General features: G+C 56.6%; 52 protein-coding genes and 1 pseudogene (1 of these 53 only partly in view). 24 read left to right on the top strand and 29 right to left on the bottom strand.

The features are described 5' to 3' along the window. The first annotated feature begins 126 nt into the window (after positions 1-126). From flgE to flgL, 8 genes are all read left to right on the top strand, one after another. Positions 127-1,350 (top strand): flagellar hook protein FlgE, encoded by a 1,224-nt coding sequence (flgE, locus tag M2407_RS08870; protein WP_259217669.1) that lies wholly within the window; start codon positions 127-129, stop codon positions 1,348-1,350. 12 nt (positions 1,351-1,362) lie between these two features. Continuing rightward, the gene (locus M2407_RS08865; protein WP_020827518.1) at positions 1,363-2,118 is read left to right on the top strand and encodes a flagellar basal body rod protein FlgF; all 756 of its coding nucleotides are present in this window, start codon (positions 1,363-1,365) and stop codon (positions 2,116-2,118) included. An 18-nt stretch (positions 2,119-2,136) separates the two neighbouring features. Continuing rightward, positions 2,137-2,919, top strand: a complete 783-nt coding sequence (gene flgG, locus M2407_RS08860; protein ID WP_020827517.1) for a flagellar basal-body rod protein FlgG — start codon at positions 2,137-2,139, stop codon at positions 2,917-2,919. Between the two features lie 72 nt (positions 2,920-2,991). Continuing rightward, the gene (flgH, locus tag M2407_RS08855; protein ID WP_020827516.1) at positions 2,992-3,690 is read left to right on the top strand and encodes a flagellar basal body L-ring protein FlgH; all 699 of its coding nucleotides are present in this window, start codon (positions 2,992-2,994) and stop codon (positions 3,688-3,690) included. A gap of 145 nt (positions 3,691-3,835) precedes the next feature. Continuing rightward, on the top strand, positions 3,836-4,936 hold the full coding sequence (locus tag M2407_RS08850; RefSeq protein WP_041414699.1) for a flagellar basal body P-ring protein FlgI: 1,101 nt from the start codon (positions 3,836-3,838) through the stop codon (positions 4,934-4,936). Continuing rightward, the gene (gene flgJ / locus M2407_RS08845; RefSeq protein WP_259217668.1) at positions 4,936-5,877 is read left to right on the top strand and encodes a flagellar assembly peptidoglycan hydrolase FlgJ; all 942 of its coding nucleotides are present in this window, start codon (positions 4,936-4,938) and stop codon (positions 5,875-5,877) included. The genes M2407_RS08850 and flgJ overlap by 1 nt, the downstream gene beginning before the upstream one ends. Before the next feature lie 189 nt (positions 5,878-6,066). Continuing rightward, a complete protein-coding gene (gene flgK, locus M2407_RS08840) occupies positions 6,067-7,716 on the top strand; it encodes a flagellar hook-associated protein FlgK (protein ID WP_115058585.1) in 1,650 nt (549 codons plus the stop codon). Between the two features lie 58 nt (positions 7,717-7,774). After that, positions 7,775-8,734 carry a flagellar hook-associated protein FlgL gene (flgL, locus tag M2407_RS08835; protein ID WP_122079702.1) on the top strand — a complete coding sequence of 320 codons (960 nt, stop codon included), beginning with the start codon at positions 7,775-7,777 and terminating at the stop codon, positions 8,732-8,734. A gap of 418 nt (positions 8,735-9,152) precedes the next feature. Here flgL and sra read toward each other — a convergent pair whose 3' ends face one another. The 14 genes from sra to fliF all read right to left on the bottom strand — a co-directional run bounded on the left by sra (position 9,153) and on the right by fliF (position 20,689). Continuing rightward, the gene (gene sra, locus M2407_RS08830) at positions 9,153-9,278 is read right to left on the bottom strand and encodes a stationary-phase-induced ribosome-associated protein (RefSeq protein ID WP_185959389.1); all 126 of its coding nucleotides are present in this window, start codon (positions 9,276-9,278) and stop codon (positions 9,153-9,155) included. Positions 9,279-9,631: 353 nt separating this feature from the next. Beyond that, positions 9,632-10,414 (bottom strand): flagellar biosynthetic protein FliR, encoded by a 783-nt coding sequence (gene fliR / locus M2407_RS08825; protein ID WP_020827510.1) that lies wholly within the window; start codon positions 10,412-10,414, stop codon positions 9,632-9,634. Between the two features lie 2 nt (positions 10,415-10,416). After that, on the bottom strand, positions 10,417-10,686 hold the full coding sequence (gene fliQ, locus M2407_RS08820; RefSeq protein ID WP_041414697.1) for a flagellar biosynthesis protein FliQ: 270 nt from the start codon (positions 10,684-10,686) through the stop codon (positions 10,417-10,419). Between the two features lie 35 nt (positions 10,687-10,721). Continuing rightward, positions 10,722-11,498, bottom strand: a complete 777-nt coding sequence (gene fliP, locus M2407_RS08815) for a flagellar type III secretion system pore protein FliP (protein WP_115058587.1) — start codon at positions 11,496-11,498, stop codon at positions 10,722-10,724. Further along, complete coding sequence (fliO, locus tag M2407_RS08810; RefSeq protein ID WP_048760257.1) at positions 11,495-11,899, bottom strand: flagellar biosynthetic protein FliO; 405 nt, start codon at positions 11,897-11,899, stop codon at positions 11,495-11,497. Before fliO ends, fliP begins: the two co-directional genes overlap by 4 nt. Then, positions 11,899-12,312: a flagellar motor switch protein FliN gene (gene fliN, locus M2407_RS08805; RefSeq protein WP_020827506.1), complete on the bottom strand. Its 414-nt coding sequence runs from the start codon at positions 12,310-12,312 to the stop codon at positions 11,899-11,901. The genes fliO and fliN overlap by 1 nt, the downstream gene beginning before the upstream one ends. Next, complete coding sequence (fliM, locus tag M2407_RS08800; RefSeq protein WP_020827505.1) at positions 12,309-13,310, bottom strand: flagellar motor switch protein FliM; 1,002 nt, start codon at positions 13,308-13,310, stop codon at positions 12,309-12,311. Before fliM ends, fliN begins: the two co-directional genes overlap by 4 nt. Before the next feature lie 5 nt (positions 13,311-13,315). Beyond that, entirely contained in the window at positions 13,316-13,798 is a 483-nt protein-coding gene (gene fliL / locus M2407_RS08795) for a flagellar basal body-associated protein FliL (RefSeq protein WP_020827504.1), read from the bottom strand. Between the two features lie 430 nt (positions 13,799-14,228). After that, entirely contained in the window at positions 14,229-15,476 is a 1,248-nt protein-coding gene (locus M2407_RS08790) for a flagellar hook-length control protein FliK (RefSeq protein ID WP_259217660.1), read from the bottom strand. Further along, a complete protein-coding gene (gene fliJ / locus M2407_RS08785) occupies positions 15,473-15,919 on the bottom strand; it encodes a flagellar export protein FliJ (RefSeq protein WP_020827502.1) in 447 nt (148 codons plus the stop codon). The genes M2407_RS08790 and fliJ overlap by 4 nt, the downstream gene beginning before the upstream one ends. A 22-nt stretch (positions 15,920-15,941) precedes the next feature. Further along, positions 15,942-17,303, bottom strand: a complete 1,362-nt coding sequence (gene fliI, locus M2407_RS08780; protein WP_020827501.1) for a flagellar protein export ATPase FliI — start codon at positions 17,301-17,303, stop codon at positions 15,942-15,944. After that, positions 17,303-18,007, bottom strand: coding sequence for a flagellar assembly protein FliH (gene fliH / locus M2407_RS08775; RefSeq protein WP_130016332.1), 705 nt, complete (start codon positions 18,005-18,007; stop codon positions 17,303-17,305). Before fliH ends, fliI begins: the two co-directional genes overlap by 1 nt. Then, positions 18,000-18,992: a flagellar motor switch protein FliG gene (gene fliG / locus M2407_RS08770; RefSeq protein ID WP_012145670.1), complete on the bottom strand. Its 993-nt coding sequence runs from the start codon at positions 18,990-18,992 to the stop codon at positions 18,000-18,002. The genes fliH and fliG overlap by 8 nt, the downstream gene beginning before the upstream one ends. Beyond that, complete coding sequence (fliF, locus tag M2407_RS08765) at positions 18,989-20,689, bottom strand: flagellar basal-body MS-ring/collar protein FliF (protein WP_122079699.1); 1,701 nt, start codon at positions 20,687-20,689, stop codon at positions 18,989-18,991. Before fliF ends, fliG begins: the two co-directional genes overlap by 4 nt. Positions 20,690-21,170: 481 nt before the next feature. Between fliF and fliE the strand changes: the two genes are divergently transcribed. Continuing rightward, positions 21,171-21,485 (top strand): flagellar hook-basal body complex protein FliE, encoded by a 315-nt coding sequence (gene fliE / locus M2407_RS08760; RefSeq protein WP_044552041.1) that lies wholly within the window; start codon positions 21,171-21,173, stop codon positions 21,483-21,485. A gap of 211 nt (positions 21,486-21,696) precedes the next feature. Here the strand turns inward: fliE and M2407_RS08755 are convergent. The 3 genes and pseudogenes from M2407_RS08755 to M2407_RS08745 all read right to left on the bottom strand — a co-directional run. Further along, a pseudogene (locus M2407_RS08755) lies at positions 21,697-22,148 on the bottom strand (Tn3 family transposase); the annotation flags it as partial. Between the two features lie 53 nt (positions 22,149-22,201). After that, a complete protein-coding gene (locus tag M2407_RS08750; protein WP_259217656.1) occupies positions 22,202-23,527 on the bottom strand; it encodes a uracil-xanthine permease family protein in 1,326 nt (441 codons plus the stop codon). A gap of 56 nt (positions 23,528-23,583) precedes the next feature. Next, the gene (locus tag M2407_RS08745) at positions 23,584-24,708 is read right to left on the bottom strand and encodes an aryl-sulfate sulfotransferase (protein WP_046373256.1); all 1,125 of its coding nucleotides are present in this window, start codon (positions 24,706-24,708) and stop codon (positions 23,584-23,586) included. Between the two features lie 202 nt (positions 24,709-24,910). Here M2407_RS08745 and M2407_RS08740 point away from each other — a divergent pair, with 202 nt between their 5' ends. Continuing rightward, the gene (locus tag M2407_RS08740; protein ID WP_046373257.1) at positions 24,911-25,921 is read left to right on the top strand and encodes a substrate-binding domain-containing protein; all 1,011 of its coding nucleotides are present in this window, start codon (positions 24,911-24,913) and stop codon (positions 25,919-25,921) included. A gap of 529 nt (positions 25,922-26,450) precedes the next feature. Here the strand turns inward: M2407_RS08740 and M2407_RS08735 are convergent. The 4 genes from M2407_RS08735 to fliD all read right to left on the bottom strand — a co-directional run bounded on the left by M2407_RS08735 (position 26,451) and on the right by fliD (position 29,832). Continuing rightward, complete coding sequence (locus tag M2407_RS08735; protein ID WP_259217653.1) at positions 26,451-27,317, bottom strand: helix-turn-helix transcriptional regulator; 867 nt, start codon at positions 27,315-27,317, stop codon at positions 26,451-26,453. A 311-nt stretch (positions 27,318-27,628) separates the two neighbouring features. Beyond that, complete coding sequence (gene fliT / locus M2407_RS08730; RefSeq protein WP_122079696.1) at positions 27,629-27,997, bottom strand: flagella biosynthesis regulatory protein FliT; 369 nt, start codon at positions 27,995-27,997, stop codon at positions 27,629-27,631. Further along, positions 27,997-28,407, bottom strand: a complete 411-nt coding sequence (gene fliS / locus M2407_RS08725) for a flagellar export chaperone FliS (protein WP_020827494.1) — start codon at positions 28,405-28,407, stop codon at positions 27,997-27,999. The genes fliT and fliS overlap by 1 nt, the downstream gene beginning before the upstream one ends. Before the next feature lie 27 nt (positions 28,408-28,434). After that, positions 28,435-29,832, bottom strand: coding sequence for a flagellar filament capping protein FliD (gene fliD / locus M2407_RS08720; RefSeq protein WP_122079695.1), 1,398 nt, complete (start codon positions 29,830-29,832; stop codon positions 28,435-28,437). 281 nt (positions 29,833-30,113) lie between these two features. Here fliD and M2407_RS08715 point away from each other — a divergent pair, with 281 nt between their 5' ends. The 7 genes from M2407_RS08715 to tcyN all read left to right on the top strand — a co-directional run bounded on the left by M2407_RS08715 (position 30,114) and on the right by tcyN (position 36,313). Beyond that, positions 30,114-31,385 carry a FliC/FljB family flagellin gene (locus tag M2407_RS08715; protein ID WP_201896283.1) on the top strand — a complete coding sequence of 424 codons (1,272 nt, stop codon included), beginning with the start codon at positions 30,114-30,116 and terminating at the stop codon, positions 31,383-31,385. A gap of 184 nt (positions 31,386-31,569) precedes the next feature. Continuing rightward, complete coding sequence (locus tag M2407_RS08710; protein ID WP_020827491.1) at positions 31,570-32,292, top strand: RNA polymerase sigma factor FliA; 723 nt, start codon at positions 31,570-31,572, stop codon at positions 32,290-32,292. Positions 32,293-32,350: 58 nt separating this feature from the next. Continuing rightward, positions 32,351-32,860 carry a flagella biosynthesis regulatory protein FliZ gene (gene fliZ / locus M2407_RS08705; RefSeq protein WP_041414695.1) on the top strand — a complete coding sequence of 170 codons (510 nt, stop codon included), beginning with the start codon at positions 32,351-32,353 and terminating at the stop codon, positions 32,858-32,860. Positions 32,861-32,987: 127 nt separating this feature from the next. Then, positions 32,988-33,980: a D-cysteine desulfhydrase gene (locus M2407_RS08700; RefSeq protein WP_259217649.1), complete on the top strand. Its 993-nt coding sequence runs from the start codon at positions 32,988-32,990 to the stop codon at positions 33,978-33,980. 114 nt (positions 33,981-34,094) lie between these two features. After that, on the top strand, positions 34,095-34,895 hold the full coding sequence (gene tcyJ / locus M2407_RS08695; RefSeq protein ID WP_046373262.1) for a cystine ABC transporter substrate-binding protein: 801 nt from the start codon (positions 34,095-34,097) through the stop codon (positions 34,893-34,895). Beyond that, complete coding sequence (gene tcyL, locus M2407_RS08690; protein ID WP_020827487.1) at positions 34,895-35,557, top strand: cystine ABC transporter permease; 663 nt, start codon at positions 34,895-34,897, stop codon at positions 35,555-35,557. Before tcyJ ends, tcyL begins: the two co-directional genes overlap by 1 nt. Positions 35,558-35,560: 3 nt before the next feature. After that, positions 35,561-36,313 (top strand): L-cystine ABC transporter ATP-binding protein TcyN, encoded by a 753-nt coding sequence (gene tcyN, locus M2407_RS08685; protein ID WP_259217647.1) that lies wholly within the window; start codon positions 35,561-35,563, stop codon positions 36,311-36,313. A 31-nt stretch (positions 36,314-36,344) separates the two neighbouring features. Here the strand turns inward: tcyN and M2407_RS08680 are convergent, their stop codons facing one another. The 3 genes from M2407_RS08680 to putA all read right to left on the bottom strand — a co-directional run bounded on the left by M2407_RS08680 (position 36,345) and on the right by putA (position 41,108). Continuing rightward, on the bottom strand, positions 36,345-36,758 hold the full coding sequence (locus M2407_RS08680) for a type II toxin-antitoxin system HicB family antitoxin (protein ID WP_128864764.1): 414 nt from the start codon (positions 36,756-36,758) through the stop codon (positions 36,345-36,347). A 29-nt stretch (positions 36,759-36,787) separates the two neighbouring features. Continuing rightward, positions 36,788-36,970: a type II toxin-antitoxin system HicA family toxin gene (locus M2407_RS08675; protein WP_048760244.1), complete on the bottom strand. Its 183-nt coding sequence runs from the start codon at positions 36,968-36,970 to the stop codon at positions 36,788-36,790. A gap of 166 nt (positions 36,971-37,136) precedes the next feature. Then, complete coding sequence (putA, locus tag M2407_RS08670; protein ID WP_259217643.1) at positions 37,137-41,108, bottom strand: trifunctional transcriptional regulator/proline dehydrogenase/L-glutamate gamma-semialdehyde dehydrogenase; 3,972 nt, start codon at positions 41,106-41,108, stop codon at positions 37,137-37,139. A 556-nt stretch (positions 41,109-41,664) separates the two neighbouring features. Between putA and putP the strand changes: the two genes are divergently transcribed. The 6 genes from putP (at position 41,665) to phoH (ending at position 50,523) form a co-directional block, all read left to right on the top strand. Then, positions 41,665-43,149 (top strand): sodium/proline symporter PutP, encoded by a 1,485-nt coding sequence (putP, locus tag M2407_RS08665; RefSeq protein WP_046373267.1) that lies wholly within the window; start codon positions 41,665-41,667, stop codon positions 43,147-43,149. 248 nt (positions 43,150-43,397) lie between these two features. Further along, entirely contained in the window at positions 43,398-44,243 is an 846-nt protein-coding gene (gene efeU, locus M2407_RS08660) for an iron uptake transporter permease EfeU (RefSeq protein WP_020827481.1), read from the top strand. Positions 44,244-44,261: 18 nt separating this feature from the next. Next, complete coding sequence (efeO, locus tag M2407_RS08655) at positions 44,262-45,398, top strand: iron uptake system protein EfeO (protein WP_142815047.1); 1,137 nt, start codon at positions 44,262-44,264, stop codon at positions 45,396-45,398. Positions 45,399-45,409: 11 nt separating this feature from the next. Beyond that, complete coding sequence (gene efeB / locus M2407_RS08650; protein ID WP_258089523.1) at positions 45,410-46,708, top strand: iron uptake transporter deferrochelatase/peroxidase subunit; 1,299 nt, start codon at positions 45,410-45,412, stop codon at positions 46,706-46,708. 201 nt (positions 46,709-46,909) lie between these two features. After that, positions 46,910-49,054: a TonB-dependent receptor PqqU gene (gene pqqU / locus M2407_RS08645; RefSeq protein ID WP_020827478.1), complete on the top strand. Its 2,145-nt coding sequence runs from the start codon at positions 46,910-46,912 to the stop codon at positions 49,052-49,054. A gap of 683 nt (positions 49,055-49,737) precedes the next feature. After that, entirely contained in the window at positions 49,738-50,523 is a 786-nt protein-coding gene (gene phoH / locus M2407_RS08640) for a phosphate starvation-inducible protein PhoH (RefSeq protein ID WP_020827477.1), read from the top strand. Between the two features lie 70 nt (positions 50,524-50,593). Here the strand turns inward: phoH and M2407_RS08635 are convergent, their stop codons facing one another. Genes M2407_RS08635 through M2407_RS08625 form a run of 3 tightly spaced genes read right to left on the bottom strand, consistent with a single transcriptional unit; the run spans position 50,594 to position 54,357 of the window. Then, positions 50,594-51,463: a DmsC/YnfH family molybdoenzyme membrane anchor subunit gene (locus M2407_RS08635; protein WP_259217637.1), complete on the bottom strand. Its 870-nt coding sequence runs from the start codon at positions 51,461-51,463 to the stop codon at positions 50,594-50,596. 3 nt (positions 51,464-51,466) lie between these two features. Further along, on the bottom strand, positions 51,467-52,021 hold the full coding sequence (locus M2407_RS08630) for a 4Fe-4S dicluster domain-containing protein (protein WP_259217636.1): 555 nt from the start codon (positions 52,019-52,021) through the stop codon (positions 51,467-51,469). A 2-nt stretch (positions 52,022-52,023) separates the two neighbouring features. Continuing rightward, a complete protein-coding gene (locus M2407_RS08625) occupies positions 52,024-54,357 on the bottom strand; it encodes a molybdopterin-dependent oxidoreductase (protein WP_259217635.1) in 2,334 nt (777 codons plus the stop codon). 464 nt (positions 54,358-54,821) lie between these two features. Between M2407_RS08625 and lpxO the strand changes: the two genes are divergently transcribed. Further along, positions 54,822-55,724 (top strand): lipid A hydroxylase LpxO, encoded by a 903-nt coding sequence (lpxO, locus tag M2407_RS08620; RefSeq protein WP_020827473.1) that lies wholly within the window; start codon positions 54,822-54,824, stop codon positions 55,722-55,724. A 34-nt stretch (positions 55,725-55,758) separates the two neighbouring features. On the opposite strand, the gene chaA is transcribed toward lpxO, so the two are convergent. Both chaA and M2407_RS08610 read right to left on the bottom strand, forming a co-directional pair. Beyond that, on the bottom strand, positions 55,759-56,859 hold the full coding sequence (chaA, locus tag M2407_RS08615; protein ID WP_020827472.1) for a sodium-potassium/proton antiporter ChaA: 1,101 nt from the start codon (positions 56,857-56,859) through the stop codon (positions 55,759-55,761). A gap of 314 nt (positions 56,860-57,173) precedes the next feature. Further along, on the bottom strand, positions 57,174-57,671 hold the 3' portion of the coding sequence (locus M2407_RS08610; protein WP_259217633.1) for a siderophore-interacting protein. 321 nt of this gene lie beyond the right edge of the window; the window shows 498 of its 819 coding nt (coding positions 322-819); its start codon lies off the right edge, out of view; it ends in the stop codon at positions 57,174-57,176.

Raw genomic sequence — 57,671 nt, 5'->3', positions numbered from 1 at the left:
CTTACGTGAGTAAGCTCCTGGGGACTCCTGCGCTTGCCGCCCGGCTGCAACATGAAAGCCATTGGGTATATCAAAACACTATCAGGCGTTATCGGACGATAGCCTGACCACTATTCGGAGAATGACATGGCCTTTTCTCAGGCAGTAAGCGGCTTAAACGCGGCAGCAACCAATCTGGACGTGATCGGTAACAACATCGCTAACTCCGCCACTTCCGGTTTTAAATCAGGCAGCGTTTCCTTTGCTGACATGTTCGCCGGTTCACAGGTTGGCCTGGGCGTTAAGGTGGCGGGGATCACCCAGAACTTTAAAGGCGGCACCACCACCGGCACCAGCCGTGCGCTGGACGTGGCGATTTCCGGCAACGGTTTCTTCCGTCTGCAGGATCAGGACGGCGGCATTTTCTACAGCCGTAACGGCCAGTTCAAACTGGATGAAAACCGTAACCTGACCAACATGCAGGGCCTGCAACTGACCGGCTACCCGGCTGCCGGTACGCCGCCGACCATTCAACAGGGCGCGAACCCGGTGCCGCTGAGCATTCCGGAAGGCATGATGAACGCCAAGGCGTCAACCTCCGGCAACATGGTCGCCAACCTTAAATCCACGCATAAGGTTCCGGATAACCACACCTTCGATCCCGCCAAGAAGGATTCTTACAACTACGTCAACACCATCACCACTTATGACTCGTTAGGTAACGCGCACAACATCAACGCCTACTTTGTAAAAACCGACGAGAACAAGTGGCAGGTTTATACCCAGGATGGAACGGCTGCTCCGGTAGATGCCGGTACCATGACGTTCGACACCAGCGGCAATCTGGCCAGCACCACCAGCAAACAAGGCTCCGCCGGCGAATTCAGCATGCTGATCCCGATGGAAGCCAAAGATGGCGCGCCGGCACAGAACTTCACCCTGAACTTCGCCAAGAGCATGCAGCAGAGCGTCAGCGCCGACTCCGTCAGCAAAGTGTCGCAGGATGGCTATGGCGCAGGCGAATACACCAACTTCCAGATCAACAACGACGGCACGGTGATGGGCATCTACTCCAACCAGCAGACTCAGGTGCTGGGCCAGATCGTCATGGCCAATTTCTCCAACCCGGAAGGCCTGTCTTCTCAGGGCGATAACGTTTGGCAGGAAACCGGCGCATCCGGCCAGCCACGCGTAGGTCTGGCGGGCAACGGCGGTTTGGGCAAACTGACCAGCGGCGCGCTGGAAGCCTCCAACGTCGATCTGAGCCAGGAACTGGTGAACATGATCGTCGCACAACGTAACTACCAGTCGAACGCCCAAACCATCAAAACGCAGGACTCGATCCTGCAAACGCTGGTTAGCCTGCGCTAATAGGACTGATTTATGGATCACGCGATTTATACCGCGATGGGCGCAGCGCGACAGACGCTGGAGCAGCAGTCTGTCACCGCCAATAATCTGGCCAACGCATCGACGCCGGGCTTTCGCGCCCAGCTGTCGGCGCTGCGTGCCGTGCCGGTGGATGGGCCAAGCTTGCCGACGCGAACGCTGGTTACCGCGTCAACGCCGGGCGCGGACATGAGCCAGGGGGCGCTGAATTATACCGCGCGCCCGCTGGACGTGGCGCTGCAGCAGGACGGCTTTCTGGCCGTCAGCCTGCCGGACGGCGGCGAAGCCTACACCCGTAACGGTAACATCCAGATCTCCTCCACCGGGCAGTTGACGGTGCAGGGCGTGCCGCTGATGGGCGACGGCGGACCGATTGAGGTACCCCCGTCGGCAGAGATCACCATTGCCGCCGACGGGACCATCTCGGCGCTGAATGCGGGCGATCCGCCGAACAGCATTGCACAGATCGGCAGGCTGAAACTGGTGAAGGCCGACGCGCGCGAAGTGATGCGTGGCGATGACGGGTTGTTCCGCCTGACGCCGGAAACCCAACGGCAGCGCGGCAATCAGTTGCCGAACGATCCGCTGGTGCAGGTGATGCCGGGCGTGCTGGAAGGCAGCAACGTCAAACCGATGGAAACCATGGTCGACATGATTGCCAACGCCCGCCGTTTTGAAATGCAAATGAAGGTCATCCACAGCGTGGATGAAAATGAACAGCGCGCCAATTCATTGTTATCAATGAGTTAATTAGCAAGGAAATAACCCATGATCCCATCTTTATGGATTGCCAAAACCGGTCTGGATGCGCAGCAGACCAATATGGACGTGATCGCCAACAACCTGGCCAACGTCAGCACTAACGGTTTTAAACGCCAGCGTGCAGTGTTCGAAGATCTGCTGTACCAGACCATGCGTCAGCCGGGGGCGCAGTCCTCCGAGCAGACGACGCTGCCGTCCGGGCTGCAGATCGGTACCGGCGTGCGGCCGGTGGCGACCGAGCGTCTGCACAGCCAGGGCAACCTGTCGCAGACCAACAACAGCAAGGATATCGCCATCAAGGGGCAGGGCTTTTTCCAGGTGATGATGCCGGACGGCACCCTGGCCTATACCCGCGACGGCTCGTTCCAGAGAGATCAGAACGGCCAACTGGTGACCGCCAGCGGCTTCCAGGTGCAACCGGCGATCACCATTCCGGCCAATGCCCTGAGCATCACCGTCGGCCGCGACGGCATCGTCAGCGCCACCCTGCAGGGGCAGACCGCCGCCCAGCAGGTGGGCCAACTGACGCTGACCACCTTTATCAATGACAGCGGCCTGGAAAGCATGGGCGAGAACCTGTACCAGGAAACCGAGAGTTCCGGCGCGCCGAACGAGAGCACGCCTGGGCTAAACGGTGCAGGTCTGCTGTATCAGGGCTATGTGGAAACCTCCAACGTCAACGTGGCGGAAGAGCTGGTCAACATGATCCAGACCCAACGTGCTTACGAAATCAACAGCAAAGCGGTATCGACGTCCGATCAGATGCTGCAAAAGCTGACGCAACTGTAATTGACGGGCGCTGCAGCGCCCGTAACCCTATTTTGTGAAACAAAGGCGATACCCGTGGTAACCACAACTCTGATGGAAAACCCGCCGCAAGGAAAACGCTGGCTGGCGGCAATGGTGATGCTGACGCTGAGCGGCTGCGCTTACATTCCACATAAACCCCTGGTTGACGGGGCTACCACGGCACAGCCGGCGCCGGCGGGCGCGCCCGTGCCGAACGGTTCCATTTTCCAGACGGTGCAGCCGATGAACTACGGTTATCAGCCGCTGTTTGAAGACCGTCGTCCGCGCAACGTCGGCGATACCCTGACGATCGTGCTGCAGGAAAACGTCAGCGCCAGCAAAAGCTCCTCTGCCAACGCCAGCCGCAACGGGGCCAGCAAGTTCGGCGTGGCCACCTCGCCACGCTACCTCGATGGCTTGCTAGGCAATGCGCGTGCCGACATGGATATCTCCGGTGACAGCACCTTCGGTGGCAAGGGCGGGGCCAACGCCAACAACACCTTTAACGGCACCATTACCGTGACGGTCAATCAGGTGCTGGTGAACGGAAACCTGCACGTGGTGGGGGAAAAACAGATCGCCATTAATCAGGGCACCGAATTTATCCGTTTCTCCGGGGTCGTCAACCCGCGCACCATCAGTGGCAGCAACTCGGTTACCTCCACCCAGGTGGCGGATGCGCGCATTGAATATGTCGGTAACGGCTATATCAACGAAGCGCAGACCATGGGGTGGTTACAGCGCTTCTTCTTAAATGTCTCACCGTTTTGAGTACAGGCTATTTTTCTTGCCATTTTGAGGTTGGGCAGTGCTCGGGGCAGTCACGTACTGCGTGTACGCTCCATTCCCTGTGCGCCGCCCGCCCCCAAACTGCCTGCGACAATAACGCCTTGTGGGTAAGGCGAATGAGGTTCCAATGTTAAAGAAATTTCTAATGGCGCTGGTGATTTGTGCGCTGAGCCTGCCGGCCGCGGCGGAGCGCATTCGCGATCTGGTCACGGTGCAGGGCGTACGCGATAACGCGCTGATCGGTTACGGACTGGTGGTGGGGCTGGACGGTTCCGGTGACCAGACCATGCAGACCCCGTTCACCACCCAGAGCCTGAGCAACATGCTGTCGCAGTTGGGTATCACCGTGCCACCGGGCACCAACATGCAGTTGAAAAACGTGGCGGCGGTCATGGTCACCGCCAAGCTGCCGCCGTTTTCGCGCACCGGGCAGAATATCGACGTGGTGGTGTCCTCCATGGGTAACGCCAAGAGCCTGCGTGGCGGCACTTTGCTGATGACGCCGCTGAAAGGGGTAGATAATCAGGTTTACGCGCTGGCGCAGGGCAACGTGCTGGTCGGCGGAGCCGGCGCTTCGGCCGGTGGCAGCAGCGTACAGGTTAACCAACTGGCCGGTGGGCGCATCAGCAACGGCGCCACCATTGAGCGCGAGCTGCCGACCACCTTTGGGGCCGGCGGAGTGATTAACCTGCAGCTCAACGATGAAGACTTTACGCTGGCACAACAGATCAGCGACGCCATCAACCGTCAACGCGGCGGTGGCACGGCTTCACCGTTGGACGCCCGTACCATTCAGGTGCTGGTGCCACAGGGCAACAGTTCGCAGGTGCGCTTCCTGGCGGAGATCCAGAACATTAATGTCAGCGTCGGGGCGATCGACGCCAAGGTGATCATCAACTCACGCACCGGTTCGGTAGTAATGAACCGCGACGTGATTCTGGATTCCTGCGCGGTGGCGCAAGGCAACCTGTCGGTGGTGGTCGATCGGCAAAATACCGTCAGCCAGCCAAATACCCCGTTTGGCGGCGGGCAAACGGTGGTGACGCCGAACACCCAGATTTCGGTGCAACAGCAGGGCGGCTCGCTGCAGAAGGTCAACGCCAGCGCCAATCTGAACAACGTGATCCGCGCGCTTAACGCGTTGGGGGCAACGCCGATCGATCTGATGTCTATCCTGCAGGCGATGCAAAGCGCCGGCTGTCTGCGCGCCAAGCTGGAAATTATCTGATGGCCGGCGATCTGATGGCAATGTCGGGCGCCGCCTATGACGCGCAGGCGCTTAATGGACTGAAACGCGATGCGGCGAGCGATCCGCAGGGCAACCTGAAACAGGTGGCGCAGCAGGTTGAAGGCATGTTCGTGCAGATGATGCTGAAAAGCATGCGTGCCGCGCTGCCGCAGGATGGGATCTTGAGCAGCGATCAGTCTCGGCTCTACACCTCAATGTATGACCAGCAAATTGCCCAGCAGATGTCGCAGAAAGGCCTGGGGCTGGCCGACATGATGGTGAAGCAGATGAGCAACGCCAACGCGGTGCCGAGCGAAACGGCGGGCACGTCGCCGATGGCGCTGGACGATGAGGTGTTGCGAACGCTGCCGAATCAGGCGCTGGAGCAGACTCTCCGCCGCGCGGTGCCGAAAGCGCCGAGCGCTGCCCCGCTGCCGCTCAACAACGGCAACTTTGTTGCCCGGCTGTCTACTCCTGCGCGCGTCGTCAGCCAGCAGAGCGGCATTCCGCATCAGCTGATTGTGGCACAGGCCGCGCTGGAGTCCGGCTGGGGTCAGCGTGAGATCCCGGCCGCCGACGGTTCGCCGAGCTACAACCTGTTTGGCATCAAGGCGGGCGGCAGCTGGGACGGGCCGGTGACCGAGATCACCACCACCGAGTTCGAGCAGGGCGCGGCGAAGAAGATCAAGGCGAAGTTCCGGGTTTACGGTTCTTACGTCGAGGCGATGGCCGACTACGTCAAGCTGTTGACCAATAACCCACGCTATGCCGGGGTGGCCAACACCCGCAGCCCGGAGCAGGCGGCGCAGGCGCTGCAACAGGCCGGTTATGCCACCGATCCGCAATATGCCAGCAAGTTGGTCAGCGTGATACAGCAGATGAAAAACGCCGGCGAGCAGGTGGTGAAGGCGTATACCCACGACCTGAAGGATCTTTTTTAGCCACTGGACGCAGCATGCAGCGCCCCTACGCAATAGGCCGTATTTAAATGTAGGGGGCCAGCATGCTGGACCCGGATTTTTCCCTCAAGTTTCCCCCGTTTTTGCCGATAACCAAGACAGGCTGAGTGAACGGCTCAGCAGATTAATTGACTCCTGTGGGCCACCGGCGCCGCAGCAAAAGGAACTTCTATGTCCAACAGCTTAATCAATACCGCGATGAGCGGGCTGAATGCGGCTCAGGTGGCGCTCAGCACCGTCAGTAACAACATCTCTAACTACAACGTGGCGGGCTATAACCGACAGACTGCGATCCTGGCGCAGAACGGCGGTATGAGTACCATGAGTGGCTTCATTGGCAACGGGGTCACCGTGACCAGCGTTAACCGTGAGTACAACCAGTTCATCACCAATCAGTTGCGCGGAGCACAGAGCCAGGCCGGGGCACAGAACGCCTACTTCGAGAAAATCTCGCAGATCGATAACCTGCTGGCGAGCAAAACCAATACCTTGTCGACCAATATGCAGGATTTCTTCAGCAACCTGGAGAACCTGGTCAGCAACGCCGGCGATGACGCCGCGCGCCAAACGGTGCTGGGGAAGGCCAATGGGTTGGTCAATCAGTTCAATAACACCGACAAATACCTGCGCGATATGGACAGCGGCGTTAACCAACAGCTCAGCGACAGCGCTAACCAGATCAACAGCTACAGCCAGCAAATCGCCAAACTGAACGATGAAATTACCCGCCTGCGCGGCAGCGGCGGTGAGCCGAATGCCTTGCTCGATCAACGCGACCAACTGGTGACTGAGTTAAACCAGGTGGTGGGCGTGCAGGTGATGCAGCAAGACGGCGACGCTTATACCGTGTCTTTCGCCAACGGCCTGACGCTGGTGCAGGGGAGCAATGCCTACCAGGTGGAGGCAGTGCCTTCCAGCGGCGATCCTTCTCGCCTGACCATCGGCTATAACCGCGGCAACGGCGTCAGCGAAGTGCCGGAAGGGCAAATTACCAGCGGCAGCGTCAGCGGCGTACTGAAGTTCCGCAGCGAATCGCTGGATAGCGCACGCAACCAGTTGGGGCAGTTGGCGCTGGCGATGGCGGACAGCTTTAACCAGCAGCACCGTGCCGGGTTCGATCTCAACGGCGACGCAGGCACCGATTTCTTCAGCTTCGGTGGTGGGCGCGTGGTGGATAACAGCCGCAATGCCGGCGATGCGGCGCTGTCGGTGTCCTACACCGATACCAGCAAGGTGAAGGCTAACGATTACCGGGTGGAGTTCGACGGCAGCAACTGGCAGGTCAGCCGTCTGCCGGACAACGTGAAGGTCAACGCCACGGCGGGCGTCGATGCCACCACCGGCAAACCGACGCTGAGCTTTGACGGCCTGAAGGTCGACATCGACGGCACGGCACAAAAGAACGACAGCTTTACCGTGAAGCCGGTCAGCGACGTGGCGGGCAGCTTGAAAGTCGCGATTACCGACTCGGCGAATATCGCCGCCGCCGGCAAAGACGACAGCGGCCGCGGCGATAACGAAAACGCCAAAAAGCTGCTCGATCTGCAGACCAAAAAATTGGTCGACGGTAAAGCCACCTTCAGCGGCGCATACGCCAGCATGGTGAGCAGCGTTGGTAACCAGACGGCATCGGCCAAGGTTTCGGCGACTTCTCAGGCCAATATCGTCAAGCAGCTGACCATTCAGCAGCAGTCGATCTCCGGCGTCAACCTGGACGAAGAGTACGGTGAATTGCTGCGTTTTCAGCAATATTACATGGCCAATGCACAGGTCATTCAAACCGCCAGCTCAATGTTTGACGCGCTGCTGAATATCCGTTGATTTCCACTTTGACCGGAGCCCTGGCGGTTCCGGTCGCTGATTTTGAGGAACCCGCACCATGCGCATGTCCACCAGCATGATGTACCAACAGAACATGTCCGGCATTACCGGCAATCAGTCGCTGTTTATGAAAGCCGCCGAGCAGCTTTCCACCGGCAAAAAAGTCAGCAATCCGTCCGACGATCCTCTGGCGGCTTCGCAGGCGGTGATGCTGGCTCAATCACAGTCGGAAAACACCCAATATGCCTTGGCGCGGACCTTTGCCCGTCAAAGCGTGTCGATGGAAGAGACCGTGCTGGCCGGGGTGACCAGCACCATCTCCGATATGAAAGCGCTGATCGTCAGCGCCGGCGGCACCAAAAGCGACGACGACCGCGATTCGCTGGCGACCCAGCTGCAGGGGCTGAAAGATCAGCTGCTCAACCAAGCCAACAGCACCGACGGCAACGGCCGCTATATGTTTGGCGGTTTTGTGAACGACAAGCCTCCCTTTGAAGACAAGGGCGGATCGGTCAGCTATGTCGGCGGCAACACGCCGGTCGAGCAGAAAGTGGATGCCAACCGCACCATGACCATTGGGCATACCGGCGATAAGGTCTTCATGGCATTGACCAGCAACCCGAAGCCGGAACCGGATGGCAGCGCCTCCGTCGCTAACGTGTTTGAAAGCATTGATATCGCGCTGAAGGCGTTGAAAACACCGCAGAAGGATGCGGATGATGCCACCAAGCAGCAGGTGAACGATGCGCTGGCCAAAGCCAACCGCGGCCTGGACAACTCTTATAACAGAGTGCTTAGCGTGCGCGCGGAGCTGGGCAGCCAACTGCAGGAAATGGATACGCTGGACAGTATCGGCAAGGACCGCGACATGATCAACAAAACGCAAATGAGCGCGCTGGTTGATGCCGATCTGGCCGAGTCGATTTCCAGCTATTTCATGCAGCAGGCGGCCTTGCAGGCGTCATACAAAACCTTCGGGGATATGCAGGGGATGTCGCTGTTCCAGTTGAATCGCTAATCCCCTTTGCTGTGCGGGGCCGATAGATCCACTCCAGTATGGTTGTTACGGGCGCAGCATGCAGCGCCCTACGCAGGCTGGGGTGGGGCGCGGGAGCCGGGCTGCAACTCGAAATCCATAGTACCGGGTAATAAATAGCTCTTAGCCTGCCGTGCAGTCACGGCGGGCAATCTCTTTGGGTGTGCTTAGAAGACGTTATTGCTGCGTAGCAGCGGTAGGGAATTCTTGAAACCGGGCGCACTTGTTTGGCACGTCACGCTTCCCCCACACAGGTTTGGCGTGACGTGCCTTTTTTTCGGCTATCCGAAATTATGTGCACTTATATCTGCCTGAATTTAACGGCGGGAAGCGTTAGACTATTCAAGGGGGAGTGCAGAGATAAGAACGCAAATTATATTTTTTTGGGGTAACCCCGTGGTTATTTTTTCTTTTTTACCACAAGCCATTTTTCACCATTGGGTGACAAGGCAATCTGAGAACGGTTGGTGGCCCAGTGTGCCAGGCCTAAGGCCCTGCGTGCTCTTCGGTTGGTTTTAGCTTTCATTTTTATATTCCTTTTGTAGGGTAAGTAATAATTCCGTAGAAAATAAATGTGCCAGCTTCGCCGGGCATGCCGGTGATGTTTTTTAAATTATAACGAGCGTTAAATGGATGCTTTTATTATCACGCCTCTGTTTTTTACAGTGTGTCCCACTCCTTATTTATTGAATTTATTTTTTTGATGTTTTTATTTAATAAGGACATTCTAGGGTGGGTATTTTATTATTCAAGCCAATAAGAGTAATTGAAGGCAAATAGTGATAATTTGCTTTTTCCAATTTTTTATACTGAGAAAGGGAATTTGTTGCCACTTTATCCGGCGTCAGGCGGCCGTTAAGCCGCACTGTGAGGGTAATGCTAGGGGGTCATGCTGCCGACGACATCGGCCAGGCGATCGAAGAACTCGCCAAACAGGTGCTCACAAAACGGCGCCAGCATCGGCATCATCATGCCGATGGTCATAATGCCAATGGTCATGGTCACCGGGAAACCGATGACGAACACCGACAGCTGCGGTGTCATGCGGTTAAGCAGGCCGAGCGCCATGTTCAGCGTCAGCAACAGGCAGATCAGCGGCAGTGCCAGCATCATGCCGTTGATGAAAATCAGCGAACCGGCCTGGGTCAAGGCGAGAAAGCCATTGCCGTTAAGCGGCTCGGCCTGGATCGGCAGGGTATGGAAGCTGTCCACCAACAGAGAAATCAGCCACAGATGGCCGTTGAAGCTGAGAAACAGCAGCATCGCCAGCAGGTTGAGCAGCCGTGCCAACACTGGCATGTTCGGCCCGCCGCTGGGATCGAAGAAGGTGGCGAACGACAAACCCATCTGCATGCCGATCACTTCGCCGGCCAGCCGTATCGCCGCGAAGGCGAACTGCATGGTCAGGCCCAGCGCGACACCGATCAGGATTTGCTGGGCCGCCAGCCACAAACCGGCCGCAGAGAAAATAGGCACGGTGCTGGTGGGCAGCCCGGGGGCAATCAGTATCACGATCAGCCCGCCGAGGCCAATTTTCACCTTCTTGCTGATCTGCTTTTCGCTGAATACCGGCGCGGTGCTGATCAGCGCCAAAATGCGCAGCAGCGGCCAGAAATATTGGCTGAGCCAGACGCCGAACTGCGCGCTGTCAAATGTGAGCATGGTTAACCAATCAGGTTGGGCAGGTTAGTGAACAGCGTGCGCATATAGTCCAGCAGCAGGTTCAGCATCCACGGTCCGGCAATCACGATGGTCGCGACCACCGCCAGGATTTTGGGAATGAACGACAGCGTCATTTCGTTGATCTGGGTCGCGGCCTGCAGCAGGCTGACCACCAGGCCGCTGACCAACGCGGCGAGCAACAGCGGCGCGGCCAGGGCCAACGCCACCTTCATCGCCTCGGTGCCCAGCGCCATAACCGATTCTGGTGTCATTATGGATCCCTCAGTGGCGGCAGGTATGCCGCGAATTACGAATAGAAACTTTGCGCCAGCGAGCCCAGCAGCAATTGCCAGCCGTCCACCAGAACAAACAGCATCAGCTTGAAGGGCAACGAGATGGTTGCCGGTGGCACCATCATCATCCCCAGCGCCATCAACACGCTGGCGACCACCAGATCGATAATCAGGAACGGAATAAACACCGTGAAGCCGATTTGGAACGCGGTTTTCAGTTCGCTGGTGACGTAGGCCGGCAGCAGGATGCGCATCGGCACCGCTTCCGGCCCGGCCAGCGGCGGCTGGTTGGCGAGCTTGGCATACAGCGCCAGATCGGTTTCACGCGTTTGGCGCAGCATAAACTCGCGCAGCGGCTGTGAACCTTTATCCAGCGCGATGTCCAGGCTGATTTTGTCCTGGCTGAACGGCAGATAAGCGTCCTGATAAACCTTGTCGAACACCGGCGACATAATGAAAAAGGTCAGGAACAGCGCCAGACCCAGCATCACCTGGTTGGGTGGGGCAGAGGGGGTGCCGAGGGCATTGCGCAGCAGACCCAGTACGATGATGATGCGCGTGAAGCTGGTCATCATCAGCAGCATGGCCGGCAAGAAACTGAGCGAGGTCAGCAACACCAGGGTTTGCACCGGCAGCGACCAGCTTTGGCCACCGTTGGCTAATGGTTGGCTGATCAGACCGGGAAGTTGTGCGAAAGCGGTGGGGCTGAGCAACAGTAAAGTCGCTGCCAATACGCGCAGAAGTATTTTGCCTCGCCCACAGAAGGCGACACACTGAACGAGGGATTTCATGCCGATTTTTCCGGACGTTTGAGAACTTTTTGCATCAGTTGGCGAAAATCCGCCGGCGTGGTCACTTCGGCGGCGTCGGTGTCCTGCACCGGCGCGGGCAGGCTATGCAGCGGGGTGATTTGCTGGGCGGTGACGCCCAACACCAGCAAGGTGTTATCCACTTCGATCACCACCACGCGTTCGCGCTGTCCAACCTGACAGCTGGCGCGCAGATTGAGCAGTTTGCTGTTGCGTGCCTGCGGGGCAAACCCCAGGCGACGAAACAGCCAGCCAGCCAGCAGGATCAGCAGCAAAATGCCGCCAAGTGCGCTGCTGACCTGCGTCAGCACTGAACCGGCCGGCAGTGCCGGCTCGGTGGATTGCAAGGTGCCCGCGGTGGGCGTGGCGGCGCTTGGGTTCATCAGCGGCTCAGGCGGCGCATGCGCTCGGAAGGGGTGATGATATCGGTAATGCGCACGCCGAATTTGTCGGCCACCACCACCACTTCGCCCTGGGCAATCAGATAACCGTTGATCATAATATCCAGCGGTTCACCCGCCAGCCCGTCCAACGCCACGACAGAGCCCTGCGACAGGCGCAGCAGTTCCTTGATGGTCATCTTGGTGCGGCCCAGTTCAACGGTCAATTTGACCGGGATGTCGAGGATCAGATCGATATCCTGCAGACTGCCGCTGGTATCCTGCGGCTCCAGCGATTTGAACACCGCATCGCTGGCAGACGTCTTTTCGGTTGCTTGCTGTTCGTTAAACGCATCAGCCCACAGATCGTCCACGGATTCCTTTCCTTCGCCAGACGGTTGCTTAGGATCACTCATTTGGGCTGTTCCTCACTCAGAGCATTCAAAATAGGGTTAATCAAATGTTCAACACGCAGGGCGTACTGCCCGTTTAACGTGCCGTATTGGCTGGTCAAAACCGGCACGCCGTCGACGTGGGCGATGAGGCGATCCGGTTTATCAATCGGTAATACATCGCCCGGCTGCAACTTCAGGATCTTCGACAGGCGCATCGGGATATCGACGAAGTTGGCAATCAGCTCCAGCTCGGAATGCTGCACCTGCTTCACCAGCGTTTCACGCCAGTGGCTGTCTTCCTGCCGCGAATTCTCCAACGGTGGGTTGGTCAGCAGTTCGCGCAGCGGTTCGATCATGGCAAACGGAATGCAGATGTTGAACTCACCGCTCAGCGCGCCAATTTCCACCTGGAAAGGGGTGGTGACCACGATGTCGTTTGGCGACGTGGTGATGTTGGTGAACTTCACCTGCATTTCAGCGCGCACGTATTCCACGTCAATCTTGTAAATTGCGCTCCAGGCGTCGCCGTAGGCGTCCAGCGCCAGCCGCAGCATGCGCTTGATCACCCGCTGTTCGGTTGGCGTAAATTCGCGGCCTTCCACTTTGGTGGGAAAGCGACCGTCGCCCCCGAACAGGTTATCGACGGCGATAAACACCAGGCTCGGTGCGAACACGAACAGCGCAGTACCGCGCAGCGGGTTCAGGTGCACCAGGTTCAGGTTGGTGGGCACCGGCAGGTTGCGAGCAAATTCGTGGTACGGCTGGATCTTGATCGGGCCAACGGTAATGTCCGGGCTGCGGCGCAGCAGGTTGAATAACCCCATGCGGAACTGCCGGGCAAAACGTTCGTTGATGATTTCCAGCGCGTGCAGCCGTTCGCGCACCACTCGGCGCTGGGTGGTCGGATCGTACGGCTTGACCTCGCTCTCATTGAGGGCAACCGCTTCGGGTTCATCACCCGCGCTGTCGCCGTTGAGCAAGGCGTCGATCTCTGCCTGTGAAAGAATGCTGTCGCCCATAGTGATTACCGCAATATGAAGGCAGTGAACAGCACGTCGCTGACCACCTGCTTCGGTTGTCCCTTAACCAGCGGCGGGCTAAGCACGTCCTTAATCTGCGCCACCAGTTGCTGCTTTCCTTGTTCACTGCTCAACTGGCCCGCTTCCTGACGAGACAGCAGCATCAGCAGACGGCTGCGCACCTCCGGCAGGAAATCATTCAGTTGGCGGCGGGTACTTTCATCCGGCAAGCGTAACGTCAGGCCGATATACAACACCCGATCCGGGTTGTTATCGGGCGTCAGCAGATTGACGGTAAAGGTGTCCAGCGGCATAAACACCGGTGCGGCCGGGGGGAGTTCTTTGGCTACGGGCTGCGCGCCCTCCTGGTGCTGCTTGAGCTGCCACCAGCTGTAGCCGGCCGCGCCGCAGGCGACGAGGGTTATCAGCACCAGCAGTATGACCAGAAGGGAGCGTTTCGGTGCTGCCGGTAGGGTATTTTGAGACATAGCTAAATCAAATTCCTGTTGTTATACCCGTCGTCTTTCAAGCTGCAGCGTTGTTCCCTGCACTCACTCCCCCAGTCACTTACTTGAGTAAGCCCCTGGGGATGAGTGAGCTGGGCGCCTGGCTGCAACTTGAAATCCATAGGGTATATGCCCTTCATTTTTCAAGCTGCAACCTAAGATCTCGCGGGTATATAGCGCGTGTAAAAGCCGCACGCATGACATTATTTACCCAAAATATTTGGAGTTGCATCGCGACGGCAAGTTTGTAAGTCCTCAGCAGCATAGATAACTATGTGACCGGGGCGCGCAAATGCAGCCAACAATGATGCAGCTTCAAGTATGAAGGGTAGCGGTATTATCGCGCCTATTCCGGCACGCAATAGCCAGAATAGGCAGGGAAAAGCGTGCCAGCTTGGGCGTTTGCGGCCACTCAGGCGAAAATATCAACGCCGCTGACGGCGCGGGCCATCGCCTGCAATTCCAGCGGTGCGCTGTGGGCATCGCCGGACAAATCGCCGTCACCCTGACGCTCGCGATAATCCGGGCGGCCCTGCTGCCCACCATTGTGCTGCTGCGCCTGTTGCCACTGCGGCATCTGGTCGCCGCCCACGCTACTTTGTCCCAAATTGATGCCACTCTCAGCCAGCGCGTGACGCAGTTGCGGCATCGCGGCCTCCACGGCGGCGCGAACCTGTCCGTGTGCCGAGGCAATGTGCAGCTGTGCCTGGTTGTCATCCAGCTTGAGGGTGATTTGCAGCGCCCCCAGTTCCTGCGGATGCAGACGCAATTCGGCGCTTTGCTGACCGTTGCGATGGAACATCAGCACCTGTTGGTTCAACGCCTGCTGCCACTCCGGGCTGCCCAACTGGGCGTTTAGCTGCGGCGTAGGCGGGGCAGTGACCAACGCAGCGCCTGGCGCTGCCGCGATCGTCGGGCTGGAGACCGGTGGGGCCATCAGAGGGACGTTTGGCGTTGGCGATTGGCTATCGGCGCCAAGCTTCAACGCCGCTGCATCCGGTTTTTCGTGCGCAACTGCAATTTGCTGTGGGATGTCGGCACGGCTTTCACTGCCGAGCGAAGCTGGAGTTACCGGCGTTGGTGCCTTTTGCGTACCGGTTACCTCAGCCTGGCGTCCCAGTGAAGCGCTCTGGATCGTTGCAGCCTGAGGGGTATCTTGATCGCCTTCAAGGCTCAGTTCCGCCGAGCCGGTACCTGCATCAGGCATTGCTGGGGGAATAGCGATTGGCAGCATGGCGAACAGCGCTTGCAGCGTAGCGGCGTCGATCTCACCGGCAGGCCGCAGCGTAGCGGCGTCGATCTCACCGGCAGGCCGCAGCGCGGCGTCGTGCGACGGTTGCTTCAACGTCGGCTCTTCGTCGTTACTGATGGCGGCTGGCTGGCCTTGCGTTAACAGCGAAGGCGCTAACAGCCCATCGCGTTCGCCGAATGCGGCCAGTAACTGCGTCAGTTGGTTGCGGCTCAGCGGCGCAGAGTCTTCTTCTGCGCTCAACGCCATCGGTGACAGTTTGCCTGCGGACTTGTCGGCCGGCAGCACGCGGGCGCCAAGCAGTTGAGCAAAAGCGGAAGAGAGCGATGACTCATCCAGCGGGAGCTGCGCGTCCGGCAGCAGGCCGGAGTCGCCCGGCAGCGACAGGCCCGGCAAAGCGTTCAGGTTCATTGATGTATATTCCTTTGTGCACTGCGTTGAGCGAACTCATCCATCAGTTTTTGATCCCGTTTGTTCTCCAACTGCAACTCCGCGCTCTGGGCTCGGGTATGCAGGGTTTCGAAAGCGTTCAACCGTTGCTGTTTGTCCTGCCATTGTTTCATCGCGTGGTCCACTTTCTCTCCCCACTGCGTCAACTGCTGGCGGTGCTGGGCGATCGCCTGTTCCAGCGTGCCGATAAACTGCTGGTAGTTCTGCCAGTTGGACGATTCCATACCGCCGCTCAGTTGATTATTCAGCTTCTGGCGGTACTCATCCTGATAGTTGAGCAGCATGGAAAGTTGCTGTTCAGCGGCTTGCTGAGCTTTGCGCACCTGGCCCAGTTGGCGAGTCGCCTGTTCTACTGCATCCTGCGCCAGATCGCGCAGGGTAATCAGGGGGGACTGTGGTTTCATCGGGTTTGCGCCTTTGGTGACGTTAAACGATCAACTGCTGTAGCTGCTGGCAGGCGTCCTGATAGCCGCTGCGTTCGAAAATGCCTTGCTGCAGATAGGCTTCCATCTGCGGATACAGCGTCATGGCCTTATCCAGCAGCGGGTCGCTGCCTGCGACGTAAGCGCCTACGCTGATCAAATCGCGGTTGCGTTGGTAGCTGGCCAGCATCTGTTTGAAGTTACGCACCCGACGATAGTGTTCTTCGTCGATCAGCGAGGTCATGGCGCGGCTGATGGAGGCTTCAATGTCGATGGCCGGATAGTGGCCGGCTTCCGCCAGGCGTCGCGACAGCACCACATGGCCATCGAGAATGGCGCGTGCCGAGTCGGCAATCGGATCCTGTTGGTCATCGCCTTCGGTCAGTACGGTATAAAAGGCGGTAATGGACCCACCGCCGCTGATGCCGTTGCCCGCGCGTTCAACCAGTGCCGGCAGCTTGGCGAAGACGGAAGGCGGATAGCCTTTGGTGGCCGGCGGCTCGCCGATGGCCAGGGCTATCTCACGTTGCGCCATGGCGTAGCGCGTCAGTGAATCCATGATCAACAGCACGTGCTGGCCGCGATCGCGGAAATCTTCAGCGATGCGTGTGGCGTAGGCCGCACCCTGCATGCGCAGCAGCGGCGAGACGTCCGCCGGTGCGGCAATCACCACCGAACGCGCCCGGCCTTCGGGGCCGAGGATGTTTTCGATAAAGTCTTTCACCTCACGGCCACGTTCGCCGATCAGACCGACGACAATCACGTCGGCCTGGGTGTAGCGCGCCATCATGCCCAACAGCACGCTTTTACCGACGCCGGAACCGGCAAACAGCCCCATGCGCTGACCGCGACCGACGGTCAACAGGCCGTTGATGGTGCGCACGCCGACGTCCAGCACCTGTTCGATCGGCGTTCGTTGCAGCGGGTTGAATGGGGCGGTGATCAGCGGCGCACGGTAGCCGGTTTCCGGAGCGGGCAGGCCGTCGAGCGGCTTGGCGCTGCCGTCCAGTACCCGGCCCAGCAGGGCCGGACCGAGCGGCAGCTGCTTACTGGCGCTTTGGCCTTCCGGCGAGATGCGGGCGTAAACCCGGGCGCCGGGCACGATGCCTTCCACTTCTTCCAGCGGCATCAGAAACAGCCGCTGGCCGTTAAAGCCGACCACTTCGCTTTCTACTTCCTGCACCTCACCGGCGTCGTGACGCTCGATCAGGCAGGTGGCACCGATCGGCAGCTGTAGCCCGGTGGCTTCCAGCACCAAACCGGTGGCGCGGGTCAGGCGGCCGTAGCGGCGTACCGTCGGGGCGTGTGCGATGCGTTTTTCCAGCGCATCCAGTGAGGTCAGCCAGCGGCCGAGGCGCAGGGTCATTACACGTCTCCCGGAGCGGCCAGACGGCAGAGTTCATGCCAACGGGTTGCCAGGCTGGCGTCAAGATCGCCTTCGTCGGCGCTGACCTTGCAGCCACCAGGATGCAACTGACCGTCCGCCAGCAACCGCCAGCCGTGCAGGCTGAGCGTGGCACCCAACTGTTGCTCGATTCGCTGATAGTCATCCGGGTGCACGCGCAATTGCGGCTTGCCGCTGAACATCGGCTCTTGCTGAATCAACTGTTGGATCTGCGCCAGCAGGGCAGTGCCGTCGCACACCGGCGGTTGGCCCAGCACCTGTTTGGCGGCAGTCAGGGCCAACTGCATCAGGCGCGAGGCAATCACGCTGTCGAGGGCGTCCAGCGTGTGCTGGAATTCCGTCACCAGATGCTGCCAGTGCGCGGTCAGCGGTTGTTGCTGTTGCTGAGCTTCCAGCAAGCCCTGTTGGCGACCCTCTTCCATGCCGGCCTGGAAGCCGGCGTCGTAGCCTTTTTGCTGCCCGTCCGCATAGCCTAACTGCTGGCCCTGCTGCTCGGCCTGCAGGCGGAGCTGAGTGAGCTGTTGTTCCCGAACCAGGCTGTCGTCCAGCGGTGCGCCGTCGATGATTTCCACCGGCAGCGGCAGCGGGTCGAGCACCGGTTTGGGCTCGTTGAGATCGCTGAGCGACCAAGGCTGCCAGGGCAGGGTATTAATGCGATCAGACATAGGTGTCCTCGCCACCGCCGATAATCATTTCGCCACTCTCGGCCAAACGACGGACCACCAGCAGGATAGCCTTCTGCTCGTTCTCCACCTGCGACATGCGCACCGGGCCACGGTTGGCCAGATCGTCGCGCAGGATATCTGCGGCGCGTTGCGACATGTTTTTGAGGAACTTCTCGCGCAGTGGTTGTTCCGCGCCTTTGAGCGCCACCAGCAGGGATTCGCCTTCCACTTCCTGCAACAGGCGCTGGATGCTGCGATCGTCGACTTCCACCAGATTCTCGAACAGGAACATCTCGTCGATGATCTTCTGCGCCAGCTCGCCGTCGTATTCGCGCATGGCGTCGATAACCGCCTCTTCCTGCTGCGTTTTCATCAGGTTGATGATCTCGGCTGCGGTGCGTACGCCGCCCATTTTGCTGCGCTTGAGGTTCTGACCGTCGAGCAGGTTGTTCAGCACTTCGGTCAGTTCCGCCAGCGCCGCCGGCTGCACGCCGCCGAAGGTGGCGATACGCAGCATCACGTCGTTGCGCAGGCGTTCGTCGAACAGCGCCAGAATGTCCGCTGCCTGGCCACGCTTGAGGTGAACCAGGATGGTGGCGATGATCTGCGGATGTTCGTCGCGGATCAGATCGGCCGCGCTCATTGGTTCCATAAAGTTGAGCGTTTCCATGCCGGTGGTGGTCTCGCGAGATTCGAGAATATCCTCCAGCAGGCTGGCGGCACGTTCTTCGCCCAGCGCCTTGACCAGCACCGAACGCAGGTAGTCGCTGGCGTTGACGCTCAGCGCGGCATATTGTTCGGCGTCGTCTTCAAATTCGCGCAGGATTTCATTGAGCTGCTTGTGCGACACCTGGCTCATGCTGGCCATGGTGCCACTCAGCTGCTGCACTTCACGCGAGGAAAGGTGTTTGAACACCTCGGCGGCGCGATCTTCGCCCAGCGTCATCAGCAGGATGGCGCTTTTTTCGGTTCCGGTCAGACTCATAGTTCGTTACTCATCCATTGGCGGATTACCAGAGCGACCACGCGTGGGTCTTTATCAGCCAAATCGCGGATCCGCTGGCTCTGGACTTCTGCACTGACGCGCTGCTGGGATTTCCTGTGCTGCGCCAGCTCCTCATTGCTGGGTTTGCTGCTGTCAGCCGGCTTGGCCATCGGCGTAGCGGCGGCGGCGAGCGCGGCCTTTTGTACCGCCTGACGGTTTTGCAGTTGCGGGCGTACCAGTTTGCGCCACAGCACCCAGGCGACCAGCAGGATCAGCAGGTAGCGACCGGCATCGATCAGACGATCGATAAACGACTGGCTCTGCCAAAACGGCAGCTCGCCGCCGGTAATTTCGTTATCGGTAAACGGCGTGTTGACCACGTTGAGGGTGTCGCCACGGGCGCTGGAGAAGCCCATGGACTCACGCGCCAGCGATTCGATCTGCGCCAACTGCTCTTTGCTCATCGGCAGTGGTTTGCCGTCCTTATCGGTGCCGCGATAGTTGATGACCACCGCGACCGACAGCCGCTGTACCGTCCCGGCTTTATGCTGGGTATGGCGAATGGTGCGATCGACCTCATAGTTGATGGTTTCATCGCGGCGGGAGTTTTGCGGCCCGCTGCCCTTGGCTGCCGAACTGCGCGCCGTGGCCGTATCGGTTTTAGCTGCGTCGGCATTATTGCCGGCGGTGGCCGGTTGAGCGGTTTCAATCGGGGCAGCAGCCGGTGCGCTCGGCTGATTTGACAATGCGCCCGGCACGCCGCCGACCAATGGCCCGCCAATTTGGTCGCTTTGACTCGTTTGCTGTGAGCGTACGGCGGCCTTATTTGGCTCTTGGTTAGGTTGGTACTGTTCGTCAGTTTGCTCGCGAGTGGAGAAGTCGATCTGTGCGGTGACCTGAGCACGCACGTTAGCGCTGCCGACCATCGGGGCCAAAATCGCTTCGATACGGCGCTGGTAGCGGTTTTCCACTTCGCTGGCGTACTTAAGCTGTGCGGCGTTCAGATCGCGCCCGGTGCCGTCGGACTGCGTTAACAGACGGCCGGCCTGATCGACCACCGTCACGTTGCCCGGCGGTAGACCGGCTACGCTGCTCGAGACCATATAAACGATGGCGTTGATCTGGCCGTCATCCAGGGCCCGACCCGGTTGCAACGTCAGGGTCACGGAAGCGGAAGGGGATTTTTGCTCGCGGACAAACAGCGAAGGCTTGGGCAGAGCCAAATGCACCCGGGCGTTTTGTACCGGCCCCAGTGATTCGATGGTACGGGACAATTCACCTTCCAGCGCGCGCTGATAGTTGATTTGCTCACTGAACTGGCTGATGCCGAATTTTTCCTGGTCCAGCAGTTCGAAGCCCACGGCACCGCCTTTAGGCAGGCCGAGCTGCGCCAAACGCAGACGGGTTTCATGGACTTTTTCGGCTGGGATCAGCAACGCCGCGCCGTTTTCGGCAAAGCGGTAGGGGATGTTCATCTGCGTCAGCTGGGTGACGATGGCGCCGCCGTCGCGATCGTTAATGTTGCTGTACAGCACCCGGTAGTCTGGACTTTTCACCCATAACAGCAGCGCGACCACGATGGCGATGGCTGCGGAGGCCGCAATCAGCAGCGGGACTTTGGGGTTGGCGCGCAGGCGGTTCCACATGGCCAGCAGGCCATTATCGCGGCTTTCGGTAGCGGAGATTGAAGCATTCATTTTAGCCCGAGTCCTTCAATGACGCTCAGGATCCGGTGCGGGCCACGGCGTAGCTCCCTGCCAGGCTGATGAACGGTGTGGTTAGCGTTGTGTGACAAAACAGACTCCCTGATACACATATAAATATACCCTATGCCTTTCAAGTTGCTGCCAGGCGACCCGCTCGCTCATCCCGGGGGCTTGTAGGGGCGCGGCATGCTGCGCCTGAGTTAATCGGGGCGATTATATTCGCCCCCTACAGTCATTGGGATGAGCGCGGGCAGACAACAACGCTGCAACTTGAAAAGCGACGGGTATAGCGGCGCTCCCATTTCTGGGCATGTTATTATTCGCCCTTAGAGCCCATTTCGATGGCCCGATAAGCCGGGTTTTTTGCAGTTAATTAACCGCTTTAGGATGAAAATGCTGTGTTAGGGTGTTCAGCATCAAAGTAGTGTCTGATGCAACAACGTCCGGCAGCAGCGTTTTTATTGAGGTCATAATGGCAATTCAGGGTATTGAAGGGGTTTTGCAGCAGTTGCAGGCCACGGCGATTCAGGCAGGGCAGATGGGGCAAGGCGCATCCGCGCAGGGCGTCAGTTTTGCCAGTGAGTTGAAGGCGGCGATCGGCAAGATCAGCGATACCCAGCAGGCTGCGCGCAAGCAGGCACAGGATTTCGAAGTCGGTGCGCCGGGCATCAGCCTGAATGACGTGATGGTCGATCTGCAAAAATCGTCCATCTCGCTGCAGTTAGGGGTGCAGGTGCGTAATAAGCTGGTTTCGGCTTATCAAGAAGTGATGAATATGCCGGTGTGATGAGACTGGCCTCGTACCCGCGGCCAGAATTGAAAGCCTGGATTCTCTGTTGAACAGGCAGCGTCAGCTTAAGAACTGGCCTAAACCCACCCACGGTGGGTTTTTGCTTTTTAGCGCAAGGCAAATATGGGCTTCGGATTCTGGATGCAGAACTTCTCTAAAGACGAGACAAGTGTCTGGCCGGGAAGGGAGTCGGTGTGGATATCGAAAATTATTGTACGTTAAGGCTATTTTCTGACTTTCCGACTTTAACTGGTCTCAGACGCCGAAACTTACCGGAAGCAGGTATCCGGTTGCTTTTCCAAATATAATCACCTGTCAGATTAGCCTAACGGGGACAAATACGAGAGTGGTTTCTCGTTGATTTCCATCCCATTACGCTTCACGGCATCGACCGCCATTTCCAGATACACGGTATTCCGCCGCGAGATTTCCGCCGTCAGCAGAGTCAGCCCACTGGCCCGATAGCTCTGATTTTCGGTCCCTGATTTCACCCAGTCGATGCATGAATACAGCACGTTTCAGCGCGTAACAGAATTCTCCTTTATTCAGCCCCGTCTGAACCCGCCAACGCAGTGCTGGATCACTGAAACTTGCGAGTATAAACAGGGTTCGCTCGATGCGGTCAATTTCGCTCAGTGCCTTGGCAAGCCCGTTATTCTGCCTCACGGAAACCAAACAACACTACGGCTAACGGGTCAATTCGGTGTATCGGTTCAGCCTTTTAGTCGCATGGCGGCCCGCCTTTCGCTCACCAGAAATAACGAGTTGACGACGATCGCGGTGAGTGTACCCGCTGCCATACCGTTGCCCAATATCATCTGCACGCCGACGGGGAAATTCTGGTACAGGCCAGGCACAAGGATCGGCAGCATCCCCATAGCCAGACCAGTGGCTAAGGCATAGGTTTTTCCCGGCTTGTGCAGCGGCTCGCGGGCAATCATATCGATACCGATGACCCCGATGATACTGAAGACAATCACCGCCGTCCCGCAGACTACCGGACCGGGTAGACAGGCGGCAAGGCGCACCAGCGGCGAGAATAGCGCAATCAGGATTAACAGCAATCCGGCAATCGCCGTGACGTAGCGTGATTTGACGTTAGTGGTCCGAACCACGCCGATATTTTCGCCGGAGGTGATGATCAATGAGGTACCGAAAACGCCGCCCAGCAGCGAAATAACGGCGTCGCCGCGGATGGTTCGGGGAATGGCCTGATGGACGTTTTGTGTCGATTTGACGATCTCTGCGGTAGCAATCGTTTGCCCAGTCGCTTCAGCCATGGAAATCACCGCATAAATCAGCAGCGGCAGTGACGCTGACAGATTGAATATTGGCCAGCCGAACGGAAACAGCTGCGGCAGGCTGAACAGCGGCCCGTGGCTGACGTCGCTAAAATCGGCGATGCCCAGCAGCATTGCCAGCAGCGTGCCCGCAAGCAGGCCGAACATGACCGACAGCTGACGTAGGATGCCGCTGAACGCCAGGGCGAAGATCAGCGTAATCAGGATGGTGACCAGCGCCAGAATAATGTTGGTGGGCTGCGCAAAGTGGCTACTGCTCGGCTGACCGATAATGAGTCCGCCATACAGACGAATCAGGTTGATGGAGACCAGCAGCAGCATAATCCCGATAATAAACGGCGGGAAATGGTGCAGAAAACGGCGAAAAACGGGCAGGGCAATAAAATAAAACAGCGATGTTAAGATCACCGCGCCAATTGCCGTCTGGATATTGGTCTGTAAAGCGATAGCGATGAAGATCGCGATAGGCGCGCCGCCCGGCACCATAATAAACGGCAGGCGCGCGCCGAAGCTGCCGATACCGAGGCTTTGCAGGATGGCCCCCAGCCCGCACATTAGAAAGGTGGCGCTTAGCAGCGATGTGGTGACGCCAGAGCTGAAGTGAAGCGCCTGAGCAATAAGAAAAACGGCGGTGATCGGCGTAGCGGCCACGACCAACACGTGTTGAAGGGCCAGCAGCAGTTTAGTTTGCCAAGGCAAGGCTTCGTTTTCCGGTACGGCGGAGTCAGAATACGGCATAAATTCCTCCCAAAGACGTGAGAACCTCCCCGCCGACCCGCGCCGGCGAAGAGCGATTATTTCAGCCACGGCAGCGCATCGGCCGCATAGCGGTGCGCGCGGAAGCTGCTGTTCTGCTTACCGGGGATGATCCCCTTGCTAAGATGGTCCGGATATTCATTGAAGTAAGGAATAATGTATTCCCATACCGTTTCTCCCTGCGGAGTCACTTCAAACAGTCGACCGAAGGCGGATTCGCAGATAAAGGTATTGCCGTTGGCCAGGCGCTGAGCGCTTCCCATATAGGGTGAGAAAAAGGCCGGCGGGAAAATATCGCGATATTGCCAGCGAATAGCCTGGGTGTGCGGGTCGAACTCCAGCACCGTGGAGTGTGGCGAGGTCACGCCGGGGCGCAGGTTGCCGTTATCGAACACCAGAATAGAACCATTTTCCATCTCAATCGGTGTGTGCTGTTGGGCGACGACATCCGGCCCCACGTGCCATACCACGCTGCCGCTCTCTTTATTGACGGCAATCACCCCGGAGGTGGTGCGCAGGCTCATCAACACCAGGCCCTCGCGGGTGACCGACAGACCGTTTATCATCGGCCAGTGGCGGCGGTCGAAGATCTCATGAATCGGGAAATCTTCCGGGGCCAGATGCTCCCAGACGCGCCATTCCCATACCACTTCACCGTCGCGATTGACCTCTTTGACGACATCGCTCTGTATGACGCCGTCCGGCGCATCGCGGCGCGGATCGCCGCCGGTAACGCGAGCGGCAATTTCCGCCGGCAGTGGCACCGCCGCGGTATACAGCAGGTTACCGTTCGCCAGCCACTGCGCGTCGTGGTGATGGAATATATCCTCATAATGCCAGACCACTTCGTTATCCGGAGTGACCTCATAAAAATCCCCGCCGTGCCAGAGATCCCAGGCCGGATAGAGATTGGCTGACGTGCCGTGACTACCGTTATAGCCGAGGTTACCGTTAGGCAGCAGCACCGCATCGCGTCCGGCACGAACCGGGAGTTGCCACTGGTGCGCCACTTTTCCAAGCTCATCAACCAGATATACCCGGCCTTCGGTAGTTTGTGGGGCGAAGAGCGTATAGCCGCCGAAGCTTTTCTCCAAATCGGAGAAGATCAGCCCGCTCGGACGACGCCCGAGGGTGAATGCTGCATCCTGAGATAGTTGTGTCACGTAGCCTCCTGAAGTGATTGGTTTCTTGCAAAATACGCCATTAAAACGTTTTAATTAAACGCCATTAGACAGGAATGCTTGCCAGTGAGCTACGGTAAATGGCCACTTTCTTCATATGATTTTGTTATGTAATAGCGCGGAAATTCATACACTGGAAATGTGCTAATCTGAGCATAAACTCTCGGGAGGGAACGCCAGCCAGATGACTGCTCAAGATAAAAAACGCGCCAGACTCATTGATGTTGCAAGTCTTGCTGGCGTATCGCCTGGCACCGTATCTAATGCGTTACATCACCCCCGTTTTGTCGAACCTGAGACCCGGCAACGTATTGAGGAGGCGATTCAGACACTGAACTACACGCCGAATATCCGCGCCCGTCAGTTGCGTACCGGCAAAACCAACACTATTGCACTGCTTTCTTCCTTGCCGCTGACCATTGCTTCCGGAGCATCGAAGCTGGGTTTTATGATGGAGGTCGCGCTTACGACGGCGATTATGGCGCTGGAAAAGCAGCATGCGCTGATCCTGGTCCCGCCCGGGAAGAACCCGCTGGACATGGTGACCTTTGATGCCGCCATTCTGCTGGAACCCGCCGAAAACGATCCACTGCTGCAGGCTTTGCAACAGGCGGGGATCCCATGCATCACTATTGGCCGCACGCCGGGAACACCGACGCCGCTACCGTGGGTGGATTTGCATTCGGAAGCGACGGCGAAAATGTTGCTGACCCACCTGCAGACTGAAGGCGCCGACTGTTGCGCGCTCTTTGTCGGGCATACGCCGCGGACTTCCTCGCTGGAAACTGAGGCAGCCTATCACCGCTGGTGTAAAGGAAGGCAGGCGCCGGTGATCTATTATCTTGATGAGCAGGAAGGGGAAGCGGCTGGCTATCAGGCTGCGTGTCAGATGTTGCAGGAACATCCCGAAGTCAATGGCGTCCTGGTGCTGGTTGATACTTTTGCTTGTGGCGCCGTGCGCGCTTTTCACGATGCGGCGATCGCCATACCGCAGCGGATTCGCTTAGCCACCCGTTATGACGGTATTCGCGCCCGGGAATCTTTGCCGCCGCTAACGGCGGTGAACATGCACCTCGATGAGGTTGCCCGTCAGGCCGTCACGCTATTGTTTGAAGTGCTGGCCGGACATAACGTGATCGGCAGTCGCGGGCAGATGCCGGAACTGGTGGTCAGAGCCTCGAGCAAATTGTCGTAAGGGTCAACAAATAGCTTTCACGTACAATAATTTCCGTTTCCCAAACGGATCCCGGAAACGTCAATCACCGGAGGAAGAGGGTAGAAACTACGGTTAAACTCACATTGCCACGGTATTCACGGGGCTATAATTTCCGGGTTAAGGCCGTTTCAATTACCGGATAAGATAATGTGTAGCAAAAGTGAACGCAGATGGCGGTTGTTCAGTATTTTAATTCTGATCGTTTTGGTTGTATTAATAAGCGTTTTAATTAAAGAAAGCTAAAATAACCCGGGCCACGTTGTGTGGCCCTGCCGCTTTATTTTCCCGCCAGCAGCCGCATGGCGTCTTCTTCGTAGGTCAGGCCCAGCAACCATAGGCCGAGTAGCAACACCGCGAGGGAAAATAGCAGTTTTTCGTTGAGCATGATTTATTCACCTCTGATGACCTGAATGCTCGCCGATGCTATCCCACTCGCCTGTTTTGCGCCAATATTGCCGCTATAAACCACAGTTTCATTGTTCAATGATTTAATTTACGCCGGCGGCCATCACTCCGGGGCTTGCATCATGCTGAAATGATCGGGACGAATGGCCATGGGTTCCATGGCCCGCTGATGTCCGCGAATGGCGGTGGGCGCAAAGCCGAAACGTTTGCGAAAGCGCTCGGCAAACCGCGAAGCGCTTTCATACCCCACGTGCTGGGCGATCGCCGATATTGGCCAATCGGTAGATTGCAGCAGGGTCAAGGCGCTGCTCATGCGCACGTCTATCATCAGATTACGCAGCGCGGTATTCTCCGCCGACAGCTTGCGTCGCAGCACCACCTCGCTCATTGACAAGGTTTCGGCGACTTCGGCCGCGGTCCAGATGTTGTGCGGATCGGTGGCCAGACAGCGGCGTACGCGTTGGGTTAAATTCCTGGCTTCGTTATGGATGAAGCTGATATTGAATTGTTTTAACCACAGTAGAATTTCCAGCATTTTATGGCGAATGATGACCGTGGGGAAACGCTGCTTAAGCGCCAGTGCCAGGCTGGTGGTCTCAAAACTGTGCATCAGCGCGCAGGGCAGATTGCATAATGTCATCACCGCGTCGAAGGGAGTCGGTGATGTGCTTTCAACCTGGGGCGGCGATAAGGTGAGCAACTGCGGATCGCAGGTCAATAGCTGACAGCTGAATACCCCGTCCTCAGAGAGTTCGTTGATAATATCCACGGTTTGCCCCCCGTCGATAATCAACAGCTCGCCCGCATGCGCCACCACTTCACGCTGTTGCCAACGCACGCGTTTGTGACCTTGCTGCACCAGGTAGAGATGCGGCTGTTCAAAATAGACTGAAGGAAATAATAATTCAGTATGCTGAATGATGTGTGCCGATGCACCAATTCCTGGACAAAGATTAATTGTACGTTCCATCGATATTCATTTCGCAGCCATTATCTATGAATATCTTTACGCTTTGATTGGCGTTGGAGCAACATCTTTCCATAGGTTGTGAAACACAACAGCGTGTTTTATCTATCAAAAATCAATTTCCTGCTGAACAGAAAACGTCCGTGTCGGAGTGGTATTTATCCGTTAAAGTGAGAGCAAGGCTCGAATTGCACATTTTTTCTAATTACCCAATATCTGAATAATTCAAATGGCATGGATTAATATTCTGACTTAACCGGGGAATAATAGTGCATGCTGCTATCTATTCCGTTGTCGCCGTTATTGCTGCGAACTCATCTGATTTGTGGATCTCCCAGCAACAAGGCGCGATCGTGAAACTGGCCGTAAGTGCTGTTCACCACGTTTTGGCGCGTCGACTGGCCGATTAATTCTTTCAATTGATCCATGCGTTGCTGCAGCAGACGTTTTAGTTCGGTCTCGTTGTCGAGGATTTGCTGCAGCTTATGGCGCAGCAATTCCTGTAACGCCATTGAGGGACCGGCCTGCCCGGTAAAGGCGGCGGTTCTTTCCACCGCCGTCACGTAGGACAGTTCCAGCTCGACCAGGTCTTCCCATCTTTCCGTTTGTGCCAGAACGATCATCTGGCTACTCAGGCTATACACCTGCTGATAGGCGGCTAACAGCTGTTGTTGACGTTCCATTACACGGCGTCCTGAGTGGGGTGGTAGTTGGGGCCAATCTGGCGCCAGGCGTCAGCAATATTTTCCAGCAGCTTCACCACTTCGGTAATCGCCGCTTCGTCATTGTGCAGGTTGGCTTGCATCAGGCGTCGCTTCATATAGTCATACAGCGCCGCCAGATTATCGGCCATTTCACCGCCCTGCTGGTGGTCGAGACCGCTTTTCAGGCCGTTATCGATAATATTGATGGCCTTTGACAGAGCCAGTCCTTTGCCGGCGATATCACCCTGATTCATCAGTATCCGTGCGCGTAACAGGGCGCTAAGCGCCCCGTCGAACAACATCACGATTAACTGGTGCGGGCTGGCGCTCATTACGCCACTTTCCAGACTGACCTGGGCGTAGGCCTGAGTTCCGCTACGGTTATACATGTGATTTTTTACCTGGTTAAAAAGTTCTTACTTGAACTGTTGTTTTAAATAATCACCGGTGCCACTCAGCTTGGACATCATGGTATCCAGTTGGACGAATTGTTGTTTATAGCGATCGATAGTGCTTTGAATGCTGGCCGTGACGGTGGTGATCTTGCTGTTCAGGCGGTCAAGGCTGGTATTGATGCTTTTGGTCGAGTTCTCAATGATGCCGCCGGCCTTGATGTAGCTTTGGATCTCATTGTGGATCTCGGTGGCCATGCCGGTATCTTTGCCGTTGCCGGCGAAGAAGTTGGCAACCTGCTCCGGTTTTTCATCGATGGCTTTGTTGAGCTTGGTGCTGTCGATCTCCAGCTTGCCGGTTTTGGTGTTGGTGGTGATCCCCAGGTTACCCAGCCCCTTCAGCTCCGGGTTGTCCTGCGCGCCGCTGAGCGCACTTTTAATCGAAGACTGAACACCGCGCAGGGTGTTATCCCCCAGCAGCGCGCCGTTTTTGGCATTCTGCGCCTCGCCGGTTTTGACCGGGGTATATTTGGTCAGCGAGTTAAAGGTATCCAGCAGTGAGTTATAGTTGTCGACCCAGTCTTTGATTTTGTCGGCGGTGCCGGTTTTATCGGTGCTGATCACCAGGTTCTGCGGCTCATCTTTCTTGGTGACGGTTTTCAGATCGATGGTCACGCCCTGCAGGGCATCGGCAATTGAGTTGGTGCTGCGTTTGATTTTCGTGCCGTTAACCAAGACTTCAGCATCCTGACCGGCCACGGTTTGCTTCATTGCGTTGCTTTTGGCAGCGGAGTCGTAGTTGAGGATGGCGCCCAACTTATCGTCATTGTTGACCTGGACCGAAACGGTGTTTTTCTCGCCGGTGGCCGTGGAGCTGATCGCCAATTGATAGTCGTTGTCACCCACCCGCATGATGCTGGCGTTGACGCCGGCTTTGGCATTGTTAATCGCATCGCGCATTTCCACCAGCGAGGTTTGATCATCGCTCAGTGGGATCTTCACTTCTTTCTGCGGGTCCCCTGCGGTGATGGTGATTGAGCGGTCAATGCTGCCGGGCGTGCCGAGTTTTTCCGTCTGATTGGTAATCGACGCCTGTGTGGTCAGCGTTTGCGGCTGTGCCAGTTTTTGAACTTCGACAATGTAGTTCCCCGCCACGGCCTTGTCGGTGGTGGTGATGGCAAACTGATCGTGTTTGCTGGCGGTGGTGTTATTGAAAAACGTCGGTTTCGCCAGCTCTTTACTGAGGTTATCGAACTTTTCCAGCGAGCCTTTCAGGGTGCCGTAGGCGGTCAACTGGGCGTTGTAGCTGGTCTGCTGGGTGGTGTACGGGGTCAGACGCTGCTGTTCCGCTTTGGTCAGCTTGTCCAGCAAGCCGTTGAGGTCGAGTCCTGAGCCGATGCCTAATGAACTGATCGATGCCATTCGTAATTCTCCTTAATAATGACTTTATTCGCTTTACGCGTTTATCGGCCCAGCGGAGAAAAAGTTTACCGAAAAGTTTAAAAACCGATGGCGCAATAGAGGAAGGAAAAACCGCGTTATTTCTGCCATTGCGGCGAAGCGAAAAAAAAACAAAAAATTTCTAAAGGTTGCAGGGGGAGGGCCGATACCTGATGGGACGGTGGTTGACGCCGTGGGCAAAGCAGCCCGAACCTTTTAACTACGTTGCGAAGATCGCAACTGACACGTAAGGAAAGCATACAATGGCACAAGTAATTAATACCAACAGCCTGTCGCTGATGGCGCAGAACAACCTGAACAAATCTCAGTCTTCTTTGGGTACTGCGATCGAGCGTCTGTCTTCCGGTCTGCGTATCAACAGCGCCAAGGATGATGCCGCGGGTCAGGCGATCTCTAACCGTTTCACCGCTAACATCAAAGGCCTGACTCAGGCTTCCCGTAACGCCAACGACGGTATCTCTCTGGCGCAGACCACTGAAGGCGCACTGAACGAAGTTAACGACAACCTGCAAAACATCCGTCGTCTGACCGTACAGTCTCAGAACGGTTCTAACTCTTCCAGCGACCTGCAGTCCATCCAGGACGAAATCGGCGAACGTCTGGCTGAGATCAACCGTATCTCTGAACAAACAGACTTCAACGGCGTGAAAGTGCTGAGCGGCGATCAAAAGCTGACCATCCAGGTGGGTGCCAACGACAACGAAACTATCCAGATCGATCTGAAGAACATCAACGCCAAAACTCTGGGCCTGGACAAATTCAGCGTAGCAGATCCACTGGATGCCTCTAAAGTGGGCACCACCGCGGTGACTGCGACCGATAAAATGGGTGCACCGACCATTGCTGCGGACAGCAAGGCTGCAACGCCTAAAACCAGCGACGGTAAACTGTACTCTGCTGACGACGGTACTGGTACTGTTAACTACTTCGTTAAATCTACCGACGGCGGCATTTATGACGCGACCGTAGATGCGACCGGTAAAGCGAGCTGGGATTCAAGTGCTGCAGCAACTAAGCCTACTGCAGGCATGAAAGAAGCTGCTCAGGTTAAAGTTGGCACCAACACGGTTAGCGGTCTGGCGACTGGCGATGAACTGCGCACTTACACCGATGCAGCGGGTAAAGCAGGTTACGTAGTTAAAGGCAAAGATGCTGATGGCAACGACGCTTTCTTCAAAGCCACTGTTGACTCCGCTGGTAAAGTGACCAAAGGCGTTCAGCAATCTACCGACCCTAAAACTGCCGACCCACTGGCAACCCTGGACAAAGCACTGTCTCAGGTTGACGGTCTGCGTTCTTCCCTGGGTGCGGTACAGAACCGTTTCGATTCTGTTATCAACAACCTGAACAGCACCGTGAACAACCTGTCTGCTTCTCAGTCTCGTATTCAAGATGCTGACTACGCGACCGAAGTGTCTAACATGAGCCGTGCCAACATCCTGCAACAGGCTGGCACCTCTGTTCTGGCACAGGCTAACCAGTCTACTCAGAACGTGTTGTCCCTGCTGCGTTAATCGACTCTCCCCGATTAACCTGTCGCAAAAGAACCCCGCTTCGGCGGGGTTTTTTTATGGTCGCGCTCCGCTCAGCTAATGCATGGCGCAAATAAGGCCTGTTTTGTACGACTGTTCAGCCGATTGGCATTTTGCCCCCTACGGATAATAGCGCTGACTCTCTTATCCGCAGGTTTTAGACATAGTGAGCGATCTGTATACCGCCGAAGGCGTGATGGACAAAAATTCTCTCTGGCTACGCTACGTTCCGTTAGTGCGCCACGAGGCGTTGCGCCTGCAGGTCAGGCTGCCCGCCAGCGTGGAGCTCGACGATCTGCTGCAGGCCGGGGGAATTGGGTTGTTAAACGCCGTTGAGCGTTATGACGCCCTGCAGGGAACCGCCTTTACCACCTATGCGGTGCAACGCATTCGCGGCGCCATGCTCGATGAGTTGCGCAGCCGTGACTGGGTACCGCGCAGCGTGCGTCGCCATGCCCGTGAAGTGGCGCAGGTGATGCGGCAGTTGGAACAGCGGCTCGGCAGGCCGGCCAGCGAAGTGGAAGTGGCGCAGACGCTGAACCTGCCACTGGATGAGTACCGTCAAATTCTGTTGGACACCAATAACAGTCAGCTTTTTTCCTACGACGAATGGCGGGAAGAGCATGGCGAAAGCGCGGAACCGCTGCTGGAAGGGCACGAAGAGGCCAATCCGTTACATCATCTGCTGGAGGGCAATTTACGCCAACGGGTGATTGACGCCATTGAGGCGTTGCCGGAACGCGAAAAAATGGTGCTGACGCTGTATTACCAGGAAGAGTTGAACCTGAAAGAGATCGGCGCCGTGCTGGACGTAGGGGAATCACGTGTCAGCCAATTGCATAGCCAGGCAATAAAACGCCTGCGCTCCCGCCTGGCGAACGAGAACTGACATGCACTCAACTCTGCCCCTTCAACCTGATCACCATTGCGATAATCGGACTGCTTCTATGCCAGGAATATTATTGAAAAAACGGCCGCTGAGTCGTTATTTGAAAGATTACAAACACAGCCAGACCCATTGCTCTCAGTGCGGCAAGCTATTGGATCGCATGGCGTTGGTGTTTCGTGGCAAGATCATCAACAAAGATGCCATTGCGCGCATGGATCAGCCGATTGACGATCACGTTTGGCTGAATGTGCAAAATGAGCTGACGGCGCTGTGCCGCTTTTGCAGTGAGATCTCCTGCAATAGCCATCCGAGCTATTTCGATATTATGTCGTTCAAGCAATATCTGTTTGAGCAAACCGAAATGAGCCACAGCACCATCCGTGAATACGTGGTGCGCCTGCGTCGGCTGGATGAAATGCTGGTGGAACGCAACTATCCGGCGGATAAATTCGCCAGTAACGCCAGCCATCAGCGTATTATCGAAGACTTGCCTTCTGCGGCGCACAACAATTACCGCATTGCGCTGCGCAAATATGACCAGTACCTTGCCTGGCAAAAAAGCTACTGATCTGGCTTCCCCGGCACGCCAGCCGGGGATCTTACCCTTTCCCCGTCACGAATAAAGAGTGATTATTAGGTTCACATCTGCTAAATCTATCGTTTAGATGTTGATACCTGATTCCCTGGGGGAAGTTGTGAATCTGCAACACAAACTGGCGCAATTCCCGCGCCTCGATTTAGTGGGCTCTGCCACTCCGCTCGAAAAACTGTCTCGCCTTTCAGACTACCTTGGCCGCGAAATTTACATCAAACGTGACGACGTCACGCCGATGGCGATGGGCGGTAACAAATTGAGAAAACTGGAATTTCTTGCCGCAGAAGCGCTGCGTCAAGGCGCGGACACGCTGGTCACCGCCGGCGCCATCCAATCTAACCATGTGCGCCAAACGGCTGCAGTGGCGGCCAAGCTGGGTCTGCACTGCGTAGCGCTGCTGGAAAACCCAATCGACACTCAGGCAGAAAACTACCTGACCAACGGTAACCGCTTGCTGCTCGGGTTGTTTAACGCGGAAGTGGTGATGTGTGACGCGCTGCATGACCCGCAACAGCAGTTGGCCGATCTGGCGACCCGTCTTGAAGGGCAAGGCTTCCGGCCTTATGTGGTGCCGGTAGGAGGCTCCAATGCGCTGGGGGCGCTGGGTTACGTGCAGTGTGCGTTGGAAATTGCCGAGCAGAGCCAGCGCAGCAACGTCGCATTCAGCTCGGTGGTAGTGGCCTCCGGCAGCGCAGGGACCCATGCCGGGCTGGCCGTTGGCCTGCAGCAGTTGCTGCCGGAAACGCAACTGATTGGTGTAACTGTTTCACGCAAGGTGATCGACCAGTTGCCCAAGGTGGAGCTGATCCAAAAAGCGCTGGCCTGTTCATTGAATATTGACCAACTGGCACCGATTACGCTGTGGGACGACTATTTTGCCCCGCAGTACGGTATGCCAAACGAAGAAGGCACGGCGGCGATACAGCTTTTGGCGCAGCAGGAAGGGGTGTTGTTGGATCCGGTTTACAGCGGCAAGGCGATGGCCGGTCTGATCGACGGCGTAGCCCAGCAGCGCTTCCGTGACGAGGGCCCGATCCTGTTTATCCATACCGGCGGTGCGCCGGCGTTGTTCGCCTATCATCCACAGGTGTAAGCGCGCTTTGTTATTCCATTTTGAACTATATTTATAAGGTTATATTCCTTCAAGCAGGCGGTCACACTGTTAAAGTGCTGATATCAAAAAAGATAAACAACAGATGGGGTGTTTATGATCTTTTCCAAAGTTCGTCGTCAATTGCTGCTGGGCGTGATGAGCGTTGCACTGACCGCCGGTTTGAGCACGCAGACCTATGCCGCCGATAACCTGCTGGAGCAGGTGAAGCATCACGGGACCCTGGTTGTCGGGTTGGAAGGCACTTATCCGCCGTTCAGCTTCCAGGGGGAAGACGGAAAATTGACCGGCTTCGAGGTGGATTTCGCCAACGCCCTGGCGGAGCATCTTGGCGTTAAAGCCAAGCTGAACCCTACCAAGTGGGACGGCATGCTGGCTTCGCTGGACTCAAAACGCATCGACGTGGTGATCAATCAGGTGACCATTTCCGACGAGCGCAAAAAGAAATACGATTTCTCGACGCCTTATACCGTCTCCGGTATTCAGGCCTTGGTGAAGAAAGGCAACGAAGGCACCATCACCAAGCCGGAAGATCTGAAGGGTAAAAAGGTCGGCGTGGGCCTGGGCACCAACTACGAGCAATGGTTGCGTGACAATGTGCAGGGCGTGGACGTGCGTACCTATGATGATGACCCGACCAAATACCAGGATCTGCGCGTAGGCCGTATCAACGCTATTCTGGTTGACCGTCTGGCGGCGTTGGATCTGGTGAAGAAAACCGGCGACACGCTGGCGGTAGCGGGCCCGGCGTTCTCTCGTCAGGAATCCGGCGTGGCGGTGCGTAAAAACAACCCGGAACTGCTGGCTGCGATTAACCAGGCGATTGCCGAAATGCAAAAAGACGGCACGCTGGCGAAGATCTCCGAGAAATGGTTTGGCGCGGACGTAACTAAATAATGCACGAAAGTATCCAACTGGCGCTGGATTCAGCGCCATTTTTATTGCGGGGCGCGATCCTCACTCTCCAGCTCAGTCTGGGGGGCATGGCGCTCGGTTTACTGCTCGGTTTTCTGCTGGCGCTGATGCGCCTTTCGCCGTTATGGCCGCTGTCATGGCTGTCGCGCATCTATGTGTCGCTGTTTCGCGGCACGCCGTTGATTGCCCAGCTGTTCATGATTTACTACGGCCTGCCGCAGTTCGGCATCGAGTTTGATCCCTTCCCGGCGGCGCTGATTGGCCTGTCGCTCAATACTGCCGCCTATACTTCGGAAACCCTGCGTGCCGCGATTTCGTCGATCGAAAAAGGGCAGTGGGAAGCGGCAGCCAGCATCGGCATGACCCGCTGGCAGACGCTGCGTCGGGTGATCCTGCCGCAGGCGGCGCGTACCGCATTGCCGCCGTTGGGCAACAGCTTTATCGGCCTGGTGAAGGACACCTCGCTGGCGGCGACCATTCAGGTGCCGGAACTGTTCCGTCAGGCGCAGCTGATTACCTCGCGTACCCTGGAAGTGTTCACCATGTATCTGGCGGCCTCGCTGATTTACTGGGTGATGGCGACCCTGCTTTCTGCGCTGCAAAATCGTCTGGAAGCCCACGTAAACCGCCAGGATCAGGAGTAACGCATGAGTGCCATTGAAGTGAAAAAACTGACCAAGCAGTTCAACGGTCAAACGGTGCTGCATGGGATTGATCTGGAAGTCGGTGCCGGTGAGGTAGTGGCGATTATCGGGCCAAGCGGCTCGGGGAAAACCACCTTATTGCGCAGCATCAACCTGCTGGAAGTGCCGGATTCCGGTACCATTCGCGTCGGCGATATACTGATCGACGGTTCCAAGCCACTGAGCAAACAGAAAAAACAGGTTCGTGCCTTACGCCAGCAGGTGGGGTTCGTGTTTCAGAACTTCAATCTGTTCCCGCACCGTTCGGTGTTGGAAAATATTATTGAAGGTCCGGTCATCGTAAAAGGCGAGCCCAAGGCCAGCGCGGAACAACGCGCACGGGCCTTGTTGACCAAAGTGGGGCTGAACGGCAAAGAGTCGGCCTATCCGCGCCGTCTTTCCGGCGGCCAGCAGCAGCGGGTGGCGATTGCCAGGGCGCTGGCGATGCAACCGGAAGTGATCCTGTTTGACGAACCGACCTCGGCGCTCGACCCGGAGCTGGTGGGCGAGGTGCTCAACACCATACGTTCGCTGGCGGAAGAAAAGCGCACCATGGTGATCGTCACGCACGAGATGAGCTTTGCCCGCGACGTGGCCGACCGCGCCATTTTTATGGACCACGGTCGTATCGTGGAGCAAGGGCCGGCAAAAGAGCTGTTCGCTAATCCGCAGCACCAGCGTACCCAACAATTCCTCGACAAGTTTTTGAATCAGTAAGCAGGGGGGCGTTCAGCCCCCTGGCTATTGACTACCCGGCTTTCAATAATTCATTGCGGGCGGCGGCGGCCAAAAAGGCGCTGCGGCTACCGTAACCGGGATGCTGCTGCACCAGAGAATCTATGCGGTTCAGCAGCCGGTGCGGCAAGGTAATATTGATACGCTCCGCCCGACCATCAAACTTATCCATATTAATATTGACCAACAACCACTGCCCGCCATTCAGACTGTCGTTATTCTGTGCCAGATGAAAGGTCACGGCCTGTGGGCCGGGAATGGGCTGATTGTCTTCGCTCAAGAATTCGAAATGGGCATCCAGCGCACTTCTGGCGTCTTCAAAGGCTCTGTCCAGGGTATCTCCGGCAAAATAGCAGCCTGGCACATCGGGAAAGAAGCCGCTGGCGCTGCCGTTCGGTTCTGAATGTACATAAGCAGGGTAGAACATAATTTCTCCTGTTAACTCATGGCGTCGGGTTAGCACAATCCGGCATCTTTCATGATTTGGCGCAACGTCCCCGCTTTCAGATCCTTTCGCGGATGTGGAACGGTGATCACCAGACGGGAGTTCGGGTGCTTAAACTGATGGTGGCTTCCCTTGATCCGCGTTAAAACCCAACCTTCCTGTTCTAATAGCCCGATCAGTTCTGAACTTTTCACGCGATTACCGTCCCTTTATGATACACACCATACATACTTTTTGACAATCAGGGCGATACGCTAGCGTGTAGAAAGGGCGCAGACAATAAAAAACCCTGCACGAATGCAGGGTTTGCCGGAGGGTTCGCAGATTAAGTGACCTGCGGCGGTCATCCAGTCAGACGGATTAGCCTATGGTCATCAGGCTGGCATTACCGCCGGCGGCTGCGGTATTGACGCTCAGCGAGCGCTCGATCAGCAGGCGTTCCAACAGAATGTTGGTTTCGCCGTGGGCAAAGCCCTGCACTGAAACGATCGCGCCGCTGCGCTGGGCGATTTGCTCGCACAGGGTGCGCAGCTGATCGGCGTCGCCATGGTAAATGGCGGCATCGAACTCCACCTTGTCCTGCTGCCAGTCTTTGCTGAAGCTGATGCTGGCCTGAACCGCCGCCGGCAGGCGGCGATACAGGGTGCGTTGCAGCTCGGCTTCCGGCCACAGCACGCTGCTGCCGACGGCCAGTACTGCAGCCAACTGCGTCAAGGCATCGGCCTCGTTATCGGCCAGGCAGAGTACGCGCTCACGCGGCAACAGGGCATAGGTATTGCGCTCGCCGGTAGGGCCAGGCAGTGGACGTAGGGTACCGCCCTGGCCCAGTTCGGCGTAGCGTTGCGCCAACGTCACCAGATCGCGCTGGTTTTCGGCAATCGCCCATTGCTCCAGTGCCTGATGGGCTTTGAGCAACTGTGGCCGCGCGGTGGCTTCCAGCGGGCGTTCTTCGTCCTGGCGGTGCAGGGTGCGTTGCACCGCATCATCAGGGCGGTTGGCCAGCAGGCGATACAGGTACAGCGGACCACCGGCTTTAGGACCGGTGCCGGACAGGCCTTCGCCACCAAATGGCTGCACGCCGACCACGGCGCCGACCATGTTGCGGTTAACGTACAGGTTGCCCACCTTGGCGCGTTCGGTCACGCGGGCGATGGTTTCATCAATACGGGTATGAACGCCCAGCGTCAGACCATAACCGGCGGCGTTGATCTGATCGACCAGCGACTCCAGATTGGTGCGTTGGAAGCGGACCACGTGCAGCACCGGGCCGAAGATCTCTTTTTGCAGCTCGTCGAAGCTGTCCAGTTCGATCAGGGTTGGCTTGATAAAGGTGCCACGGGACCACTCTTTCTCATCCTGTACGTTGCCTTTCGCGGCCTGATAGACCTTACGGCCCTTGGCGCGCATCGCCTGAATATGACGTTCGATGCCGGTTTTGGCCTCGGCGTCGATCACCGGCCCGATATCGGTCGACAGGCGTTCCGGGTTGCCCATGCGGCATTCGGCCATCGCGCCGCGCAGCATTTGCAGCGTGTGTTCCGCCACGTCTTCCTGAATGCACAGGATACGCAGGGCGGAGCAGCGTTGGCCTGCGCTGTCGAATGCGGAGGCGACCACGTCAGTCACTACCTGTTCGGTCAGAGCGGAAGAGTCGACGATCATGGCGTTCAGACCACCGGTTTCGGCAATCAGCGGCGTTGGACGACCTTGCGGATCCAGACGGCCTGCGATGCTGCGTTGCAGGATACCGGCAACGTCGGTCGAGCCGGTAAACATCACGCCGCGAACCCGAGCGTCATTAACCAGAACCGAGCCGACGCTTTCACCCTGACCCGGCAGCAGTTGCAGCACGCCTTGCGGAATGCCGGCTTCCAACAGAATGCGCACCGCCTGTGCGGCGATCAGCGGTGTTTGCTCTGCCGGTTTGGCCAGAACGCTGTTGCCTGCCGCCAGCGCAGCGGCAATCTGACCGGTGAAGATGGCCAGCGGGAAGTTCCACGGGCTGATACACACCACTGGGCCCAGCGGACGGTGGCTGTCATTGGCGAAATCATCGCGCACCTGACCGGCGTAGTAATGCAGGAAGTCGACCGCTTCGCGCACTTCGGCGATGGCGTTGTTAAAGGTTTTGCCCGCTTCGCGCACCAGAATGCCCAACAGGCTTTGCAGTTGGCCTTCCATCAGTTCGGCGGCGCGCTCAAGAATGGCGGCGCGCTCGGACGGCGGGGTGGCAAACCAGATTGGACCGGCGGCAGCGGCGGCGTCGAGCGCCCGGCTGACTTCACCTTCAGTGGCTTCACGCACATAACCGACCACGTCGCCCGGCTCGGCAGGGTTAATGACCGGTTGCTCCACGCCCTGATCCAGATCGGCGTCAATAATCGGCTCTGCGCGCCAGGGTTGAGTAGCGCTGGTCAGCAGTGCGCTGGACAGAGACGCCAGACGCTGTTCGTTCGACAGGTCCAGGCCGCTGGAGTTGATGCGCTTGGTGCCATAGAGTTCACGCGGCAACGGAATGCGTGGGTGCGGCAGTCCAAGTTGACCTTCGCTGGTGGCCAGGGCTTCGACCGCGGTGACCGGATCGGCAACCAGTTCGTCGAGCGGCAGGGTGGCATCGGCGATACGGTTAACGAACGAGGTGTTAGCGCCGTTTTCCAGCAGGCGACGTACCAGATACGCCAACAGCGTTTCATGGGTGCCGACCGGTGCATAGATGCGACATGGACGGTTCAGCTTACCGTCGGCCACTTTACCCACCACTTGTTCGTACAGCGGTTCACCCATGCCGTGCAGGCACTGGAACTCATACTGGCCAGGGTAGTAGTTGTTGCCCGCCAGATGATAAATCGCGCTCAGGGTATGGGCGTTATGGGTCGCGAACTGCGGATAAATCAGGTTCGGCACCGCCAGCAGTTTGCGGGCGCAGGCCAGGTAGGAAACGTCGGTGTAGACCTTGCGGGTGTAAACCGGATAGCCTTCCAGCCCGTCCATTTGGGCGCGTTTGATTTCGCTGTCCCAGTAGGCGCCTTTCACCAGACGGATCATCAGGCGACGGCGGCTGCGTTGTGCCATGTCGATGACTGCATCGATGGCGAACGGGCAGCGTTTCTGATAGGCCTGGATCACAAAGCCGATACCGTTCCAACCGGCCAGCTGAGGTTCGAAGCACAGCTTTTCCAGCAGGTCGAGCGAGATTTCCAGGCGATCGGCTTCTTCAGCATCGATATTGATGCCGATGTCGTATTGGCGCGCCTGCAGGGTCAATGACAGCAGGCGAGGGTAAAGCTCTTCCATTACGCGTTCGTACTGCGCGCGGCTATAACGCGGGTGCAAAGCGGACAGCTTGATCGAAATGCCCGGGCCTTCATAGATGCCGCGGCCGTTCGACGCTTTGCCGATCGCATGGATTGCCTGCTGGTAAGACACCAGATAGGCCTGCGCGTCGGCTTCGGTCAGGGCGGCTTCACCCAGCATGTCGTAGGAATAACGGAACCCTTTGTCTTCCAGCTTGCGGGCGTTGGCCAGCGCTTCGGCGATGGTTTCGCCGGTCACGAACTGTTCGCCCATCAGGCGCATCGCCATATCCACGCCTTTACGGATCAGCGGTTCGCCGCTTTTGCCGATAATGCGGTTCAGCGAGCGTGACAGGTTGGCTTCATTATGGGTCGACACCAGTTTGCCGGTGAACAACAGGCCCCAGGTGGCGGCGTTAACAAACAGCGATGGGCTACGGCCGAGGTGAGAATGCCAGTTGCCGTTGCTGATTTTATCGCGGATCAGCGCATCGCGGGTTGGCTTGTCAGGAATACGCAGCAGGGCTTCGGCCAGGCACATCAGCGCCACGCCTTCCTGTGAAGACAAGGAGAACTCTTGCAGCAGCCCTTGCACCATACCGGCGCGGCCATTTGCACTCTTTTGGTTACGCAACTTCTCGGCGATGTCGTAAGCCATCTTGTGGGTGGCTTTGGCAAGATCGGCAGGTAATCGCGCCTGTTCGAGCAACATCGGCACCGCTTCAGTCTCAGGGCGGCGATAGGCCGCGGTGATGGCTGCGCGATTAACCGACTGCGGCAGAATTTGTTCTGCAAATTCAAGGAATGGCTGGTGGGACTCTTCCTGCACTTGCGGCATAATGTCGTCCGCTTCGGCCTGGCCGGCAGCGGCAAGTGCTGGAATTTCAGGGATATCGGAACCGTTCTCGAGACGTTCGAGATAATTAAAAATGGCCTGCTTGATCAGCCAGTGCGGCGTGCGATCGATACGCTGTGCGGCGCTTTTGATTCGCTCGCGAGTGGCCTCGTCGAGTTTCACGCCCATTGTGGTAGTGCCCATGCCAATCCAACTCCTGTGTTAAGAACCTATCCCATCAGGCTATACAAACTGCGGGCCAGATAGGCTGCTGGGATAGGTTCGTGCGTTGTGTGCTGTGATGAATGCAGACAATATCCTGCATGTTGCAACTTTGTGCAACCGTGTTAAATCAGGTGGATGAACGAAGTGTGAGTTCCATCGATTTTTTAACATCAATAATCGGCATGGTTCTTGCTCTGCCAGTGGGGTGGTATGTCGAGGGGCGGTCGTCTATACGCGTTAACCCTAGCAATATCAGGGGTAACGTTGAATTAGTATGAGGTGCAACTCTGTTTTTGAATGCGGGGTGTAACCTTGCAGGTGGTTAAATGTGACGCAGGGTAAACTTTGTGTAACTTTGTTGTTAAATGTCTTGTTGGATAATCAACAGGTCAACTAGGATAGCCGACGGTCAGACAATTGCGGGGGGAAACTATTTTCACTCGCGGGAGTGTCCGCTTTTCGCCACGTTCCGGCGGATTGGCAAGCAGTAACTATCGCAATACAGCGCGAAATAATAATGAGAGTGGAGAATTTCATGACAATGAGCACACCAATGCTGGTCACCTTCCTGGTGTATATCTTCGGGATGGTGTTAATCGGCCTACTTGCCTACCGGGCAACCAATAACTTTGACGACTACATTCTGGGCGGTCGTAGCCTGGGCAGCGTGGTGACCGCGCTCTCTGCCGGCGCATCGGATATGAGCGGCTGGTTGCTGATGGGCCTGCCGGGCGCCATCTTTCTGTCCGGCATTTCCGAAAGCTGGATTGCGATAGGCCTGACCATCGGCGCTTACCTTAACTGGAAGCTGGTGGCAGGGCGGCTGCGTGTTCATACCGAAGCCAACAATAACGCCCTGACGTTACCGGATTATTTCACCAGCCGTTTTGAAGACAACAGCAAGCTGCTGCGGGTGATCTCCGCCATTGTCATTCTGGTGTTCTTCACTATCTATTGTGCTTCCGGCATCGTCGCCGGTGCGCGTCTGTTCGAAAGCACCTTTGGCATGAGCTACGAAACGGCGCTGTGGGCCGGCGCTGCGGCCACTATCCTTTATACCTTTATCGGCGGATTCCTGGCGGTGAGCTGGACCGACACCGTCCAGGCCAGCCTGATGATTTTCGCGCTGATCCTGACGCCGGTGATTGTTATCTTTGCCGTTGGCGGCATCGATACTTCGATGCTGGTTATCGAAGCGAAAAACCCGGCCAATATCGACATGCTGAAAGGCCTGAACTTTGTGGCTATTCTCTCGCTGCTGGGCTGGGGGCTGGGTTACTTCGGTCAGCCGCACATTCTGGCGCGCTTTATGGCGGCCGACTCTCACCGCACTATCCGCAGCGCACGTCGCATCAGCATGACCTGGATGATCCTGTGTCTGGCGGGCACCATTGCCGTCGGCTTCTTCGGTATTGCTTACTTCGCCAATAACCCGGACCAGGCGGGCAACGTGTCGCAAAACGGCGAGCGCGTGTTTATCGAGCTGGCGATGATTCTGTTCAACCCGTGGATCGCCGGCATTTTGCTGTCGGCAATTTTGGCGGCGGTAATGAGTACCCTGAGCTGCCAGCTGTTGGTGTGTTCAAGTGCGATTACCGAAGATCTGTACAAAGCCTTCCTGCGTAAGGGCGCCAGCCAGCGTGAGCTGGTATGGGTAGGGCGCATCATGGTGCTGGTGGTGGCGTTAGTGGCTATCGCGCTGGCGGCAAACCCGGAAAACCGCGTGCTGGGTCTGGTGAGCTACGCCTGGGCCGGCTTCGGCGCTGCCTTCGGTCCGGTGGTGCTGATCTCGGTCATGTGGTCACGCATGACGCGTAACGGCGCCCTGGCCGGCATGCTGGTTGGCGCAGTAACGGTGATCGTCTGGAAACACTTCGCCTGGCTGGATCTGTATGAAATCATCCCGGGCTTCCTGTTCGGCTGTATCGCCATCGTGGTGGTGAGTCTGATGGGGCGTTCTCCTTCCGCCACCATTACCGAGCGTTTCGATCAGGCGGAAGCCGAATTCAAAACCGTTTAATCTCTCGCATCGCGAGTCAAAAAGGCGCTTAAGGCGCCTTTTTTATTTCATCCTCCCAGGTTTTTCGTCATCTTGCGGAAACAACTGGCGACATTTGATTAGAAAAAATCACCCTTGGCGCTCTTGTATTTCTTTCAGCCAGAATGATAATCACTATCGTTGTGTTTTACTTTTCTTTACATTGGCGCTGCCGTCATTTCTGACGTGCGGGCGCTTCGCAGCAGATGCCTTTTTAGGGGTTATTACTTATGTTTGTTCCCTTCCTTATCATGTTCCGTGAGGGGCTGGAGGCGGCGTTGATCGTCAGCCTGATTGCCAGCTACCTGAAACGCACGCAGCGGGGTCAATGGTTAGGCGTGGTATGGATAGGGGTGATTGTTGCCGCCGCTCTGTGCCTGGCGCTCGGCATCTTCATCAATGAAACCACCGGCGAATTCCCGCAAAAGCAGCAAGAACTGTTCGAGGGCATTGTCGCGGTGGTAGCGGTATTGATCCTGACCTATATGGTGTTCTGGATGCGTAAGGTCTCCAAATCGGTCAAGGTGCATCTGGAAGGCGCCATCGACAATGCGCTCAACTCCGGCAAAGGTCAGGGCTGGGCGCTGGTAGCGATGGTGTTTTTTGCCGTGGCGCGCGAAGGGCTGGAGTCGGTGTTCTTCCTGCTGGCGGCTTTCCAGCAAGACGTGGGGATTGAAGCCCCGATAGGTGCGGTGCTTGGTCTGGTGGCCGCCATTGTCCTGGGCATGATGATTTACTGGGGCGGCGTGAAGCTGCACCTGGCCAAATTCTTCAAATGGACCAGCCTGTTTATCCTGTTCGTTGCCGCCGGCCTGGCCGCCGGGGCGATCCGCGCCTTCCACGAAGCCGGGTTGTGGAACCACTTCCAGGACATCGCGTTTGATCTGAGTAACCATCTGTCGACCCACTCCCTGTTTGGTACCCTGCTCGAAGGCATCTTCGGCTACCAGGAAACGCCAACGGTAAGCGAAGTGGCGGTCTACTTCTTGTATTTGATCCCAGCACTGATTTTCTTTTTCCTGCCGCAGCGTGTGGAACCGGTCGCGGTTTCGACGCAACGTAAAATCAATCATTAATTTAATAGGGAATCTTGTATGTCTACTCCGTTATTCCGCCGCAAGGCTTTGCACGCAGCATTACTGGCTCTCCCGGCGTTCGCGCTGAGCATTGATGCCCTGGCGGCGGACGTGCCGCAGGTAAAGATTACCGTTAACGACAAACAGTGTGAGCCGATGCAACTGACGGTGCCGGCCGGTAAAACCCAGTTTGTGGTGCACAACACCAGCCAGAAAAACGTGGAGTGGGAAATTCTGAAAGGGGTGATGGTGGTGGAAGAGCGTGAAAACATCGCACCGGGCTTCACCCAGAAGATGACCGCCAATCTGGAAGCGGGCGAATACGACATGACCTGTGGGCTGCTCAGCAATCCGAAAGGCAAGCTGACCGTGACCGCGGCGGCCGGTGCTGCCACCGACGGTAAACCGAACGCCATGGATTTGGTTGGGCCGATTGCTGAATACAAAGTCTACGTCACCAAAGAAGTGGAAGGGCTGGTCAAACAGACCAAGCTGTTCACCGATGCCGTGAAGGCCGGCAACGTGGCAGAAGCGCGTAAACTCTATGCGCCGACCCGTCAGCATTACGAGCGAATTGAGCCGATCGCCGAGCTGTTCTCCGATTTGGACGGCAGTATCGACGCCCGCGAAGATGACTACGAGAAAAAAGCGGAAGATCCGAAGTTCACCGGTTTCCACCGGCTGGAGAAAGCGCTGTTTGCCGACAACACCACCAAAGATATGAACCAATACGCCGATCGGCTGTACAAGGACACCCTTGAGCTGCAAAAACGCGTGACCGACCTGACCTTCCCGCCAAGCAAGGTGGTGGGCGGCGCTGCGGGCCTGATCGAAGAAGTGGCGGCGAGCAAAATTAGCGGTGAAGAAGACCGTTACAGCCGCACCGACCTGTGGGACTTCCAGGCCAACGTAGACGGCGCGCAAAAAATCGTTAACCTGCTGCGCCCGCTGTTGGTCAAGGCCAACAAGCCGTTGCTGGACAAGATCGACGCCAACTTTAAAACCGTCGATACCATTCTGGCGAAATACAAAACCAAAGATGGCTATGAGTCTTACGAGAAGCTGACCGATGCCGATCGCAACGCCATGAAAGGGCCAATCACCACTCTGGCGGAAGATTTGTCACAGCTGCGTGGCGTTCTGGGTCTGGACTGAGGCAAAGCATCATGAGTAACAAGATCGGCCCGGAAAACGGGCCGCATCCACAAACGCAGGGCGCGGCGTCACCGTCGCGCCGTCGTTTATTGCAGGGATTGGGGCTGGGCGTACTGGCGCTGGGCGGCAGTCGTCTGACCCAGGCGGCAGATAAAACGGCGGAACCGCTGGCGGTCGCCAAGGATGAACGCTGGCAGAAGCAACCGTTCTACGGCGCGCACCAGGCCGGGATCCTCACGCCGCAGCAAGCGGCGATGATGCTGGTGGCCTTTGACGTGCTGGCCAGCAACAAACAGGATCTGGAGCGGCTGTTTCGGCTGTTGACCAACCGCATTGCGTTTTTGACCACCGGCGGCAAAGCGCCGGAAGTGGATCCCAAGCTGCCACCGCTTGATTCGGGCATCATGGGGCCGGAGATCTACCCGGATAACCTGACCATCACCGTGTCGGTTGGAACCTCGCTGTTTGACGAGCGTTTCGGTCTGCAGGCCCACAAGCCGCTGCGGCTGCAAAAAATGACGCGTTTTCCAAACGACTCGCTGGACGCCAGCCTGTGCCACGGTGATTTGGTGTTGCAGATTTGCGCCAATACCAATGAAACCGTGATCCACGCGCTGCGTGACATCATCAAGCATTCGCCGGATCTGCTCAGCGTGCGCTGGAAGCGAGAAGGGTTTATTTCCGCCCACGCCGCACGTAGCAAGGGCAAAGAAACGCCAATCAACCTGCTGGGCTTTAAAGACGGCACCGCCAACCCGAAAACCGACGATAAACCGCTGATGGATCAGGTGGTGTGGGTGGCTGATAACGTCGGGGAACCGGCATGGGCGGTGGGCGGCAGCTATCAGGCCGCGCGTATTATCCGCTTCCACGTGGAGTTCTGGGACCGCACTCCGTTGCAGGAGCAGCAAACCATCTTCGGCCGCGAAAAGCACAGCGGTGCGCCGCTGGGCATGAAGCATGAACACGACGAGCCGGACTATGAGAAGGATCCCGAAGGGAAGATGATCCCGATGGATGCGCATATCCGCCTGGCAAACCCGCGCACCCCGCAAACTCAGAGTAATTTGCTGCTGCGCCGGGGTTATAGCTATTCGATCGGCGTGTCCAACTCCGGCCAGTTGGAAATGGGGCTGCTGTTCGTCTGCTACCAGGCCGATTTGGAGAAAGGTTTCCTGACGGTGCAAAAACGTCTGAACGGCGAGGCGCTGGAAGAGTACGTCAAACCTATCGGCGGCGGTTATTTCTTTGCGCTGCCAGGGGTCAAAGACAGCAACGACTATCTGGGCAGCGGCTTGCTGAAAGCCTGAGCCTCACTTCACCAGGCGGGGCTTCCCCGCCTTATTTTTTAATCAACAGCCGTTAATTAAAATCAACCCTGGGCTTGCGAAATCGAGAGCTCCGTCTTTAATTAGGCTAACTATTTTCATTTTTTGTTAAAAGCATTAACATATCGGCCATAACGTTCCAAATGGTTCATATTTTCCGATCCCTTTAACGGCATTCTCCTGATGAAAAGCACTCATAAAAACCGGTTGGCGGTTTCAGCTCTGGTTATCCCTGCCTTACTGCCTGTCTGCGCCCTGGCGCAGGACAAGGATAGCGAACAGACCATGGTGGTCACGGCCAAACGCAGCGGCCTATCCGAACTGTCCACCCCGGCTGCCGTCAGCGTGGTGAATGGCGATCAAATCCGTGAGGCCAGGCCGCAGATCAACCTGTCGGAAAGTCTGGGCAGCGTGCCCGGCCTGCAAATTCAGAACCGCCAGAACTACGCGCAGGATCTGCAGCTTTCGGTGCGGGGCTTTGGTGCACGTTCAATGTATGGCGTGCGCGGCGTACGTATTTATGTCGATGGTATTCCTGCCACCATGCCGGATGGTCAGGGCCAGACGTCGAACATTGACCTTAACTCGGTTGAAAAGGTGGAGGTGCTGCGCGGGCCGTTTTCCGCCCTCTACGGCAATGCCTCCGGCGGCATGGTGAATGTGGAAACCGAAACCGGCCAGCAACCTGCGCGCCTTGAAGCCAGTTCGTACTTTGGCAGTTACGGCACCTGGCGTTATGGCGTCAAGGCGACCGGGGCAACCGGCGACGGCACCCACGCCGGTGACGTTAACTACACTATTTCCGGTACCCGGTTCACGACACAGGGCTTTCGCGATCACAGCGGCGCGCAGAAAAACCTCGGCAATGCCAAGCTGGGCGTACGCATCGACGATGTCAGCACCCTGACGCTGTTGTTCAACAGCGTCGATATTCACGCCAATGACCCGGGTGGCCTGACGAACGCGGAATGGCACGATAATCCGCGCCAGGCGCCGCGTGCCGACCAGTACAACACCCGTAAAAGCACTTCGCAGACCCAGGCCGGGTTGCACTATGAGCGCCAGATGGGGGCCGATGACGACCTGAGCATCATGATGTACGCCGGTGAGCGCGAAACCACCCAGTACCAGTCGATCCCGGTTGCGGTGCAGCAGCGTAGCGCCCAGCATCCTGGCGGGGTGATTGACCTGACGCGCCATTATCAGGGGATTGATACCCGCTGGACGCACCGCGGTGAGCTGGGCGTACCCTATACCCTGACCGGCGGGTTGGACTATGAAACCATGACCGAGCAGCGTAAAGGCTATGAAAACTTTACCCAGGTTAACGGCGTAACCGAGTTGGGCACCCAGGGGGCGCTGCGCCGCAATGAGCGCAACCTGATGTGGAACCTGGATCCCTATCTGCAAAGTTCGTGGCAGTTGACGCAAAAACTGACGCTGGATGCCGGCATGCGTTACAGCACGGTCAATTTCGACTCCAACGACCACTACGTGACCAGCAGCAACGGTGATGACAGCGGTAACGCCAGCTACCATAAATGGTTGCCGGCAGGCTCGCTGAACTATGCGGTGATGAGCGGCTGGAACCTGTATCTGTCCGCCGGTCGCGGGTTTGAAACCCCGACCATTAACGAACTGTCGTACCGTTCCGGCGATCAGGCTGGGCTTAACTTCGGTTTACAGCCTTCGACCAGTGACACTGTTGAGTTGGGCAGTAAAACCCGCATTGGCAACGGCCTGCTGACCGCCGCAGTATTCCAGACCGACACGCGTAACGAAATTGTGGTGGATGAAAGCAGCAACGGCCGCACCAGCTACAAAAACGCCGGGCAGACCCGCCGACGCGGGCTGGAATTGGCGCTGGATCAGCAATTCGCCTACGATTGGCGAGTGCAGTTGGCCTGGACACTGTTAGACGCGCGTTACCGCGATGATGTGTGCGGCGACAGCCAGTGTTCAGAAGCCAATAAGGTGCCAAGCGGCAACCGTATGCCGGGTATTGCGCGCAATATGGGCTATGCCTCATTGGCCTGGTCCCCACCTGAAGGGTGGTATGCCGGTGCGGAGGTACGTTACATGAGCGATATCGAAGTTAATGATGCCAACACTGAACAGGCTCCGGCCTATACCACCGTGGGTTTAAATACAGGCTATCGTTATCCAATGGGGAACTGGATGCTGAATGTTTTCGGTCGGGTGGATAACCTGTTTGACCGCCAATACGTGGGGTCGGTGATCGTCAATGAAGGCAATGGTCGTTACTACGAACCGGCTCCGGGAAGAAACTGGGGCGGCGGGGTAAGCGTTTCTTATACCTTCGAATAACGCTAAACAGCGTTACCGACGCAATCAAAGAACGGCAGGGCGGGAGCTTTCCCGCCTTTTTTATTTATAAATTTGGGGCGATGTGCAGGTTTTTGTTTGTGCAAAATTTAATCAGGAAACCGAAATGTCATCCGCGTATTTTAATCATAACAGCATGATATCTAACGTGATAAAAATTTTATTGAATGACGTAATCGGCGTGATATAGTGTTCTTGCGGCGCCTAAAAACAAAAAAGATTAAATTTTTTTACATTTTAGCAACGTGCGCGGTTTGAATGTCATTATACTGTAATCATCTGGCGGTAGTTTTCACAAGGTGCACAGCTCGAAGCTGTAAATAACACTGCGGGGATCGCTAATGGTAAAGTCCTTGGTTGGGCTAGAAAGAAAAAATAACAGTTCTTCCCTGATGACTCGTTGTAACGAGGGCTCTCTCTCCGACTCTCTTTTTCTGACCAGACCGCACTCCCGTTATCACAAATTCCTGTCACTTTTCTCTCTCGTTTTAATTATGCAATCGCGTTGTCCCGTGAAAAATCGGCGTGCCGAAATGCCCGTCGGATATTCACTTTTTCTATTGGCTATCGTCGGCTCAAAAGGGAGCCAAACCCGCATCTGTATGTGAAACATAATCGCACGGCCAGGCCGTTGCGGTAGGTGAAACAAACTGTAAGGTGCCACTATGAGACAAAAAGCAGTGATCAAAGCACGTCGTGAAGCGAAACGCGTTATTCGCCGTGACGCTCGTAGTCATCGCCAGCTGGAAGAAGAATCCGTAACCTCGCTGGTACAAATGGGTGGTGTTGAGTCTATCGGCATGGCACGTGACAAGCGCGATAGCTCCCCCATTCTGGCTCGAACCGAAGCTCAGGGTCATTACTTAATAGCCATAGACAAGAAGCAGTTGATATTTGCCACCGGTGAAGCCGGCTGCGGCAAAACATTTATCAGCGCTGCGAAAGCGGCAGAAGCCCTTATACATAAAGAAGTGGATCGGATTATCGTTACTCGTCCGGTTCTGCAGGCGGATGAAGACCTCGGTTTCTTGCCGGGGGATATCTCTGAGAAATTCGCCCCTTATTTCCGTCCGGTGTATGACATTCTGGTGCGCCGTTTAGGATCGTCCTTTATGCAATACTGCCTGCGTCCGGAAATCGGCAAGGTGGAGATCGCGCCTTTCGCTTATATGCGCGGGCGTACTTTCGAAAATGCGGTGGTTATTCTGGATGAAGCCCAGAACGTTACCGCCAGCCAAATGAAGATGTTCCTGACCCGTCTGGGTGAGAACGTCACGGTTATCGTCAATGGTGACATCACCCAGTGCGACTTGCCGCGCGGCGTGAAGTCCGGCCTCAGCGATGCGATGGAGCGCTTCGAAGAGGATGAAATGATCGGCATCATCCGCTTTGATAAACAAGACTGCGTCCGCTCCGCCTTGTGCCAGCGTACGCTCAACGCCTACAGTTAACACCTGCCCGTTCACAAAAGGCCGCCTCGGCGGCCTTTTTCTTGCCTTGAATATCAGCGCAGCCGCAACATTAAAACCAAGGGTATTGGCTCATGACGCCGGCGTAAAACAGCATTCGGCCACCAATACAGGCTGAGAGCAGCGTCAGCATCAGTGCGCCCGCCACGCCAACGTTCAGAACCGGCCGTTGGTACAGATAGGCCGCCAATCCGCTGCCGGTAATCAGCGCGCCAAAAATAAGCCACCCCATCAGACCCGAGCCAAAAACGGTGACGGCGCTGGCGAGCATTTTCCCTTGCTGGTTGAACCCGGCGCTGTAGCCCAGGATCACGACTAACAGCAATACCACGCCGCATAAAATGCCTGTCGGCAACGTGACGGGGAGCCACCTTTCGCGATCATTTTGAGCCGCATTGAACACGCTGAGCCGCAGCCCAAGGGTGGTAAACCCCAGCAACAGGGCCGTGGCGATAAAACCGAGGTGGGTGAGCGGCGAATGCCAAAGAGGGTGACTCGCCATCTGGTAATAAACCTGTGCGGAAACCAGGATTGCAGCCACACCCGCGCCCGATGCCAGCAGGCTAACCTGGCGAATCAGCCTGGGGTTTGAGTTAAAGCGAAACATCATGGCGGCCCAGATGACGACCACCGCGTTCAGCAAGGCGAAAGCGATGACTTCCCGGCTGAGCCAGGAATGGCCGATCCCCAGAATCGCTCGATAGGCGCCGGTGGGTGAACCCAGATGCAACAGCGACAGCACGGAGCCGAGGATATTGATCGCCACAATCCCTAACGCCAGCTGTCGCAGGACATTAAAGCGCTTTTCGTCGCTTAGCCAGCTCGGCTGCGCCAGAATCAATACCGTGATGGCTACGATAGTGCCGACCGCCCACTGACAAAACACGGTAAAAAAGACCAAGGGAAGTTCATATTCAGACATGGGCTATTCCTTATCACCGGCGGGAATAATGACGATATTGGGCTGACTGATTCGATGATCCGGCAGTGAGTAGCGGGTCTCGATACGCGCCAAATCAGCGGAATGGCGAGTGCGCAGCTCGTCAATATCGCCAAACTGCAGCACACCGGCCGGGCAGGACGCGACGCAGCGGGGCGGCAGCCCTTCATCCAGGCGTTCAGCGCACAGATTGCACTTACTGGTTTTTCCTTCGACGGGATCAAATACCGGCGCATTATAAGGGCAAGCCATAATGCACATCCGGCAACCAATACATTTGTCATGATCCTGCACGACAATGCCGTCAGGTCGCTTGCTGTAGGTATCCGCCGGGCAGACTCTCATGCACTGCGGATCGTCGCAGTGGTTGCATGACATCGAGATAAACGCCATCGCGTTCGGGTCGTCAAAGTGAAATTCTCTGACCCGCCGCCACAGCACGCCAGCCGGGGTGGCATTTTCAGATTTGCAGGCCATCGAGCAGGTTTTGCAGCCATAACAGCCGCGCATATCGACTAAAAATCCATATTGTCTGACCATGATTATGCCTCCGCCCGGACGTCGACCAGGGTGCTGTTACAGCAATGACCGTTGCCCAGCACTTCCGCATGGTCGTTGGTGACGTGGCTGCTGCTGCCGCCTTGCTGTTCCCACCAGCCGTTATCCAGGCATACCACGCCGCGTTTGATTTGACGCGTTACCACCGCCAATGCCCGGTGTTCTCCACGGTGATTAAAAGCAATCGCCCATTCACCGTTCCTGATATGGCGGCTGGCGGCATCATCCGGATGGATCATGATATTGGGCTGATTGCGCTGCACCTCGAGGATCCATTCATTCATGCCGTGGCTGGAGTGGATGCTGCGCGCCAGCTTGCGCTGAACGGCCATTAATGGATATGTTTTCGCCAACTCCGGCGAGCCTTTCGGCGACTCTTTCACCTGCATATAGGTCACAATCGGCGGGAAATCCTTCTTCTGCCACTCTTCGATAAAGAAGTGGGCCTTTTTGGTCGGAGTGCGAAAAATACCGTCTTTGAACGGGATCCACGGCGTGGGGGCGGGTTTAATCGGTCCTTTACGTAGCTGTTCGATAGTGAGGCCGGTTCCGGCCAAACAGTTTTCTATATAGTGTTCGATCGGCTGGTTAAACACCTCGCCGAAGCCGAAGCGTTCCGCCAACCGGGCAAAAATCCAGTAATCCGGTTTGGCCTCCGCCACCGGTTCTACCGCCTTTTCCATCAGTTGGACATAGTGGCTGCGAACGCCGGCCATCAGGCTGAGATCTTCAAAGATGGTGGTGACCGGCAACACCAGATCGGCATACAGCGTGGTGGAACTCATCAGGTTATCGGCCACGACGACAAACGGCACCTTCTTCAGGGCTTTCTTCACCATATTGGTGTTGGGCAACTGGGTCAGCGCGCCCATGGTCATGATCCACCAAAAGTTAATCGGGTGAGGGCGACCGTTGACAATCCACTCGCCGGTTTTGGCGACCGGTATCGGCGGAATTTTTTGTACGTTGGGTGCCGGAGGCAGCGGCGGACTGAACTTCATCATTTGTTTGGCGCCGCCCGCGTCGCAGACTCCGCCACCGGCTTTGCCCATATTGCCGGTCAGCAGCGCCAGATAAAACTGGCTGGCCGCCACGTAGGTGCCGAATTCGGTGCGCTGAGCGCCGGACATGTTCTGTACGATCATCGAAGGTGTATTGCTGGCATATTCACGCGCCAAACGGAGCAGGGTGGCCGCCGGGATGTCGCTTTCCGCCGCCACTTTCTCGACGGTCCAGGGAGCCGACTCCTGACGGATCAGTTCAAATACCGTGGTATAAGCCGCATCGGCAGGCAATTCGGCCTGGGTGAGCGCCGGGACGATGGTGGGTGTGTCATGGCGTACCAGACGGCGGCTTAGGGTGTCGTACACCAGATAGCTTTCTTTGTCCTGCGGATCTTCTCTGAGCTGTTTTTGCTGGGGGTTCACCAGATAAACGGCCCCGGTGTGTCGCCGCAGGAAGTCAGCGTCGTAGCGCTGTTCTTCGATGATGATTTTGATCATCCCCAGTGCCAACGCGGTGTCGGTGCCGGGAACGATAGGGATCCACTCATCGGCTTTGGCGGCGGTTTCGTTAAAGCGGGGATCGATCACCACCAGCCGCGCGCCTCTTTCCTGCGCCTTAATATATTCTTTGAAATAGGCCTGCATGGTCACGGCCGGATTATTGCCCCAGCACAGAATGTAGCGGCTGTCGGCAATGGTGTCGCGCATATCCGCGTAGCGCAGGCCAAGCATCGGGATCATGGCGGCGGTCACCGCAGAACAGCATAAGGAACCGGAGCGTTTTGTCGCCCCGCCGAGGTAATCAAAGAAGGCTTTCCCCATGTCGTTTTTAATGGAATCCATATTCCCGGCATGGCTTGAAATTAACAGGCCTTTATTACCGTGACTGGCAAGAGTATTACGAATATTAAGTTCAACCAGATCGAGCGCCTCATCCCAGGATATGGGTTTGAATTTCCCTTCACCTTTTTCCCCCACCCGAAGCAAAGGCGTTTTAACCCGCTGTTGGTGATAGACCCATTTGGTCCGGCTGATGCCGCGCAGGCAGCATTTGACGTTAAAATCTTTGCTGGCCTCTATTTTTTTGAGCTCCCCCTGATAGACATAAGCCGTTAAATTACAATGTAAACACTCCATCGCGCAGGTTGAACGAAACGTCTGGTAGTCACTGAGTTTGAGACGCACCCGGGGCAGGGGTTTGCCCTTGTCCATTGCCATGGAAAATACGCAGGGCGATATGCTGGCCAGCCCAATCACGCCAAGCCCTTTTAACAAGGTTCGGCGATTCATTCTGATGTCAGATATATTTTTCATGATGTATTCCGTACGTATTATTTGTTTTTATTATTGTTTAATGGCTTGCCTTGGGATTAATCAGGCTCCCTGAGTTAATCATGGTTGAATTGCTGCACACTGATCAAAATCAAATTAGTCATTTATTATTCTGGAGTGAATAACGGATATCGTTAATAACCCAAGCCTGAAATACCTGCTTATTTTTATATCAAAGGCTATTTTATCTAACCCGGAGGGCGGGCAGTCATCGGTTTGGGCGCCAACCAGCAAATCGACAGAGGGCAAGCGGTTCCCGCCCATAACGCCGGCTCGTTTAGCCTTTGTGTAAACTATTGTGGTTTTTTGTATAGATTTTTGTTGGTTTAGCGTTAATGCTTAGGGGTGTTCCAGACGGGCGCAACAACTTATTGGCCTAAAGGAAATATCTGGGGTGCACGCCGGATGGGCGTGCAAGGTATTGGGATCTTCAATGCGGTTCAATCATGAAATATATTATTTTACTTCTATTTATTTTATGCGTTGTGTATGTCCATTACCGTGGGCGGGTGCGTTACACCTTCTGGCGGCAGCTCTCCGATCATTCCACATTTACTGCTCCGCTGAACGTTTTCATGTACCTGTTTTCACGCGTACCGACCACGCCCTATCTGCAGCCGGAGCAATTCCCGGAATTGCAGGCGCTGCGGGATAACTGGCAAAGCATCCGCGATGAAGGTCGGCAACTGATGGCTATCCAGCAGATTAAAGCTTCGGACCAATATAATGATGCCGGTTTCAATTCATTCTTCAAAACCGGCTGGAAGCGCTTCTATTTGAAGTGGTATGAAGACAACCACCCGTCGGCGATGAGCCTGTGCCCGCAGACTACCGCACTGTTGCGCAGCCTGCCTTCGGTCAAGGCGGCGATGTTTGCCGAACTGCCGGATGGCAGCCGCCTGCCACGCCACCGCGATCCCTACGCCGGTTCACTGCGTTACCATCTGGGGCTGATCACACCGAATGACGACCGTTGCTTCATCGAAGTGGATGGCGAACGCTACAGCTGGCGCGACGGGGAGGCGGTGATGTTCGACGAAACCTACCTGCATTACGCCGAAAACCAGAGTGGGCAGAACCGGTTGATTCTGTTTTGCGATATAGAGCGACCAATGCGTTTCCGCTGGGCACAGGGCATTAACCACTGGCTGGGGCGCAACCTGATGAGCGCGGCTACCGCACCCAATGAAGAGGGCGATCGTACCGGTGGCGTCAACAAGTTGTTCAAGTATATCTATGCGGTACGCAAGGTGGGGAAACGGCTGAAGGCGTGGAACCGAACCGGGTACTACATCATTAAATGGATTTTGTTTGGCGGTATCGCGGCGGGTATTTTTTTCGCGATTTAAAAAGGGAGGGCGCTACGAAAGCGCCCTCCGGCAATCAGGCAAAAATGGTCATCATATAGGCGGCAAACAGCGCCAGGTGCGCGGTGCCGTTCAGCACGTTGGTTCTGCCGGTCGAGAATGACAGCTGGCACAGCAGCAACACGGTCAGCATCACGACGATATGCGGCGTCTGCAGGCCGAAGATCAGCGTTTGCCCGGTCAGGGTGGCGATGATGGTTACCGCCGGTACCGTCAGGGAGATGGTCGCCAGTACCGAGCCGAAGAACAGGTTCATCGCACGTTGAACCTGATTGTTCAACACCGCGCGCAGTGCCCCCAGGCCTTCTGGCGACAGGATCAACAGCGCGACCAGGAAGCCGGTAAACTGCGCAGGAGCATTCACCTTGGTCAGCAAACCTTCCAACGGGTTGGCGTTGAACTTGGTCACGGCGATCACCGCAATCAAATGCACCACCAGCCAGCCGGCATGCCAGGCACTGCTGTGCGAAGAAGGTTTGCCGTGGTGCGGGTCACCGTCGTCATCTTCGTGCTCGTAGACAAACAGGCTCTGGTGGGTTTTGGTCTGGATCACCAGGAACACGCCGTACATGGCGGCGGAAATCACCGCGACCAGCAGCGCCTGCCCAGTGCTGAAGTTGCCGCCCGGCAGCGCACTGGGGAACACCAGTACGATCACCGCCAGCGGGAAAATCGCCATCAGATACTGTTTGATACCGCCCAGATTGACGTATTGGGTGGCGAATTTGCGACCGCCCAGCAATAAAGCGAAGCCCACCAGACCGGCGCTGACAATCATAATGATGGAGTAAAGCGTGTCGCGCATCAGTGCCGGTGCGGCGTCGCCGGTGGCCATCAGCGCAGAAATCAGGCTCACTTCCAGAATAACCACCGACAGGCTGAGGATCAGCGAGCCATAGGGTTCACCCAGACGGTGAGCCAGCACGTCGGCGTGGCGCACAACGCTGAACGCGCTGCTGAGAATACCGACCAGGGCAATGATGTTAATGCCGACGATCAGCGGGAAATTGCTGGTACTGCCCCACAGGTTCAACACCACCAAGGCGGCGATGGGGAAAAGCAGCGAGTACTCAGTGTGGCGGGATTTGGATCGGCCAGGATCGTTTTGCGACTTCATTTCGATGGTACTCCTTCTCAAACAGCGTGGTCCCGTCATCGCTGACTGCCGTTAAGGGCAATTATGCGCATCCAGAATGTATTTATATTTAATAATAATAGGATACACCCGCAGGCTTGTGCCGGGGAATGATGTGATGTTGTTTTACTTGTAAAAGCAAAAGCTTGCTTTCTGTGACTAGGTTAACAAAAAAACCGCATTGGATGCGGTTTTATTTACTTACTTTTACGTAGTGAGATGAGTTTTCTTCATTAACGGCACATAAATTGCAGTTTGTAGCTGCGCTGCTTGATTAATAAAGGGGAAAATCACAGTCAATCGTCAATATTGTCCATGATTTCATGCCGTTTATTATGATAACCCTCTTCGTTTAACCCCTCACGCCAGTAAGGTACGGCATAAAGCTGATTACGGTCACATTGGCGCTCGCGGCGCAGGTAACGGCGCAGGTCTACCACCAAACGATCTTCCCCGGCCAGCCAATACTGGATTTTTGTCTCAGGTAGCGGCAATGAGCAAAATTGCGTCAGCAACTCGGCGGTTTTTTCGGTGCCGCCGATAATCCAGCTCAGTTCGAAGCCTGCCGGTTTTTTCAGATCGATAACGTCAGCCGCAGTGTCGACGCGGATAAAGGCGTGGCCTTCGCTACGTGCCGGTAACCCTTCCAGCAAGGCCGCCAGCGCGGGCAAGGAGGAAGGATCGCCGGCCAGACAGTAGAAATCGGCCTCTGGCAGCATAGGTTTAGGACCGCCCGGGTTACTGATGCCGATTTTATCGCCTGCTTTGGCCGATCGCGCAAAGTTAACCGCCGG

Origin of the sequence: Serratia sp. BIGb0234 (assembly GCF_024809915.1) — a bacterium.
Taxonomy (GTDB): Bacteria; Pseudomonadota; Gammaproteobacteria; order Enterobacterales; family Enterobacteriaceae; genus Serratia; species Serratia liquefaciens.
Note: the sequence above shows the minus strand (reverse complement) of the source record. Positions and strands in the feature narration are given on the sequence as shown.

What these genes read in the sequence shown, in the direction of transcription:
- flgE (WP_259217669.1), top strand. Translation starts at nt 127, where the DNA reads ATGGCCTTTTCTCAGGCAGTAAGCGGCTTAAACGCGGCAGCAACCAAT.
- M2407_RS08865 (WP_020827518.1), top strand. Translation starts at nt 1,363, where the DNA reads ATGGATCACGCGATTTATACCGCGATGGGCGCAGCGCGACAGACGCTG.
- flgG (WP_020827517.1), top strand. Translation starts at nt 2,137, where the DNA reads ATGATCCCATCTTTATGGATTGCCAAAACCGGTCTGGATGCGCAGCAG.
- flgH (WP_020827516.1), top strand. Translation starts at nt 2,992, where the DNA reads ATGGAAAACCCGCCGCAAGGAAAACGCTGGCTGGCGGCAATGGTGATG.
- M2407_RS08850 (WP_041414699.1), top strand. Translation starts at nt 3,836, where the DNA reads ATGTTAAAGAAATTTCTAATGGCGCTGGTGATTTGTGCGCTGAGCCTG.
- flgJ (WP_259217668.1), top strand. Translation starts at nt 4,936, where the DNA reads ATGGCCGGCGATCTGATGGCAATGTCGGGCGCCGCCTATGACGCGCAG.
- flgK (WP_115058585.1), top strand. Translation starts at nt 6,067, where the DNA reads ATGTCCAACAGCTTAATCAATACCGCGATGAGCGGGCTGAATGCGGCT.
- flgL (WP_122079702.1), top strand. Translation starts at nt 7,775, where the DNA reads ATGCGCATGTCCACCAGCATGATGTACCAACAGAACATGTCCGGCATT.
- sra (WP_185959389.1), bottom strand. Translation starts at nt 9,278, where the DNA reads ATGAAAGCTAAAACCAACCGAAGAGCACGCAGGGCCTTAGGCCTGGCA.
- fliR (WP_020827510.1), bottom strand. Translation starts at nt 10,414, where the DNA reads ATGCTCACATTTGACAGCGCGCAGTTCGGCGTCTGGCTCAGCCAATAT.
- fliQ (WP_041414697.1), bottom strand. Translation starts at nt 10,686, where the DNA reads ATGACACCAGAATCGGTTATGGCGCTGGGCACCGAGGCGATGAAGGTG.
- fliP (WP_115058587.1), bottom strand. Translation starts at nt 11,498, where the DNA reads ATGAAATCCCTCGTTCAGTGTGTCGCCTTCTGTGGGCGAGGCAAAATA.
- fliO (WP_048760257.1), bottom strand. Translation starts at nt 11,899, where the DNA reads ATGAACCCAAGCGCCGCCACGCCCACCGCGGGCACCTTGCAATCCACC.
- fliN (WP_020827506.1), bottom strand. Translation starts at nt 12,312, where the DNA reads ATGAGTGATCCTAAGCAACCGTCTGGCGAAGGAAAGGAATCCGTGGAC.
- fliM (WP_020827505.1), bottom strand. Translation starts at nt 13,310, where the DNA reads ATGGGCGACAGCATTCTTTCACAGGCAGAGATCGACGCCTTGCTCAAC.
- fliL (WP_020827504.1), bottom strand. Translation starts at nt 13,798, where the DNA reads ATGTCTCAAAATACCCTACCGGCAGCACCGAAACGCTCCCTTCTGGTC.
- M2407_RS08790 (WP_259217660.1), bottom strand. Translation starts at nt 15,476, where the DNA reads ATGAACCTGAACGCTTTGCCGGGCCTGTCGCTGCCGGGCGACTCCGGC.
- fliJ (WP_020827502.1), bottom strand. Translation starts at nt 15,919, where the DNA reads ATGAAACCACAGTCCCCCCTGATTACCCTGCGCGATCTGGCGCAGGAT.
- fliI (WP_020827501.1), bottom strand. Translation starts at nt 17,303, where the DNA reads ATGACCCTGCGCCTCGGCCGCTGGCTGACCTCACTGGATGCGCTGGAA.
- fliH (WP_130016332.1), bottom strand. Translation starts at nt 18,007, where the DNA reads ATGTCTGATCGCATTAATACCCTGCCCTGGCAGCCTTGGTCGCTCAGC.
- fliG (WP_012145670.1), bottom strand. Translation starts at nt 18,992, where the DNA reads ATGAGTCTGACCGGAACCGAAAAAAGCGCCATCCTGCTGATGACGCTG.
- fliF (WP_122079699.1), bottom strand. Translation starts at nt 20,689, where the DNA reads ATGAATGCTTCAATCTCCGCTACCGAAAGCCGCGATAATGGCCTGCTG.
- fliE (WP_044552041.1), top strand. Translation starts at nt 21,171, where the DNA reads ATGGCAATTCAGGGTATTGAAGGGGTTTTGCAGCAGTTGCAGGCCACG.
- M2407_RS08750 (WP_259217656.1), bottom strand. Translation starts at nt 23,527, where the DNA reads ATGCCGTATTCTGACTCCGCCGTACCGGAAAACGAAGCCTTGCCTTGG.
- M2407_RS08740 (WP_046373257.1), top strand. Translation starts at nt 24,911, where the DNA reads ATGACTGCTCAAGATAAAAAACGCGCCAGACTCATTGATGTTGCAAGT.
- M2407_RS08735 (WP_259217653.1), bottom strand. Translation starts at nt 27,317, where the DNA reads ATGGAACGTACAATTAATCTTTGTCCAGGAATTGGTGCATCGGCACAC.
- fliT (WP_122079696.1), bottom strand. Translation starts at nt 27,997, where the DNA reads ATGGAACGTCAACAACAGCTGTTAGCCGCCTATCAGCAGGTGTATAGC.
- fliS (WP_020827494.1), bottom strand. Translation starts at nt 28,407, where the DNA reads ATGTATAACCGTAGCGGAACTCAGGCCTACGCCCAGGTCAGTCTGGAA.
- fliD (WP_122079695.1), bottom strand. Translation starts at nt 29,832, where the DNA reads ATGGCATCGATCAGTTCATTAGGCATCGGCTCAGGACTCGACCTCAAC.
- M2407_RS08715 (WP_201896283.1), top strand. Translation starts at nt 30,114, where the DNA reads ATGGCACAAGTAATTAATACCAACAGCCTGTCGCTGATGGCGCAGAAC.
- fliZ (WP_041414695.1), top strand. Translation starts at nt 32,351, where the DNA reads ATGCCAGGAATATTATTGAAAAAACGGCCGCTGAGTCGTTATTTGAAA.
- tcyJ (WP_046373262.1), top strand. Translation starts at nt 34,095, where the DNA reads ATGATCTTTTCCAAAGTTCGTCGTCAATTGCTGCTGGGCGTGATGAGC.
- tcyL (WP_020827487.1), top strand. Translation starts at nt 34,895, where the DNA reads ATGCACGAAAGTATCCAACTGGCGCTGGATTCAGCGCCATTTTTATTG.
- tcyN (WP_259217647.1), top strand. Translation starts at nt 35,561, where the DNA reads ATGAGTGCCATTGAAGTGAAAAAACTGACCAAGCAGTTCAACGGTCAA.
- M2407_RS08680 (WP_128864764.1), bottom strand. Translation starts at nt 36,758, where the DNA reads ATGTTCTACCCTGCTTATGTACATTCAGAACCGAACGGCAGCGCCAGC.
- putA (WP_259217643.1), bottom strand. Translation starts at nt 41,108, where the DNA reads ATGGGCACTACCACAATGGGCGTGAAACTCGACGAGGCCACTCGCGAG.
- putP (WP_046373267.1), top strand. Translation starts at nt 41,665, where the DNA reads ATGACAATGAGCACACCAATGCTGGTCACCTTCCTGGTGTATATCTTC.
- efeU (WP_020827481.1), top strand. Translation starts at nt 43,398, where the DNA reads ATGTTTGTTCCCTTCCTTATCATGTTCCGTGAGGGGCTGGAGGCGGCG.
- efeO (WP_142815047.1), top strand. Translation starts at nt 44,262, where the DNA reads ATGTCTACTCCGTTATTCCGCCGCAAGGCTTTGCACGCAGCATTACTG.
- efeB (WP_258089523.1), top strand. Translation starts at nt 45,410, where the DNA reads ATGAGTAACAAGATCGGCCCGGAAAACGGGCCGCATCCACAAACGCAG.
- pqqU (WP_020827478.1), top strand. Translation starts at nt 46,910, where the DNA reads ATGAAAAGCACTCATAAAAACCGGTTGGCGGTTTCAGCTCTGGTTATC.
- phoH (WP_020827477.1), top strand. Translation starts at nt 49,738, where the DNA reads ATGAGACAAAAAGCAGTGATCAAAGCACGTCGTGAAGCGAAACGCGTT.
- M2407_RS08635 (WP_259217637.1), bottom strand. Translation starts at nt 51,463, where the DNA reads ATGTCTGAATATGAACTTCCCTTGGTCTTTTTTACCGTGTTTTGTCAG.
- M2407_RS08630 (WP_259217636.1), bottom strand. Translation starts at nt 52,021, where the DNA reads ATGGTCAGACAATATGGATTTTTAGTCGATATGCGCGGCTGTTATGGC.
- M2407_RS08625 (WP_259217635.1), bottom strand. Translation starts at nt 54,357, where the DNA reads ATGAAAAATATATCTGACATCAGAATGAATCGCCGAACCTTGTTAAAA.
- lpxO (WP_020827473.1), top strand. Translation starts at nt 54,822, where the DNA reads ATGAAATATATTATTTTACTTCTATTTATTTTATGCGTTGTGTATGTC.
- chaA (WP_020827472.1), bottom strand. Translation starts at nt 56,859, where the DNA reads ATGAAGTCGCAAAACGATCCTGGCCGATCCAAATCCCGCCACACTGAG.